This window comes from Bacteroides intestinalis, assembly GCF_003464595.1.
Taxonomy (GTDB): domain Bacteria; phylum Bacteroidota; class Bacteroidia; order Bacteroidales; family Bacteroidaceae; genus Bacteroides; species Bacteroides intestinalis_A.
On the sequence record NZ_QRZF01000012.1, the window covers coordinates 1 to 57,671 of the forward strand.

Annotated in this window: 43 protein-coding genes (1 of these 43 running past the window's edge); 27 read left to right on the forward strand and 16 right to left on the reverse strand. The window is 40.9% G+C overall.

Annotation, left to right across the window (positions count from 1 at the left end):
- The first annotated feature begins 268 nt into the window (after positions 1–268).
- Both DWW10_RS16285 and DWW10_RS16290 read left to right on the forward strand, forming a co-directional pair.
- Positions 269–2,527, forward strand: a complete 2,259-nt coding sequence (locus DWW10_RS16285; protein WP_118420745.1) for a sensor histidine kinase — start codon at positions 269–271, stop codon at positions 2,525–2,527.
- A 103-nt stretch (positions 2,528–2,630) separates the two neighbouring features.
- Positions 2,631–3,491, forward strand: a complete 861-nt coding sequence (locus DWW10_RS16290) for a hypothetical protein (protein ID WP_118420744.1) — start codon at positions 2,631–2,633, stop codon at positions 3,489–3,491.
- Positions 3,492–3,504: 13 nt separating this feature from the next.
- On the opposite strand, the gene DWW10_RS26690 is transcribed toward DWW10_RS16290, so the two are convergent.
- The 3 genes from DWW10_RS26690 to DWW10_RS26700 are packed head-to-tail and all read right to left on the reverse strand — an operon-like array spanning position 3,505 to position 4,126.
- Positions 3,505–3,810, reverse strand: a complete 306-nt coding sequence (locus DWW10_RS26690; RefSeq protein WP_409012368.1) for a DUF5694 domain-containing protein — start codon at positions 3,808–3,810, stop codon at positions 3,505–3,507.
- On the reverse strand, positions 3,782–3,904 hold the full coding sequence (locus tag DWW10_RS26695) for a DUF5694 domain-containing protein (protein ID WP_409012370.1): 123 nt from the start codon (positions 3,902–3,904) through the stop codon (positions 3,782–3,784). The genes DWW10_RS26690 and DWW10_RS26695 overlap by 29 nt, the downstream gene beginning before the upstream one ends.
- A gap of 21 nt (positions 3,905–3,925) precedes the next feature.
- On the reverse strand, positions 3,926–4,126 hold the full coding sequence (locus tag DWW10_RS26700) for a hypothetical protein (RefSeq protein ID WP_409012369.1): 201 nt from the start codon (positions 4,124–4,126) through the stop codon (positions 3,926–3,928).
- Between the two features lie 99 nt (positions 4,127–4,225).
- Here DWW10_RS26700 and DWW10_RS16300 point away from each other — a divergent pair, with 99 nt between their 5' ends.
- The 6 genes from DWW10_RS16300 (at position 4,226) to DWW10_RS16325 (ending at position 10,429) form a co-directional block, all read left to right on the forward strand.
- Entirely contained in the window at positions 4,226–5,248 is a 1,023-nt protein-coding gene (locus DWW10_RS16300; RefSeq protein WP_007211373.1) for a PDDEXK nuclease domain-containing protein, read from the forward strand.
- Between the two features lie 32 nt (positions 5,249–5,280).
- Complete coding sequence (locus tag DWW10_RS16305; protein ID WP_118223341.1) at positions 5,281–5,988, forward strand: response regulator transcription factor; 708 nt, start codon at positions 5,281–5,283, stop codon at positions 5,986–5,988.
- Positions 5,989–6,232: 244 nt separating this feature from the next.
- Positions 6,233–6,658 carry a DUF3836 domain-containing protein gene (locus DWW10_RS16310; RefSeq protein WP_118420743.1) on the forward strand — a complete coding sequence of 142 codons (426 nt, stop codon included), beginning with the start codon at positions 6,233–6,235 and terminating at the stop codon, positions 6,656–6,658.
- A gap of 492 nt (positions 6,659–7,150) precedes the next feature.
- Positions 7,151–7,717 carry a hypothetical protein gene (locus tag DWW10_RS16315; protein WP_118420742.1) on the forward strand — a complete coding sequence of 189 codons (567 nt, stop codon included), beginning with the start codon at positions 7,151–7,153 and terminating at the stop codon, positions 7,715–7,717.
- Between the two features lie 83 nt (positions 7,718–7,800).
- The gene (locus tag DWW10_RS16320) at positions 7,801–8,775 is read left to right on the forward strand and encodes a hypothetical protein (protein WP_118420741.1); all 975 of its coding nucleotides are present in this window, start codon (positions 7,801–7,803) and stop codon (positions 8,773–8,775) included.
- 13 nt (positions 8,776–8,788) lie between these two features.
- A complete protein-coding gene (locus DWW10_RS16325) occupies positions 8,789–10,429 on the forward strand; it encodes a tetratricopeptide repeat protein (protein WP_118420740.1) in 1,641 nt (546 codons plus the stop codon).
- An 18-nt stretch (positions 10,430–10,447) separates the two neighbouring features.
- Here DWW10_RS16325 and DWW10_RS16330 read toward each other — a convergent pair whose 3' ends face one another.
- Positions 10,448–10,966 carry a DinB family protein gene (locus DWW10_RS16330; RefSeq protein ID WP_118420739.1) on the reverse strand — a complete coding sequence of 173 codons (519 nt, stop codon included), beginning with the start codon at positions 10,964–10,966 and terminating at the stop codon, positions 10,448–10,450.
- Positions 10,967–11,028: 62 nt separating this feature from the next.
- A complete protein-coding gene (locus DWW10_RS16335) occupies positions 11,029–11,709 on the reverse strand; it encodes an RNA polymerase sigma factor (RefSeq protein ID WP_118420738.1) in 681 nt (226 codons plus the stop codon).
- A gap of 482 nt (positions 11,710–12,191) precedes the next feature.
- Here DWW10_RS16335 and DWW10_RS16340 point away from each other — a divergent pair, with 482 nt between their 5' ends.
- The gene (locus DWW10_RS16340; RefSeq protein ID WP_118420737.1) at positions 12,192–13,643 is read left to right on the forward strand and encodes a TlpA family protein disulfide reductase; all 1,452 of its coding nucleotides are present in this window, start codon (positions 12,192–12,194) and stop codon (positions 13,641–13,643) included.
- Positions 13,644–13,712: 69 nt separating this feature from the next.
- On the opposite strand, the gene DWW10_RS16345 is transcribed toward DWW10_RS16340, so the two are convergent.
- Genes DWW10_RS16345 through DWW10_RS16355 form a run of 3 tightly spaced genes read right to left on the reverse strand, consistent with a single transcriptional unit; the run spans position 13,713 to position 15,197 of the window.
- Complete coding sequence (locus DWW10_RS16345; protein WP_118420736.1) at positions 13,713–14,654, reverse strand: HipA domain-containing protein; 942 nt, start codon at positions 14,652–14,654, stop codon at positions 13,713–13,715.
- Positions 14,655–14,667: 13 nt separating this feature from the next.
- A complete protein-coding gene (locus tag DWW10_RS16350) occupies positions 14,668–14,982 on the reverse strand; it encodes a HipA N-terminal domain-containing protein (RefSeq protein ID WP_118420735.1) in 315 nt (104 codons plus the stop codon).
- Positions 14,979–15,197, reverse strand: coding sequence for a helix-turn-helix transcriptional regulator (locus DWW10_RS16355; RefSeq protein ID WP_118420734.1), 219 nt, complete (start codon positions 15,195–15,197; stop codon positions 14,979–14,981). The genes DWW10_RS16350 and DWW10_RS16355 overlap by 4 nt, the downstream gene beginning before the upstream one ends.
- A 331-nt stretch (positions 15,198–15,528) precedes the next feature.
- Between DWW10_RS16355 and DWW10_RS16360 the strand changes: the two genes are divergently transcribed.
- Entirely contained in the window at positions 15,529–15,954 is a 426-nt protein-coding gene (locus DWW10_RS16360; protein ID WP_118420733.1) for a DUF3836 domain-containing protein, read from the forward strand.
- 126 nt (positions 15,955–16,080) lie between these two features.
- Here DWW10_RS16360 and DWW10_RS16365 read toward each other — a convergent pair whose 3' ends face one another.
- From DWW10_RS16365 to DWW10_RS16380, 4 genes are all read right to left on the reverse strand, one after another.
- Positions 16,081–18,078 carry a glycoside hydrolase family 127 protein gene (locus DWW10_RS16365; protein WP_118420732.1) on the reverse strand — a complete coding sequence of 666 codons (1,998 nt, stop codon included), beginning with the start codon at positions 18,076–18,078 and terminating at the stop codon, positions 16,081–16,083.
- A gap of 126 nt (positions 18,079–18,204) precedes the next feature.
- Complete coding sequence (locus DWW10_RS16370) at positions 18,205–19,845, reverse strand: RagB/SusD family nutrient uptake outer membrane protein (RefSeq protein WP_118420807.1); 1,641 nt, start codon at positions 19,843–19,845, stop codon at positions 18,205–18,207.
- A gap of 18 nt (positions 19,846–19,863) precedes the next feature.
- Positions 19,864–22,869: a SusC/RagA family TonB-linked outer membrane protein gene (locus DWW10_RS16375; protein ID WP_118420731.1), complete on the reverse strand. Its 3,006-nt coding sequence runs from the start codon at positions 22,867–22,869 to the stop codon at positions 19,864–19,866.
- A 228-nt stretch (positions 22,870–23,097) separates the two neighbouring features.
- On the reverse strand, positions 23,098–25,923 hold the full coding sequence (locus tag DWW10_RS16380; protein WP_118420730.1) for a two-component regulator propeller domain-containing protein: 2,826 nt from the start codon (positions 25,921–25,923) through the stop codon (positions 23,098–23,100).
- Between the two features lie 24 nt (positions 25,924–25,947).
- On the opposite strand from DWW10_RS16380, the gene DWW10_RS16385 reads away from it, so the two are divergent.
- Positions 25,948–26,139, forward strand: coding sequence for a hypothetical protein (locus tag DWW10_RS16385; protein ID WP_118420729.1), 192 nt, complete (start codon positions 25,948–25,950; stop codon positions 26,137–26,139).
- Positions 26,140–26,221: 82 nt separating this feature from the next.
- Here the strand turns inward: DWW10_RS16385 and DWW10_RS16390 are convergent, their stop codons facing one another.
- Positions 26,222–27,013 (reverse strand): DUF6266 family protein, encoded by a 792-nt coding sequence (locus DWW10_RS16390; protein ID WP_118420728.1) that lies wholly within the window; start codon positions 27,011–27,013, stop codon positions 26,222–26,224.
- A gap of 301 nt (positions 27,014–27,314) precedes the next feature.
- Complete coding sequence (locus DWW10_RS16395) at positions 27,315–29,234, reverse strand: transglutaminase domain-containing protein (RefSeq protein ID WP_118420727.1); 1,920 nt, start codon at positions 29,232–29,234, stop codon at positions 27,315–27,317.
- 279 nt (positions 29,235–29,513) lie between these two features.
- On the opposite strand from DWW10_RS16395, the gene DWW10_RS16400 reads away from it, so the two are divergent.
- The 12 genes from DWW10_RS16400 to DWW10_RS16455 all read left to right on the forward strand — a co-directional run bounded on the left by DWW10_RS16400 (position 29,514) and on the right by DWW10_RS16455 (position 44,002).
- Positions 29,514–29,819: an NVEALA domain-containing protein gene (locus DWW10_RS16400; RefSeq protein WP_118420726.1), complete on the forward strand. Its 306-nt coding sequence runs from the start codon at positions 29,514–29,516 to the stop codon at positions 29,817–29,819.
- A gap of 104 nt (positions 29,820–29,923) precedes the next feature.
- On the forward strand, positions 29,924–31,042 hold the full coding sequence (locus DWW10_RS16405) for a BF3164 family lipoprotein (protein ID WP_118420725.1): 1,119 nt from the start codon (positions 29,924–29,926) through the stop codon (positions 31,040–31,042).
- A gap of 30 nt (positions 31,043–31,072) precedes the next feature.
- Positions 31,073–31,933: a DUF1573 domain-containing protein gene (locus DWW10_RS16410; protein ID WP_118420724.1), complete on the forward strand. Its 861-nt coding sequence runs from the start codon at positions 31,073–31,075 to the stop codon at positions 31,931–31,933.
- Between the two features lie 69 nt (positions 31,934–32,002).
- A complete protein-coding gene (locus DWW10_RS16415; RefSeq protein WP_118420723.1) occupies positions 32,003–33,541 on the forward strand; it encodes a BF3164 family lipoprotein in 1,539 nt (512 codons plus the stop codon).
- Between the two features lie 62 nt (positions 33,542–33,603).
- Positions 33,604–34,710 (forward strand): BF3164 family lipoprotein, encoded by a 1,107-nt coding sequence (locus DWW10_RS16420; RefSeq protein ID WP_118420722.1) that lies wholly within the window; start codon positions 33,604–33,606, stop codon positions 34,708–34,710.
- A 42-nt stretch (positions 34,711–34,752) separates the two neighbouring features.
- The gene (locus tag DWW10_RS16425; protein WP_118420721.1) at positions 34,753–35,613 is read left to right on the forward strand and encodes a DUF1573 domain-containing protein; all 861 of its coding nucleotides are present in this window, start codon (positions 34,753–34,755) and stop codon (positions 35,611–35,613) included.
- Positions 35,610–36,764: a TolB-like 6-bladed beta-propeller domain-containing protein gene (locus tag DWW10_RS16430; RefSeq protein ID WP_259320497.1), complete on the forward strand. Its 1,155-nt coding sequence runs from the start codon at positions 35,610–35,612 to the stop codon at positions 36,762–36,764. Before DWW10_RS16425 ends, DWW10_RS16430 begins: the two co-directional genes overlap by 4 nt.
- A gap of 21 nt (positions 36,765–36,785) precedes the next feature.
- Complete coding sequence (lepB, locus tag DWW10_RS16435; RefSeq protein ID WP_118420720.1) at positions 36,786–37,661, forward strand: signal peptidase I; 876 nt, start codon at positions 36,786–36,788, stop codon at positions 37,659–37,661.
- 41 nt (positions 37,662–37,702) lie between these two features.
- On the forward strand, positions 37,703–39,340 hold the full coding sequence (locus DWW10_RS16440; protein ID WP_118420719.1) for an O-antigen ligase family protein: 1,638 nt from the start codon (positions 37,703–37,705) through the stop codon (positions 39,338–39,340).
- Positions 39,341–39,362: 22 nt separating this feature from the next.
- On the forward strand, positions 39,363–39,803 hold the full coding sequence (locus tag DWW10_RS16445; protein ID WP_022392484.1) for a hypothetical protein: 441 nt from the start codon (positions 39,363–39,365) through the stop codon (positions 39,801–39,803).
- An 804-nt stretch (positions 39,804–40,607) separates the two neighbouring features.
- A complete protein-coding gene (locus DWW10_RS16450; protein WP_022392483.1) occupies positions 40,608–41,759 on the forward strand; it encodes a hypothetical protein in 1,152 nt (383 codons plus the stop codon).
- A gap of 35 nt (positions 41,760–41,794) precedes the next feature.
- The gene (locus DWW10_RS16455) at positions 41,795–44,002 is read left to right on the forward strand and encodes a suppressor of fused domain protein (protein WP_022392482.1); all 2,208 of its coding nucleotides are present in this window, start codon (positions 41,795–41,797) and stop codon (positions 44,000–44,002) included.
- A gap of 76 nt (positions 44,003–44,078) precedes the next feature.
- Here DWW10_RS16455 and DWW10_RS16460 read toward each other — a convergent pair whose 3' ends face one another.
- Entirely contained in the window at positions 44,079–45,647 is a 1,569-nt protein-coding gene (locus tag DWW10_RS16460) for a glycoside hydrolase (protein ID WP_022392481.1), read from the reverse strand.
- A gap of 190 nt (positions 45,648–45,837) precedes the next feature.
- Between DWW10_RS16460 and DWW10_RS16465 the strand changes: the two genes are divergently transcribed.
- The 4 genes from DWW10_RS16465 (at position 45,838) to DWW10_RS16480 (ending at position 55,894) form a co-directional block, all read left to right on the forward strand.
- Positions 45,838–49,878, forward strand: coding sequence for a hybrid sensor histidine kinase/response regulator transcription factor (locus DWW10_RS16465; protein ID WP_022392480.1), 4,041 nt, complete (start codon positions 45,838–45,840; stop codon positions 49,876–49,878).
- A gap of 281 nt (positions 49,879–50,159) precedes the next feature.
- Positions 50,160–53,351 carry a SusC/RagA family TonB-linked outer membrane protein gene (locus DWW10_RS16470; RefSeq protein ID WP_118420718.1) on the forward strand — a complete coding sequence of 1,064 codons (3,192 nt, stop codon included), beginning with the start codon at positions 50,160–50,162 and terminating at the stop codon, positions 53,349–53,351.
- An 11-nt stretch (positions 53,352–53,362) separates the two neighbouring features.
- On the forward strand, positions 53,363–55,204 hold the full coding sequence (locus tag DWW10_RS16475) for a RagB/SusD family nutrient uptake outer membrane protein (protein WP_118420717.1): 1,842 nt from the start codon (positions 53,363–53,365) through the stop codon (positions 55,202–55,204).
- A 15-nt stretch (positions 55,205–55,219) separates the two neighbouring features.
- Positions 55,220–55,894 carry a DUF3823 domain-containing protein gene (locus DWW10_RS16480; protein WP_022392476.1) on the forward strand — a complete coding sequence of 225 codons (675 nt, stop codon included), beginning with the start codon at positions 55,220–55,222 and terminating at the stop codon, positions 55,892–55,894.
- A 109-nt stretch (positions 55,895–56,003) separates the two neighbouring features.
- Here the strand turns inward: DWW10_RS16480 and DWW10_RS16485 are convergent, their stop codons facing one another.
- Positions 56,004–57,671, reverse strand: partial view of a glycoside hydrolase family 2 TIM barrel-domain containing protein gene (locus DWW10_RS16485; RefSeq protein ID WP_022392475.1) — the 3' portion only. It continues 768 nt past the right edge of the window; 1,668 of the gene's 2,436 nt are visible here — the last part of the coding sequence; its start codon lies off the right edge, out of view; its stop codon occupies positions 56,004–56,006.

A 57,671-nucleotide genomic window follows, 5' to 3' on the forward strand; every position in this document is an offset into this window, starting at 1 on the left:
GGGGCATGAGGATGAATGTTATCGTAATGTTATCATTAGGTTAACGATATCTTTGTAACTCTGGAAAGCTTTCCTTGTATTTTTTTAGAGTTGTATGTATTTTTATATTCCTCTTTTAATCAGTGAGATGCTGATTTCCGTTCGTTTCTTTTCATCGTACCTTGCCATTGGCTGGAAAGAACGCATTCTCATCACATATAAAAAGTAGTACATTACTCCGCGATCCATAGTTATTTGCTATTTTTGCAGGCGAATATAAACGGATAAGATGAAATTACGTACTGTCATCTCTCTTTCACTTGTGAGTCTGATTGCTGTTGTGTTGATACAGTTGGGTGGAATGCTTTATGCTTTCCATGTACAGATGCAGGAAGCGGAGAAGTTACTAAACAAGTGTTTTTGGATGTCTTTCACGGAGACAGTGGATAATTTGGTGAACAACCTTCCTTATCCTGATAATTCAATAGCTATCATAGCGTATGCACCCAATCCTAAATACAAGCGGATTGATGGGAATGAAAGGAATAAGCGTACTTCCCAGCAAGTGGCACAGGCTTTGCAACGGGTGTATGGAATAAAAGAAATTCCGTTAGCCACCATAGATAGCGTGTTGCACAATAAGTTGCGGAAGTTAGACATGGATGGAACGCTGACCGTGGAGCGCATTAATGTAAATACAAATGAGGTGCTGGCAAGTACCAATCCTCAGGTAAGTATCCGTAACTTTGCCGCTGTTACTTCCGAAACTGCTTTTACCTTTAAATCCCGTGGGGAGGCTGTCCGTGCCATTCTTTCTTTCCCTGCCAAGGAGATGGAGAAGAGACTCCTGTTACTGTCATTCATTACATGGCTATTGCTGGGTACGGCTGTCTATGCCTTGATTGTACAAATGAAGTCGGTGTTCCGTCAACGGCACGACTTGCAGAAACAACAACAGGACTTCTATACGTTGGCCGAAGAAATGAAACATCCCGTCAGCCGGATGAAGAACTTGATAACCACAGAAAACTGGCAAGAGATAGAGGCACAAAGCAACGTACTCTTTGAGAGAACCAATGCTACTCTGGCACATGCCAAAGCAGAAATCCGGCAAGGAAGTACAGGCAGGCCTATTTCTCTTAAAGCAATTTCTATAGTCAGCCTGGCGGGAGTATTCCTGTTGCTGGCTGTCTGGTCGGGATATTTGTATTATATTACATCTCAAAAGATACGGTATCAGGCGGAGGAGCAATTGGAAGAGGCTTTCTACCGGGAGGCAGACTTACATAGGTATCCGCTTTTCACTAAGGCTAATCCTGATTTTAATTGGGATAGTTCACCGGGAGGATTTCTCCCTTATCCGCGGCGTATGATGAATGAACTTTATAAGGTATATCTGGAGAAAGGTTATCGTTACCGGGTACAGTTGAGTGTCATACGACATCTTTACAATAAGTTTGATGAAGATTTCCGCGTAAAGATGGCTTATGATATACAGGATACGATTAGTCTGCGTAGCCGTGTGCCCATTCCGTTCTCCTTGCAGTTTGCCGACAGTGTTTTCAGGAAACAGCTTTTGGAAACAGGCTTTCCGGATAGGGCGGATATCCGTTGGATCAGGTATCCGTCCCGGGAGTTGATACTTTATACTGGTAGTCCGACTGTTGACTTTGGGGATATTACTACCCGGTTGTTTCCGTTGGATAAGGATAGTACGAGTTGCATCTTTGCTGTGGTTCGTTCACCACAACGTACTATTATGAGTACCACATGGTATATGCAGGTGCCACTGCTTATTGCTTTCCTTTTCGTATCTCTCTGTGTTTTCTTTCAGATACGTATGTTGCGGGCACAGCGTCGGTTGGAGCAGTTTCAGAAGGACTTTACTTACTCCATGATACATGATATGAAGTCACCGTTGCAGTCTGTCATGATGGGAGCGCATATCCTGGCAAGTGGTAAGTTGGCGGATAAGCCTGAGAAGCTGGCCCGTTACAGGCAAGTGATGGGAGATGAGTGCGAACATCTGCTGACACTTTCCAATCGCGTAGTAATGCTGACAGAGATAGATCGTGGGGAATTGGTACTACATAAAGAAGAAGTTGCCTTAAGGTCGTTGTTACGGGATATAGCAGAAAAGTATCAGTTGAAAGCAGCGAAGACGGTTCATTTCGATATAGATTGTGAAGAAGGATGTAGTGTTTATGCGGATGCTTTCTGTCTGCGTGAGATACTTTCCAACCTGGTGGACAATGCCGTCAAGTATTCTAATGAAGAGGTTCTGATCATTCTTTCAGGTAAAAAGACAGAGGATGGAACCATTGTTAGAGTGCATGATAGCGGTATTGGTATTCCTTTGAGCGAACAGCATAAGATATTCAATAAGTTCGAGAGGGTTGCTTCCGGCAGTCGTAAGACGGGTGCATCAGGTTTTGGGTTAGGATTGAATTATGTGTTGCAGGTAGTGAGTGCCCACGGTGGTATGGTGAAGGTAGAAAGTGTGGAAGGGAGTTACAGTGAATTTACGCTACAATTCCCCTTGCGTTAAAAAAGCCTGTTGGCAAAGATGAAATGTGCTCAACTATTTGTTATTCAGATAGGCTTTTACTATTTTTGTATACAGAGTCCGTAAAAAACAAAGGAGGTAGATTATGACACGCAGGGTTGGCATATCTTGGCTCCCAATTCGTTGGGGATTATTTTTTCTGTTCATTTCTGGTTTGCAGTTGCTTTCTGCACAGGAAGATAGTACACGCTTCACTCTTGATAGCATGTTGATAAAGCCGAAAGCTGCATTTCAGCTTCCATCCGTCAACCTGCTTCCCGAAAAGACCGTATACCCTTTGATAAATCCTATACAGTTAGGTGATTTACCTTCTTTCTCCTTGAAAGAGGAACTCCGTATACCTTATCATATAAATCCTTCTCCGCTATTCCGGGGCGATTATAGCACAGGAGGTGTATTAAGGCAATTTCCCCATGGAGCGGTATTCGGTTCCGGAAGCCAGACCAGTCTTCCAGGCATCGGGCGTTTCAATAATGCTTCGTTAGGATATCAGCATATCTTTAATGATCGGCTATCGTTGCAACTTCGTGCCAATGCCATGAAGATAAATATGTCTCACATCACCGGGCAAGCCTTCAGTACTGCGGGCAGGCTGACTTATCGTGCTTCCGACCGGGTTGCTTTCAATGTCTTCGGTTCGTATGATATCGGTAATTCTTATGGGATGAGCACTAATAGTTATGGTGCTACGATGTCTCTTGATATGTCCGAACGTTTTGGTGTGGAGGTAGGTGCCCAGCGCTATTACGATGCCATGCGTGGAGGTTGGCAGACGGTTCCCGTTGTGATACCTTATTATCGCTTCGAGAAGTTTAAGCTGGGGCTGGATGTAGGCGGAATAATATACGAGATTCTGCGTAGTGCGGTGTTTGATAATCGTGGCGGCGGTGACTTTGGTGGCGGCCCTACGATTAGACCGCCAAAGTTCTCATTTCCGATAAGATAGAAGAAGCAGATATTTACTTCAGGTAATCGTTTATATTCAGTAGCTTGTATTCGGGCGAACATTCAAACAGATAGTTCAGGATGTTCAGATGTCCTGCGCCGAAGATAACCAATATCCTTTTGCCGGCGGTACCGGGAATCCGCTGGATATTCCTGAGTATCCTTAGATTCCGGTTGAACCATCTTCCGGATTCAAAATCTGTTCCGGTATAATCGCCTTTGACGGATTCATACTTGAAATGCTTGATAAGATAGTTTCCTAAATCTTTCTTGATAGGTAGTGTGTGCTCCCTAGGCATCTGCACAGTATATCTTGGCATTGTACATTCGGGCTATTCTGAAACCTAACTGCTGAATTTCGTTTCTGCTCAGCTCATGCTTGCCGGTAAGGTATGAGTTATAGAGAGAGTCTATCTCTGACTGTTTGTATAAAGGTCATTCAATGACAATGGCATCCGGTTTGAATTGTGCCAGTTTCTTGGATATTAACTCTATCTCCCTTTGATATTGAGGAGATAGTACATCTATCTGGTCTTCTTCGGATACTTGTTGCACATCCAGATTGGGAAATTCGAAGTGGAAGACTCCCAACGTAAGGACTTCTGCCTGCTGGGCATATCCTTTTGTGAAGAACATGCTTGCGGTAATCAGAATAAGAATGAATGATATCGCAATGTTATCTTCGGGTTAACGAATAATTTATTACTTTTGTGGCTGATATCATAACTGATAAAGATGGAGTTAGATAAGTCATTAAAGGTAGATTTTCTTTCAGAAATCAAAGGAATCATCCAGCAGGCACGCACTAATGCTGTACGAAGTGTAGACTTCTGTCGTGTACAGATGTATTGGACACTTGGGAAGCGTATTTTTGAAGAGGAACAAGATGGAAAGGAGCGTGCCGATTATGGAGCTTACTTGCTGAAAAATCTCTCTAAGGAGCTTGTCCCGGAATTTGGCAGTGGGTTTTCTTATCGTCAATTGGCTTTCTGCCGCCAATTTTATAAAACTTATCCAATTGTGAACGCACTGCGTTCACAATTCAATTGGACTCAATATAGGCTTCTTATTCAAATAGATAATCCGGATAAGCGGGAATATTACGAACTGGAAGCGATGAACAATTGTTGGACAGCGCGTGAGTTAGAACGCCAAATCAATTCAGGCCTTTATGAACGTTTGTTATTAAGTAATGATAAGGAGGCTGTTTTGGCTGTAGCACGTAGAGAGCGTATCCCAGAGACTCCTTTGGAAATCATTAAAGATCCTATGGTGTTAGAGTTTCTTGGTTTGAAAAAGGAAGCGGCATATTATGAAAAAGACCTTGAACAGGCATTGATTACCCATTTGCAGGATTTCTTGTTAGAATTAGGAAATGGTTTTTCTTTTGTGGCCCGGCAAAAGCGTCTGCTACTTGAAGATGACGAATTCTTTGCAGATTTGATTTTTTATAATCGTCTGCTGCGCTGTTTTGTTGTTATAGAGCTGAAAACCCGGAAGATAACCCATGAGGATATAGGACAGTTACAGATGTATGTGAACTATTATGATCGGGAGGAAAAACTTCCGGAAGAGAATCCTACTATCGGGATATTGCTATGTGCAGATAAAAATAATATGGTAGTTCGTTATTCGTTACCAGAAAATAACACTACCATATTGTCAAGTAAATACCAGATTTATTTACCTTCGGAGGAGCAACTTGTGAAAACGCTTAAGCAAGAATTGGAAGAGCGAAGGTTAATTGATAATTTATAGTATAGAAAGTTAATACAATTCATATCAAAGACATGGATACAATAAAGTTATTGTTAGTTGAGGACGATCCCAGCCTGCGTTACATCGTTCAGAGCGGATTGGAAGATATCATAGAGGGCTATGAAGTGTTGGCAGCCGCCAATGGTGAAGAAGGATTGGCAATGTGGAGGGAACACCGTCCCGATGTCATTCTCTCGGATATAGAAATGCCCGTCATGGATGGTTATGAGATGGTGAAGCGTATCCGTGAGGTGGATAAAGAGACGCCTATAATTTTTTCTTCCGGTTTGGTTTCTCCCAAAAATGTATTGAAAGGCTATGAGTTGGGAGCCAACAATTATATCAAGAAACCTTTCATTCCCGAAGAACTGGATGCCCATATTCATGCTTTGTTGAAACTCTCCAAAGGTGAAAAGAGTAAGGACGAAAGCGAATGTTACAAGATTGGAAAGGAATATGTACTTGATGCTACGCACGCCATATTGAAACATTCTTCCGGTGAAAACAAGACATTGACCGCCCGTGAAGCAGGACTGTTGCAAATGCTTTGTGAGAACAGAGGTGATGTAGTACGCCGCGAAGCCATTCTTGATAAGTTCTGGAATACGGAAGATGATTATTTTGCTTCCCGCAGCCTGGATGTATTCGTCACGAAACTCCGTAAGTTGATAGCTGAAGATTCATCAGTCAGCATTAAAACGGTGAAAGGTGTGGGGCTGATGCTGGAAGAAAACGTATAGTTCCTACTATTCGACTACTATATTTATTCGGGGCACTAAACTGTGCCTCGAATATTTTTTTGTCCTTACTGTCCGTTTTCATGCGGACACTTGTCCGGAAATGAACATAGCTTGAAATCGTATATTCGTTGATAATCAATGCCTTATTGTTTTGGCACGCCAATTGACTATATATAGTCGAAGGCGGTTGACAAAGACTTCCTCTCAAACATCAAGAAGTAATAACAATAAAAAAATAACGATTATGAAAACGAACTTAATTTCTAAAGCAGTTGTAATGTTAGCAGTAGTAATGGCCAGTGTAATGAACTTCTCTGCAAGTGCAAGTAATCCTACTCAGTATGTGAAGAATGAAGAGATGACCGGCGAGTTGATGACCGCAAAGACTATCTTTAAGAACGAAGATGGACATCTGTATCGCCACCTCCGTTATACCTACACTTACGATACAGAAAATCGCGTGACCAGCAAGGAAGCTTCTAAATGGGACAGCTCAAAAGAGGCTTGGGTTCCTTATTTCAAGATGAATGTTTCTTATGCCAACAGTGAAGTTGAACTTAGCTATGCCCGCTGGAACTCCAAGAGCAACGCTTACGACAGCAATATTAAAAAGACTGTTTATGAAATGAATGATGATAATGTTACTTTAATGTTGGCAAGTACAAAATAAAACATCAGTAATTAGGGTATAAATTCCGGGATGATTGAGATAGAAATCTCATCATCCCGGTTTATTTTTAAATATAAGCTGTGAAAAAGCTATTTTCCTTTTTGAAGTTAATATTATCTTGGCACCAAAGAAAATATCCGATTACTGGAATAGGCTATTATTCCGCTTAAGGAGGATATTAGGAAAGTAGAGATGTGTGAAAATATGGAGACAAGATAACGAATATATACCTGAGAGGAGGTAATGCTGTTTTTCTATTGATTCTTTGTGCAAAGCCATTGATGAAATTAGCTCTTTAATATAAATGTCCCCTGATTTGTCCATCCTATATATATTATTATCCTTTGATAAACAGTGTTTTATAATATTACTTGTCCCCTTCATTTATCCCCCACGATTGTTTCATTGTTTACAGGTTACTTTTTATTTTTGTTTCAATGCAATTAATAGAAAAGATAGAACTATTATTAATCATTATAAAAAGTAATATTTATGGAAAAACAAACAAAACTCTACCCAAGCTATATGGGTGAATTCTATGCAGCAAACCCGGTGAAATTTGAAAAAAGAAAGAACAATGTTAAGCCGATGCTTTATTATGGATTGGCTGTAGTTGCTGTTATTATTGTTATTTTTCCTGATTTTATCCCTGTAGCGGGTTGGTTGGTTCGGACGGTCGGAGTAATTGCTGTATTAATATGTCTGCTTGCAGCGTATTTGAGCAATTTTGATTATTATAATAGCGAGAGTGGGGGTAAGATAAAAGAGGTAGGTTTGAAGAAGTTCAAGCGCGATGAAACCGATATAAACAGAATCCTGGAAGCATTTCTCAGAAAAGACTTTGAGTATCTGGCAGAGTTGCCCGGAGCATACAGCGCACCGGTTCAGATTCATGTGGAAGAGGATAAATTGGGGCAGGAGATGTATTGCTTACTGACTTCTTACGATTCTGACAGCAACATTATCGGTCTGACCAATGTCCTGACCTTATCAGGAAATGATTATCTCGATCATGCGGATGTAATTAGACAGATGCTTAAAGATGCGGAAAACGATTGATTCTTTATTATTGTACGCCATACTGAAAAGCAGGCTTCAGTTATGTGAAAATACTCCTATGCTAACTTCGTCTTTCCGTATTTATGAGCAGAAAGAAACTTAGACCCAAACAGCAACCGGTTCATGGCGAAGATGCCTCCCGACAGCAGCCGAAGAGAAGAATGGCACTATGGAAAATCCTGGTGCCTGTCTTTGTCTTTCTTTTCCTGTTGCATTGCAGGATGTGGTATATAGAAGAGGAAATGCTGATGCATACTGCATTTTCTTCCGGCAGCTATTTAGGATTGAACCGGAAAATCGTTATTCTTCTTATGGCAATAACGATGTGTAGCTGCATGGTTTATATCTATAAGAAAAGCACTGGGAAGTGGTATCATTGGAGAAACTTTGTCTCTGCCTTTGTGTGTGGAGGTATTGTAGTGGGATTATGTACCAATGTGCTGGTTGTCTTTCTGTTCTGGCTGAACAGTTGCTTTACTTCCGGAGTGCAGACCCGTGAGTATATAATTGTCAATATCGCTCCACACGACAGGACGCGTAAGAGTTACATTCCCCGTTCTGGTGCATGGTTGCTGAATACATTTTCTTACGGGGAGATATTTATACAAGGTGACCGTTACACTCGCATCTACTTGCCCATTGACTCTGCATACTGGCTCAGCGGTGAACGAGGTATCTATCTTAAAATAGAGTTGGAAGACGGCTGGCTGGGATGGGGAGTAATACGGAAGATCAATTCGGTGACCGCAACAAAAGTATCGGAAAAAGTAGAAGTTCGTTTCCCTGAAGATGAGCAGACACAGACGCCTGACTCTTGTTTGCACGAAAAAAGTGAAAAAGCTTTTAAGTATACATGGAGAGATATTTATATCTTTGCCAAACTGAGGAATATTAATTTATCGGATACCACCCACGTCAGCGTAAATCAGTATATAGACGGGCAAAAAGGTATTCCGGTGTGGGAGATTGATATACGCGATTCCATTCAGCCGGATATGGCCAGAGTGATATTGATTCATGGAGAGACTGGAGAAGTGATGATGGATTCGTACGAATAACACGATATTGAAGATGAGATTGAAGAGTTTGATAGGGATAATTCTATGGGGTAGTATGTTGGTTTCGTGTGGTCCTGATAATCGTGTGGCCTTGGCGGAGAAGCTGATGGCGGAACGTGAGACGGATAGCGCCATAACCGTAATGAATGAGATTAAAGAACCGTTGCATAACTTATCGAAACGCGACTATGCACTTTATGCCTTACTGATGTCCGAGGCAGTCCACAGGAAACAACAGTTGAATGCAGCTACAGATACCCTGCTGCTACCGGCAATTAAATATTTCAGCCAATCGGGCGATTCTCTTTATGCCGAACGGGCCCTTTACTGCAAAGCACATCTGGACAGACGGCTTAACCGGATGAGCGATGCCATGCAATCTTTTCTGAAAGCTTTGCTTTTCCTGCAAAATAGTGGTAATCATGAGCAGCTCTACCGGGTGAATACCTGGTTGGGAGTTGTTTGTCTGAATCAGGAAGAATATTCCGGTAAGGTGCGTTATTCCAAAGAAGCCTTGAAGGCGGCTTTGGATTTGGGAAATATGTTCTATAAGAATATGGCCTTGTGCGATATTTCTACCGGATATTTGTTTCTGAACCAATTGGATAGCGCCCTTTACTATGCTCAGGCGGCCTATGAGGCGGCTTTAGCCGATTCGGTTCCTCGGCAACTTCCTTTCATCTATACAAATCTGGGTAGTATCTATTCTCAGCAAGGAGAGCCTGCCAAGGCACTGGATTATATAAATAAATCAATAGCTCTTCGTCCGGCTAAAGATACTGCAAGAATTCTTTCGCTCTATGGAGTAAAGTTGGAGTTGTTTGGAAAACTGGGACAATATGATTCGGCATATCACTATTTTCAGAAAGTTATCTCCAGTCCGGAGCCTTCTTCGGTGGCCGATGCCTATAATAATATGTCGAAAATATATCATAAAATGGGCCGTGCTTCAGATGCCTATCCTATGCTACAACGCTTTATTGAATTATCCGATACCATACGAAAGTATCGTCATACTGAGGAAGCCATTGCATTGCAAGAGCTTTACAAACACGAACAGCTCTCGGTAGAAAACCTGTATTGGCGCACCCGGGCTGCGGAAAGGCAGCGTAATGTGTATTGGATGACCACAATCTCTTTGCTGTTGGTTTGGGTGGCAAGTGCGGTATATTTCATCTATCGCCGTAACCGTAATCGCCTGATGGCGCAGCAACATCAGCTCGTGCAACAGGAAAAGGAACTGAAGCAACAACGTAAGGCCACTTCCGAGAGTCTTCGCCGCATGGTGGAAATGGAACAAAAAGAAGCAAAGCTGAAGGAAACCTTTTTCAGGAGATTAAGCCAGAAGGTGGTACAAGAATTAGAGAAGGGCGGCAATGTCATCCTTTCAGATGAAGACTGGGATGACATTGTGCAGAATGCTGATATTATCTTCGACAACTTTACGAAACGCTTGCAGCAGACTTACCCAAGTCTCAATAAAGACGACTTGCGTTACTGCTGCATGGTGAAAATGCAATTGTCTCAGTCGAGTATGGCACAAGTGATGCATCTGGAGCGGGATTCCGTGAAGAAACGCCTGAAACGTATCCGTATGGAAAAGATGGGGGCGGATAGTGGTGTTACGTTGGAAGAACTGCTGTACAATTTTTAATTGTGCCGATGTACCCAATTACATCCACTTGACAAGGTGACCTAATGCCCGTTTTATCGCTTCCATTTCGGCACTGTGCCACATCTCATGTTTGAAGCACCAGGACAGCGCCTCATACTTATTATTGGCAACCGGATGTTTGAAAGGAATAGGTTCTAAGTTCTCCGATAAGATACGGTCGTCCAGCAGGGATAAGTTGCGGATACAAATCTCGTGAACGGCATCTAATTGCTTTTTTAACTCTGTTGTGGGGATTAAGTCCTTCTCGACGGAGCGATGTAATGTCCCCATCCCATTGAAGATCTTTATGTAATCAATAAGCGGAATGAGTTTGTAAACTTCTTCATTTCTTCCTGTAATGCAGGTTATGGCATGGAAGTTCTGGCTGATAATCAGGTGTCCGATCTGCCATGCAAAGTTAGAATCGGTGTTCTCAGGGATGGTGTACCATAGATTTTCCGGGAGTTCGGATACCAGGCGGTTTACAAAATTCCGTGATTCGATGATCTGTTCTTTTAGAAAATTAATCTTACTCATAATTCATTTGTTTTTAAGTTATACATAGTAGTTAGTGAGCAAGTCTTTCGTTCTGTGACAACTCAGGGCATTATTTTTTCCCAGTAACTCTTTCTTGGAAGTTCTTTCTCAAATCTCTGATAAATATCGACGAGACGGATAATCTTCTTTACGGCTGTATATTCTTTTTCTAAATTGAGTGAGGTGACATGCTTACATATCCGGCATTTGCAAGTCCCCTGTGGGTTATATAGCGGACAGGTGCCATCCATGAAGTGGGTAATCTTGTTGATGGAGCGGGAAGAAATCTGTCTGATATTGTCTTCCGTCATACCCATGATTTCGCTGATCTGTTTGTGGGAAAGGTTAAGGTTTATCTTGAATATGAATATCAGTCGGGCATCATTGGTTAAACAATGGAGTTGGGCTGTCAGGCACCAGTCACAGCATTTTTTTATCCATTCGTGTTCGTCTCTGTCCTGTTCGGCTGGATCAATGGCGGGAAGATCACGGAACTCTTTCAATTCGTTCATGGTGGCGATTCTTTCATTCCGGGCATAGCGCAGTATGGTACGTTTGCATATTGTGTATATCCATGTAGATAACTCAGACTGGCCATTGAAAGAGCCGATACTCCTGATAATTTCGTACCAGACTTCCTGGGCGGCTTCTTTTGCTACTTCCTTGTTTTGTATCATGCGGTGCGATATGGAGGATATCATTGTGCCATATTGCTCTACTATCTTCTCTAAGTCCGGTTCCATATTGTATATATTGGTTACGTTGAGGCTGTAAATGTAACTAAATATTAAGAGCTGAACTAAAAAGCAGCGTATGGTTATCACCTTATCACTCCTTTATTCCTTCTTTTCCTATAAGTACATAGTTGTTTCCTTTTATGGAAACTCTGTTTATCCCGCACGGTAACTCCATTTACATGCCGAAGTAAAGCTCGTTACATACCGAGGTAAAGAGCGTTACAATAAGGGGTAAAGGACGTTACATACGGCAGTAAATGCTTTTACATCTTGTAGTAACCCATTGGTAAATACTATTGGTTGATTATCAGTAAACTAGCAAAAGGTCATCAGTAATCTTGAATTCATTTTCATACCATTATGAATTAATTTCGATAACGGATGGTTATTGTAATGTTATAGAGTCTGAATAGATTTATTACCCTAAGGATAAAAAATATATCTTTGTGGATGAACGGTTAATTGTTGGACGCTAATAAAAAATACGTATGAAACATCTATGCTTACTGTTTGCTTTTCTATCTATCCTCAGTTGTAGAGCACAGGAAGATAATGAGGATTTGGCAAAAGAGGTGATAATCTCGGGTCGTGTATTGAATAGGGAGGTATATCCGAAAGAAAAGGAGGTAAAACTTGTGCTTCCCTGTATGCCTTATCTGGAAACAATATATACTTCCCCTATAGCAGATGACGGTACTTTCAGTTTTCGTTTTAGTCCTTATGCTTCAACGCGCGAGGTTGTTCTTCGCAATTATGCGGAACACTTGTATGTACACCCGGGTGATAGCCTGCATGTTGAAATTGATTTCAGTGATTTACTGAATCCCCGTATTACCGGAACTTCCGGTACACTGAATCAGTATATGGCTCTTTTTACCACAGGTGGATATTATAGGGGACCTTATTTAGGTGGTAATAATGCTACTTTTGAAGAATTTGAAAAAGAATTGAAAGAAGAGTATGCCAGTCGTCAGGAGCGTCGTACTGACTTTCTGAAGGAGCATTCTCCCGGTGCGGAAGTTGAGAAATATACGGCAGACTTACTGTCGATAGATTATTATTATTCCCTTTTTAACTATGCCATGTCACAAGCGGCAAATGGTAAGGATGTCAGTCAGTATAAAGCACTATTATCAGAGCTTGATCCTCTCTTTTCCGAGCAGACTGTTTATGCCAGTCAGTTTTCTCTGGCTGACATAGTTCAAAGGTTCCTCTATTTTGACCATATCAGGAGAGAAAAGCGTGATTTTGAGTTCAAGGATATTGTCGAGGTTGGTAAGAATCGTGCCATCTTGCCGTATTTATCTCTCTACCCCATAGCTAAGACTTTATATGATAACGATACGACTTATTTAGCTGATAACAGAGTTCTGTTAGATTCTATTGTAAAAGCACCTTATCTGAGAAAACCTCTGCTTGAATTCTATCAGGATAAAGCCAGTTTTCTAAAATCTCCCGAGAAAGTATCCTATTATATGCTCTATGGCAATAATGCCGATGAGGCAACTGCACAGAAAGAAATGCCGTTTATGATACCTGTATACAACCTTTTGGAGAAGTATGCCGGTAAGGTGATTTATGTTGATTTCTGGGGAGTTATTTGTCCACCTTGCCTGGCAGAAATGGAGCCTTTAAAGGAATTGCGGAAGCGTTATTCGCCCGATGATGTTGTAATGGTAAGTATCTGTGGAAGTGGAGAGCGGGAGGCATATCAAAAGATTCTGGAACGTTTCTCTTTGGAGGGGAAGAACATTGAATGCATCTATTCGGAAGATTGGGCGACTGCTGACGATTATCATCGTATCATGCGTCATTGGGATATGAACAGCATACCTCAATTCCTTTTGATTAATCGTGATGGGATCATTGTGGATTACGGCAGTGGATTGAGACCCAGTTATCCGAAGACGGTGGCAAAGATTGATGCTCTCTTAAAATAAAGGGAGAATCGGGTAGGGATAATATATCTGGCTGATATTGTAGTGTGAGGGAAGTTATTGGGGCTTCCCTCACACTATAATGGATAATTTATCGTTTATAAGACTTATATATTGTTTTTGCATATCATCCGGTAGGAAAGAGCCTTTTATAAAGTCCGACCAATTTTGTTGGGCTTTTGTAAATTTTTTAAAGATATTCTCTATGATTTTCTCTTCGACACCTGAAGAAGTGATGGCCGTGATGAAGTCTTTTTTCCTTATTTTGCTTTTCTTTCCGTTCAGCGTCAGTGCCAGTTCTTCGGTATCTTCAGGCATAACTAATGCTGTTGAAAGCATGTCATAAGCAGGAGTTAATGTATGATACCCTTTGTTTGGACTATACAAGGAAAAGTTCTTCAGATGCATGTCTGCATTTCCTGTAATCCACGAAAATACTGTTTGCTCCCAAAAGTTTATGAGATCTAATTTGGGAGTAGAAGAATATTGTTGTATAAGTTTCGCTATCTGCTCATAAGAGCCTTTATACTTGTATTCTGTTAATCGTTCGGCTAATTGACACATGTCTTCCATAGGGAGTTTTGTCCCGTCTTCACGTCTGTCAATGCGCCGTGTTATATAGCAAAGTTCACCATCCAGAAACCGTATCAGGGAGTGTGGCACTACTTTTATCCGGGCTATTTCAGCTAAGTGCATCGTAAGATCTTCCAGTTCCGGAAGAAGGGGATATAGATCTGTTTGTGGTTTCAGAATATACCGTCCCCAAAGGCCGACTATTGTGAAGCGTTCGGGTTCATTTTTTTCTCCTTTATGAATATCCAGGGATAGTTTAGCCTGTACTCCTGTCAATGTAGTCTGACTCCGTATCACCTGTTCAGCTAAATCGGCTAATTGATTCCTTACATATGGTAAAATAGGAGGTGTTTTCGTGTCGAACATCTTTTGGGAGCATGCCGGATGAAAATCTGTTTCTCCTTTCTTTAATTCTTTATAGCAATACAAACATTTTCTCATATTATTCCTCTGTTTAATCAGGTATTATGCTGACTGCTCCAATGCAATCTTTACAACATGCCAATAATAGAGACATTCTGTCTCGTTGATTGATTTTCCAGCTTTTTTCTGCTATATTCAGTAACCAACCTTCGGGGATTAATCCGTCAAAAAAAGGAAATAAAACTTTATCCTGATAAGGTTTATCGGTTAGTGGCATAGTCAGACTGATGGCTTCTGCATGAGCAGATTCTAAAAAATCTTTATCATACAAAAATGTATATCCGTTTTCATCTTCTGTCAATGTTCCGGCCTTATAATCGTGCAAATGGACTGATGCTCGTTTCATAATTCTGTATTTTTAGGCATTGGAACGGCACCTACTTCCATTCCAAAAAGATTCAATACTTGATTTACCTTATCCAATCTTAAAGTCTGCTTACCTTGCTCTAATTCGCGGATAAAGCGGAGGCCTACGCCGGACTTTTCTGATAAATCAACTTGGGTAAGTTCATACTGCTTACGCATCTCTTTTACGTATTTTGCTAAATTCATATATTCCATATTATACCCGTTTGGGTACAAATGTAATAATTATCTTCTTATTTATACCATATCGGGTATAAATAGTTTGTCTCTATATCCTGCTTATACCCCCTAAGGTATAAAATAGGTATTCATCATTCATTTGTATTTGCTTTTTTATAACTTCCATTCCATTGTCCGCTTTCATGCGGACACTTGTCCGGAAATGAACATCGCTTAAAATTGAATATTCGTTGATAATCAGTGTTTTATTGTTTTGGCACGCCAATTGACTATATATAGTCGAAGGCGGTTGACAAAGACTTCCTCTCAAACATCAAGAAGTAATAACAATAAAAAAATAACGATTATGAAAACGAACTTAATTTCTAAAGCAGTTGTAATGTTAGCAGTAGTAATGGCCAGTGTAATGAACTTCTCTGCAAGTGCAAGTAATCCTACTCAGTACGTAAAGAACGAAGAGATGACCGGCGAGTTGATGACCGCTAAGACTATTTTTAAGAATGAAGACGGTCACTTGTTCCGCCACCTCCGTTACACCTACACTTATGACAATGAAAACCGTGTAACCAGCAAGGAAGCTTCTAAATGGGATAGTTCAAAAGAGGCTTGGATTCCTTACTTCAAGATGGATGTTTCTTATGCCAACAATGAAGTTGAACTTAGTTATGCCCGTTGGAACTCCAAGAGCAACGCTTACGATAGCAATATCGAAAAGACTGTTTACGAACTGAACGATGCTAATGCTGCTTTGATGCTGGCGAGTACAAAGTAAATATATAAGCAACATCAAAAGCCGGATACAGAGAATTTATTTCTCGAGTATCCGGCTTTTTGTTAAAGTACAAGAATATCTATTACCTTAAGAATGTAATCTAAACTGTGTCAGTAAACAAAAATATTATTTCTTTGCTGGTGTCACTGCACTAACATCTTGTGGTAACCATACAGCCATTTTTCCATCTCCGCGGTGTGACCATGCATAATAAGGAATCAGCGTAAGAGTTACATTAGGGGTTTCTAGTAATCCTTTCTCATTAATGACAAGAGATTGTGCCTGCATTTTTAATTCTTTAATGCCACTCAATATATCCGTTTTGTCCGTTACCTCTATTTCCGGTTTAGCAGGCAATAAAACACTCGATATATCGAAATTATTATCTGGCCACTCGGCACAGTATACGATGGGACCTCTCTCAAACGAAACCCTTCCCTTGTCGTCCTCTATTCTAGGATTAGCTTTTACAACACGGGGTTGCATACCGAAATGAATATCTATTTTATCTCCTTTTTTCCAATTACGTTCAATGCTGAAATACCCGTTTGTCAATTGGCTTTTAACAGATTGACCATTTACTTTTACGCTATACTCTTGCTGTTTATTATCTGCATAGGCGTATAAGTCACTGGGGAGTACCTCGTTCTTTGCCCATCCTGGAATACGGATCATTATATTGAATGGCTTACCGGAAGTTTTTGCTACCTCTACCTGCACTTCGCCATCCCACGGATAATTCGTAGTTTGTTTCAGAGAGATAGTTTTTCCTTCTACTTTCAGGTTTGTCGTATTCGACATGAAGAGATTGACATAAACCTTGTTGTCCTTTATGGCATATATATAGCCGGGAAGCGAAGGAATAAAGCGACTTATGTTGGACGGGCAGCAGGCACAACCAAACCATGGCTGACGGTGACAGGCTCCCTGGCTGAATTTGTATTCTCCATCCGATTCCAAGGGGTTAGGATAAAAGAATGTTCCCCCTTCCATCGAAACGCCAGATATCAATCCGTTATATAATGAGCGTTCCAGTACATCGTAATATTTGGCATCGCCATGCATGAGGAACAACCGATAGTTCCAGTATACGTTGGCAATGGCAGCACATGTTTCGTTATACGCAGTCAGGTTCGGCAACTCGTAATTAGCGCCAAAGGCTTCGCCGTGATGTTTGGCACCGATTCCACCAGTGATATATAGCTTCTTGGAGACTACGTTTTCCCAGATATTATCAATAGCGTGGACATAGTTCGAGTCACCGGTAAGGGCAGCCACATCAGCCATGCCTGAGTACATATAAGCGGCACGTACAGCATGGCCTACTGCTTCATCCTGTTCCACCACCGGTTTGTGTGCCTGGCTGTATTCGTCTTTGCGGGAGGTGTATCCACGTTTATCCAAAAAGAATTTAGCCAGGTCAAGATACTTTCTCTGTCCTGTTACCAGATACAGTTTAGCCAATGCCATTTCAGCAATCTGGTGCCCGGGCACATAAACCTGTTTACCGGGAGCATCGCCTATTTCACGCTCCACGCAATCAGCATATTTAATGGCAATATTCAAAAAGTTCCGTTTCCCTGTGGCTTGATAATGAGCGATGGCGCCCTCAATCATATGCCCCAGGTTGTAAAACTCGTGGCTGAGATCTTCTACTTTCTCCCACCGTTTGCTGCCTGCCCATTCGTGCGGATGCTTGGGGTTCATAGTGCGGGAAGTATAGAGATAACCATCCGGCTCCTGCGCTGCCGCTACAATTACTAATACGCTGTCGATGTACTTTTCCAGTTTCTTATCCGGATAAGTCTGCATAGAGTAACTGGCACCCTCAATGGTTTTGTAAACATCAGTATCGTCAAATGACAATCCTTCTACTTTATAACTATCGCTTGGATTGGCGGCTTTGATAAAATTCTCGTATCGCCCCGTTTCTTCGCATTTACTGAAAGCCAGCGGAATCGTTACTTCGCGATTAGCTTTGAGCCTCTGCCCCCAGAATTTATCGGTTACCTTTACCGAAGTAAAGGGTACGGGAGAAATGGGGTATCCACCCTTGTTGCTTTGTGCACTTCCTTTTCCTATAAAGGAGATGCAACATAAGAAAATAATAATTCTAATTTTCATTTTTCTATATTGTTATTTCTCTATGAAGCAAAACTTTCATTCCTAATTTGTATTTACAGATTAGGGAGAAAGCTTTGCTATAAAACTAATACCTATCTTCTATATACCTTTTTTATCCAATTATTATCAATATTCCGGGTTCTGTTTCAGGTTAGCATTCTTTTCCAGTTGCGTTCTTGGAATAGGCAGAATCGTTCTAAAACTTTCTTTTGATGCATCATGAGAGAACCATGATTTAGTGGTATACGCGTCAAAACGGATCATATCCTGACGGCGGCGAGCTTCCTGGCAAAATTCCCATCCCAGTTCGTCCAGCATGCGGCCATATTGAATGTCATCGCCACCTTCGTGGGTGTGTGCCACTCTGTTATCCCGACGCCCATAATCATAGCAACTACCTTTTTGCAGATCTGCGCCTGTAACAGTGGCTTTATCTTTTGTACCACCTATGGCAAAATCACCTTTAAAGTTTCGGGCACGTACTTCTGTCACGATTTTGGCTGCTTCATCGGCTTGCCCTAAACGTAGCAGACACTCTGCTTTCATCAGCAGCACATCGGCATACCTGAACAGAGGCCAATCATTGCTTTGCTGTTTGCGGGACCCCATTTCTATTTCGAATTTTCCTAAGCGGAATCCGTGTACTTCTTCAGATTCGGCAATGCTGGGTACTTCATTTATATAAGATAGCGGCTTGCCGGAATATGCTCCCATTGTACACTTTAAGAGTTCGCCGGAAGCAGAGTATTGGTCGCCTTTGAACCAATTGTCCTGGTAGCGGGCGTCATCCGTATCGAACGTATTGATGAACTGCGGGGTAGCACAAATACCGCCATAAGGCGCTTCGTTCAAGTTAAATGTGGCCTGATTAGCCGGTTGCAAGCTTTGGATAAAAATTGATGTGATGCCGAAATCATTGATATATTTATTATCAAAAGGAATGGCGAAAATAATCTCTTTGGCATTCTCATTCTTTACGGCAAATACCTCTTTTTGACTGGCATCTAAATCAAAATGACCACTTTCAATAAGCTTGTTACATGCTTCTATACATTCGTTCCACATAGGGGTTCCTGTATATACTCCTGCATTGATATACATCTTGGCCAATAATGCCCAAGCTCCCCATTGGTTGAAACGTCCGTACATAATACCTCCGTTCTGATTGCTTAGAAGAGGCATATTGTCTTTTATCTCTTTGATAATGAAATCAAAAACTTCTTTACGTGTGGATTGTTCCGGAAGAAAACCATCGGGAACATCATACTGTGTGATAATGGGTATATTTCCAAAAAAGTCGCATAACATGTAATAGTATGATGCCCGTAAAATCTTCAATTCGGCAATAATAGATTCTTTACCTTCGGTTACAGGAACGCTACCCGATTCTATCTGATAGATCACTCGGTTACAGTTGTTTATTCCGGCATAAAATGTATTCCAGTTATTATCCGCATGAGGATCTTCCTCCGTCCACTTATGTTCGTGCAGAATCCGGTATTTACCACCATCAACCCAACCATTGGGGCGGGCGGGAATAATAGATTCATCTGTTGTCAGTTCCATAATCCGGATGTAATTGTCCCAACTGAACAGGCAATCGCGCCAGTTTCCGTATGCAGTTCCCACAAGTGAGGAAAGGTCTTCGGCAGTAGGTTCGAAATCTTCGGAAATAATCAAGGAATAACTTTTGTCTTCCAGCTTGGTACATCCTACGGTCAGTATGGACAGTACGGCGATTATATAATAGGTTATTTTCTTTTTCATCTTACTATTCATTAAAGGTTAAAATACAATATTGGTTCCAATGGTAAAGGTACGTGTGGTAGGATACTTGTCTCTATCATCGTTTCCAGGAGACAGTCCCACTCTATTCACTTCCGGGTCTATGCCTTTATAGCCGGTCAGGGTTAAGGCATTTGAACAGGAGCCGTATACTCTGATGGATTTAATGAAACGCGTACCTGTCTTTTTGAAATTATAGCCCACTGTAATGTTATCAATTTTCCAGAAGTCTCCATTTTCTATATAATAACTGTTGAGCTCCAATGGCATTTCCTTGCTCAGCACCGCTTTTCCAAAAACTTTATCTTTGGAAGATTTCAAACGGTTATAGTTCATGATGCCTGTATTTTCATAATACATTCGTTGGAAATTGAGAATCTGATAATCGAAAGCACCTCGCATGGTGATTCCCAAATCCCAGTTCTTATACCTTAAGTTGTTGTTCCATCCGGCATAATATTTCGGCAATCCGTTTCCGAGTACGTGCTTATTATCATTGTTTCGCATACCTACGAAGTCGTCATAACCCACGCGATTACCTTCGCCATCCAGGTATATCCATTTTCCGTTTTCATCCACATCCACGACTTTATATCCGAAGAAGTTTCCAATTTTACCCCCAATCTCTATGCGGTGTGTACTGGTTTGTATGGGGTCGCCTGTCCATCCGTCATAAATGTAATTGGATGACACTTCATAGAGGTCATTCGATAAACTGACTAATTTGTCGTTGTTGGTGGAGAAGTTAATGCTTGTACTCCATGTAAAGTTTTTAGTCTGTACCGGAACTAAATTGACTAATATTTCAAGACCCCGATTGCGTAGTTTGCCCACATTTGCCATGGTGGTATTGACTAAATTCGGGGGAACCGGAACAGAGAAATTATAGAGCAGGTCTTTTATTTCTCTATTATAATAATCCACAGAACCACTGATGCGATGATTCAATACGCTGAAATCAAGACCTACGTTCCATTCGTGCTTTTCTTCCCACTTCAAGTTCGGATTCGGGTTTCTGGAAGGAACAAGGGTACGTACCCATTTCCCATCGGAAAGAAAATATCCGCTATATGATAAGGTCGATTTTCCTAAAAACGAATCCTTGGGCTGGCTTCCGGTGACTCCGTAACCAATACGCAATTTTAAGTCGTCAAAAATATTCAGCGATTTAATGAAACTTTCCTCGCTCAGCCTCCAACCAAACGACACGGAAGGGAATAATCCCCATTCGTTGTCTGTACCTACCAGTTGGCTCGCTCCCTCGTAGCGCAGACTACCCATAAACAGATAACGGTCTTTGAAAGAGTAGGTAGCGCGACCAAAGAATCCGATCAGGTTTGTTTTTCCTTTATTGCTCGATAAGGAACTTAGTTTGTTGGCCAATCCTTCACCCAGTTGAATTTGTGAATAACCAAAGATGTCTGTCGGGAAGTCCTGGTTTTGTACCCAGAAGTTGAACCATTGGTTACTGGAATAACTGTATCCGCCCAATAAAGAGAAGTTGTGCGCCCCGATCTTTTTTTGGTATTGGGCAGTCAGTTCCATCAGTAAATCTTTTGTTGAATCTTGCCCGTTTGATGCGAAGCCGTTTTTAGAGTCACGGATATTCGATATATGATTTTTGGTTTCGGCATAACCGCGTGTCTGATTATACTTGCTGAATGAGAACAAACCTGTCAGCGTGAGGTCCGAAATAGGAGTGTACGTAATATTTGCATTTAATCGGGAAAACTGTTGTTCGTTTTCTCCATCGCTCTCCTGTATCCGGGCCACGGGATTTTCGTATTGAAATAATCCTGTTTCTTCGTACCATGCTCCATTGTCGGATTTAACAGGTGCAGTAGGATTCATGATTTGAGCTTGACGGTAAACGAACCCATTAAAACTGGTTCCGTCACCTGTGGTTGAATACTTGTTTTGAGTATTAAGAATCTCGAAACTGGCAGTTAGTTTATCATCAAACATTTTATGGTTCACTTTAGCCCGTACATTCAATCTTTGATTATCTGATTTTTTAAAGATTCCTTGTGCCTGGCGGAAGTTGACGTTCAATAGGTAATTCGTCGTGCGGTTTCCACCGGTAAAACTCAAATTATGCACATGGCTGATTGGGGTTCGTGTGATCTGATCCAGCCAGTCGGTATCCTGCCCTTTATCCCAGCTGGTATCTCTGAAGCCATCTGCAATTTGCTGCCGGTAATCGCTCGCTGTAAGCATATCCATTTTACTGGCAATTGTCTGGGTATATACATAAGCATTATATTCTACCTTGTTGAAGTTGGATTCATTTGCGCGTTTCGTGGTGATGATGATAACTCCATTTGTTCCACGTGTTCCGTAAATGGCAGCGGCAGAGCCGTCTTTCAGCACATCAATACTTTCAATATCCTCGGGAGATACCATTCCGAAGTCACCGGGAACCCCATCGATAATAACGAGTGGATTGGTATTCGAGCCGTTGATGGTAGAACGTCCGCGTAACAGCATTTGGGTGCTTGCCGTGGGGTCACCGGAAGTTAATGAAATGCTCAATCCGGCAACTTTTCCCTGTATCAACTGGCCTATATCCTGTGACATACCTTTATTGAATGACTCGGCTTTGACGGATGCAACCGAACTTGTAACATCGCCTTTACGTTGTACTCCATAGCCGATAACGACTATTTCATCCAGCATTTTGGAATCTTCAACCATTACTACTTTTAGTGGGGAGGTACCATTAGCGGAAACTTCCTGTGGTACGTAGCCTACATAGCTGATGAGTAGTGTTGCAGTGGGCGAGGTGACATTTAAAGAGAAATTGCCGTTGAAGTCTGTTATGACTCCGTTAGAGGTGCCTTTTTCGATAACACTTGCTCCGATAACAGGTTCTCCCTGTGGGTCGTTAATGTTTCCTTTTACAACCGTTTGTGCGTGGGCGGCCATTGAAATGCCGGCAAACAGCACCAGGATAAAGAGTTGGGTAAATACAGTTTTTCCCCCAAGTCCGATTCTTAAATGTTTCATGAATAATTAGGATTAAGATTAATACATACAGGCAACCCATTTGTGTGCATTTCAATTTATGACTATGAATGAATGACTTAATTAGTGCCTGTTTTTTACATTCACAAAGAAAAGTCAGAAGCGAGAAAGTCAATGGTGGTATTTTCTGCATAAAGTGGGTACAAATGCAACAGGGGGCATTTTGTTCAAATACCCCCTGCTGTATGTTTAAAATGCCCCTATGGTATATTACGATGGTTTGTTCTTTTTCTGAAATTCGCTGGGAGTCATTCCGAAAGCATCTTTGAAGGTCGTTGTAAAATGTTTATGGTCGCTATATCCCAACGCAATAATTACTTCGGAAACCGTTATATTCGGGTTTTGGAGCATGATGCATGCATGCTTCATTTTAATGCTGCGGATAAATTCCAATGCGGTTTGCCCGGTAATGGCTTTCAGCTTGCGTGAAAATGTAGCACGGGTAATATTTAGTTGCCCGGCCAGTTTGGATACATCGAAACCGGGGTCTCCTAAGTTAGCCTCCACTACTTCTAATGCTCTTAGTATGAGTTGTTCGTCCTGAGATAGCGTCTTCAGGTGATTTATTTCAATGTCGGGCGTTTTTTGGGAAGGCTCTGCATATAGCATTTTCACCTCAGTTACCTGTTCGAACATTTTTCTATTGTTACCCCGTTTTACTTTTTGCAGGTAAAGATAGAGCATATTCCAAGCAAAGCCGGCGAAGATGAGGAAATAGATAGTATAGGCCCACCAGGTTTCATACCAGGCCGGCAGTTTGTAGATGGTGATTGTTGCCACCTGATTACTCCACAGACCGTTTTCGTCGGTTGCTTTTACTTGCAAGATGTGTTTTCCTTTATCCAGACGGTTATAAAATGCTGTATTCTTTCCGTTTGTCGGATAATTCCAGTCATCATCTACTCCTGATAGTTTGTAGGCATATCTGATCTGAGAAGCATTCCAATAGTCAAGGGTCGAGAAACAGATTTGGATATTATAACCATCCGCTCCGATTTCGACGTCTCTACCATCCGACAGGGGATAGTGTTCATCGAAAAGCAAAGACTCATCACCTACTTTTATATTGGTAATAATCGGTTTTACCGGTTTAGGTATGCTTTCGAGTCTGTTACTCGCCTGGATCGAAATAAAGCCCGGAATACCGCCAAAGTACATCGTATTATCGGCTGCTTTATAAGCTGCACGAGGTAGAAAACGGTCTAATAAGAATGATTTCCGGGGAGCAGTATAATTGAAGAATACGTTGTTTCGCGGATTAAATTCTTTCACCTGCTGATTCGTTAAAATCCATACATGATTAAAGGAATCTACCAGAATCATTTCCAGTACATCGCCCTTCATATCACATAGCTGGCTGTAGTCTGTATAGCCGTTTTCTGCCAAGGGGTCCAGGCATAATATTTCACTGGAAAAGGTTCCAATCCATAATTTACCATCAGAGGTGGCATCTATGCAAGACAGATCTTTATCGTTCGGAAAGAATTGAGTGGTTTTGTTTTTTTCTATTTTGTACACGCCTTTTCTACTTACACAGGCCCACACGGCCCCATCGGTTGTTTCGGTAATTCCCCCGACATTCCCTTTGATGGCATCCAGCATTTCAAGCCGTTTGTTTTCTGGGTCGTAAACAAACAGACCGGTCGTGGTCCCCATCCAAAGATTTCCTGTTGCATCTTCGTAAATTGTTTCGAGCGTACCGGGGTTGTCTGTAATGGTTCTCAAGTGAATCGCTTCCTCCATGTTCATCGATAAATTGACTTGTGTAACTCCATATACCCTATTGTCTTCAGTCATGGCCCATATTTTCCCTTTCTTCTTTGACTTTATGAGGTAAGGTATGACTTGTAAGGGGTGATTTTGGGTACCTTTACAATCATTGTAATGTACTATTATATCCCGGTCGGGAGAATATAGGCATATTCCATATCGATCTTGTGATAGCCAGAAAATATTATCATCATCTTTGCAAAGGGATACTATGGCCGGATTTCCGTTAATTCTTCGCTGTAAAGCGGGTATTTTATACTCGCTGATATAGCTATCCTGAAGATTGATGATAAAGCTCTTCTGGTCATAAGCGGCTACCCACAGGTTTTTATCTTGATCCTTTATGACCTCACTCAGCATCTTATTTTCCTGTGGCAGGAAAGAGGAAGTATCTACCTGTTCCAACAAGCCTTGCGAATTCATTCTAAATGCCAAAAGATTATTTAGTGTAGTTACCCAAATATAGCTATAGACATCATCTTGCACCATGTTGAGCACATAGTCATCCATATCATTCTGCTGCCTATGCGTAGCTGGCTGAAAGGTGTACATGGAATCTTTACCTGCCTTGGGATCAAAACGTTTTATACCGTCCCCCCATGTGCCTACCCAATAATATTTCAGGCTTTTGTCCTGAATGATAAAGTTTTCGTATGCAGTTTCCTGTTGAGAGAAGCTTTCTATTTCGTGGCTTTCTTTGTGCAATTTATGTAGGCCCGCACCTCCGATACAGATCCATATCTGATGCTCTTTATCTTCATAAAAGAAATCAACTCTGCCATATCCTTTATCTATGGGATATGACGTTTTCAGGGTTCCATCCGGTGAAAACTGATATAGCTTGTTGGAAACTCCTACCCACATATTTCCATCGGACGTAGAGTTTATAGTGATTATCTTTTCATCCTTTATATCGGGAAAGTTTAGTGGATGAATACGAAAGGTGGCCTTGTCGAGTATATAAACTCCTTTACCGGTCCCCAGCCAAAGCCGGTTTTGCATATCTTCAGCTATGGTCCATATCAGATTACTTTGCATCACTTGGCGGGTGTGCAAGTCGGAACGGAATATCTGAACACTGTATCCGTCATCCCGGCATAAGCCGTCGGAAGTGCCGTACCAGATATATCCTTCTTTATCTTGAAAGATACGATGTACAGAATGTATCGGCAATTGAGGTAGTTGAGGCAAATCCATTATCTGCTGAGCGAAAACGAATAATGGAAATAGAATGGCACAAAGGGCTGTGATATATCTGTTTTTCATAGTCTGTATTCTTTAGAATATGCTTTGGATTTAGAAGAAACAAAGTGGAAAGTTATCAAGAAAATCTTGAACTCGCAAGAAAGAAAACGAAAATATGATTTACGTACCTACCGGAACTTCAAGAGTAATGCTTCCGGTAGTAATATCCAAAAGAGCGTTTGCGAACTGAATGATAGCAATGCTGCCTTGATGTTGGCGAGTACAAAGTTGACATAAAAACAATGCCAAAAGCCGGATGTGGAGAGTCTGTGTCTCTGGTATCCGAGGTTTTTTGTTGTTAAAGCGTGAGAATATCCTGTTAGGTTTCGCACCTGTATGTCTGCAGGTTATCGTAAGGAGCAGGAGATGAATGTATCGTTATATGCGATTGAAACTTTATTTTTTGTGTAAGTAGCTTTTTTTCGTGTACTGCATCGGTAATTTCCATTGGTGTTTCTTCTTTATTTTCAAGTGTTTCATAGATTGAGATTGGTAAGCAGACACTATTGGATACACAGTTTCCGTCGGCACTACAAAAGCTAAGGTAGGCAATCAGTTCATCGTTCTGCCAGTCAGCTGGAAGTTGCAGCACGGCGTGACAACCGGAACGTAGGGCGGCTTCCGTATCGTAAACGGCTGTTTCTTTATTTTTGTTATACACCAGTAGCATGGCTATATCCGTATCTTCTGCATTTCCCATTCCGCTATTGTCCTGCCAATTAAAGTATATTTTATCCTCATTCTGTGTGGTCGTTCCCTCGAATATGGGCATTAGGGTTCCCATAGAAACCAATGCCCGGTTGAAGTCAATCGAGATTTCTTTTCCGTTACCCGTCACGGCTCTTTTCAGTGTATAGGACATGGCAGCATTGAATGCGGACTTTTCCTGTGTAAATTCCTTATAGCCGATACGAATAAAAGGCTTCATGGTTTTCAGGAAACTGAATGCCGTGGCAAACTTACCTCTCTGTTCCTGCTGTTTCAGTGTGCGCGGATTGCTGACTTTGGCCGCCCGTGCACGTATGTAGTATTTTGATTTCCAGTGAAACCCTACTACCGGTCCCACTTTGCCGGAGAAGCCTCCGAGTATGCCTTGATTTATAATTCCCATGATGTCGCATTTTGAATTGGTTATTCTGTTTCTGACGTAAAGGTATACATTTATATTTCCTTCAACCAAACGATTTTAGCGGTTTGTCCTCATGAATGTAATTTTTGCGTCCGTTTGCAGCGATTTGCTTAGTTGGCTATTCTTGCTTGGGGTTGATGGCTTAAAATATCTGCTTCTTACTTGGCATACACTTGCTCCGTATCAAATCCATACTTTCTCCACATAGAGGTACCTCTGAGTGGAGATTGTACGGAGCAAGTATAGCCCGGGTATGGTTTGGATAAATAGAAGATTTGTCGTTTTATGGAAAAGTCTGTTTCCCATTTTGGATATAGAAAACTTTCTCTTCTTTCCCTCTGGTTAAGTCCCGGAGATGAAGTAATGTATTTTTCGGAATACTATCAAAAACAAGGGTATCTGTTTGAGCTTTTTGTCTGGAGATATATTTCCAACCCTCATATCCATCATTGTACCCAATTTCATAAACATCTCCTATTCGTATGAAATTGTCATCATTGCGTGGTGTATAGGTCAAGCAATCTATATACACGTCTTTTCCAAAATCGATGGTGATCCAACTTCCTTTTTGCTTGGAAACAATCCAAGTTAAAGGATTATGATCCAGACATTCTTGTAATTTCTCTGGAGGAAGCTGTCCTTCATAATTATTTTCGCTGATATCCACAGGGTCCACCAGTTGCTTTTTGTAATAAAAATCCAGATCGGCGATTTCAAGGAATCGCTCGTCCGGGGCAGTATAGCGGATATATCTGCATTTTACAGGAGTATGAAGGTATACTTTATTCACGCTGACTTTTGGAGTATCTACAATATGATATAATAATTGTTTTTGTTTGAAGCTCTCTGATTCTGAACTATATATCTTTGCCCCCACCACTTTTACCATATGCTTGACTACTCGTAAGTAAAGTGGGCATTTACGGGTCACAGTGATACTTTCGTAGTTATCTCTATCGGGTATAAAGGTTATGGAAGAATCTCCTTTCAGTACAAAAGGATATCCTGCTGGCCGATATTCTAGCCCGTTATAATAAAGAGGCTGATAGGCAATATCAGGTTCTATATTTCGGAAAGTAGCTTTTTTGTCAACCACTTTTGTCATATCAATAGGTAGCCATCCTTCAGGACTAAAAACCCCGATATACATGTATTTTTCGGATGAATCTTCGGAAGGAACTTCATGGCTGCTCTCAAAATATTCTGCACTGACATCTTTTTTAAAGAAATTCTTAAAAAATGATGGAACTTTTGGGTCTTGAAGTATGCCTTCAAATGTTTCCGGTTGCATACCGAAGCACTTTCGTAATACTTTGCCTTTCTTTCTTCCATCTTCATATTTATCATGTCTCACTGCATCTTCTTCTGTAAACCAGAACGGAATGTAGCGTTGCGTGGTATCTAACACTACATTCCAAGTGTGTCCTGTCAAATTGTCTGGTGAAAGGGGGAGTTCATCTACTGCAGCAGGGATGCCTAATGAACGTAATATGTATATCAGGTAGTCACAAGAATCTACACATTTTCCTACTCGATACTTTAATAAGAATTGGGCTCCCAGGTGCGGCAAGTTCAGATTACGGTTGAAAATGAATTTTTCATTTCTTAGATATTGTCCTATGACATTGGAGGCTTTAATGATATCTGATCCTGTATATATAGAGTCCAAAAGGAATGCGAATTTTTTATGATAATCAGATCTCCATCTCTCCAGTGGTTCATTGTCTATCCGGTAAGGAAGGATAAGTTCGCAAAAATCATCGAACGTAAAATATTTATTCCATGGTCTTTTCTCCCATTCTTCAAAAGCCAGATCTATATTCTCTATCAGGTAATCAGCTGTTATTACATGGGCATCATATGTTTTGGGGAGATTGTCGTATCTGAAACCTTTTAAAGGATTCACCTTATCATCTGGTAATTTCCCATTCTCATCAACACTTGCTTTGATGGCTTTTATGCTGTCTAATATATGACCAGTATAACTAAAATAGTACGGCATATTTTCTATGAGAAAATGAGCAGCCTTTGATTTTAGTGAATCTTTGCTGTAGTGTTCCAAAACTTTTATTAGTTCAGTACGATTGTCTCCGGCAAAATCCAAGGCATATTCCAGACGGTGGTTTTCCTCTTTGCATGAGATCACTGTAAAAAGCAGGATAATACTGAGGGTACAGATCTGTTTGAATGATTTGTTCTCCATAATATATTTTTTGTAGACGACAAAAATAGAGTAGAATACATCATTTGTATATGCCTACTCTTGCCAAATATGTATACTTTACCGTGTATTACTGGTTTGTATATAGTTTTGGCGAGTATGGGCATGGGCGGTTTCAGTATTCTTCTCTACTTTTGTATAAAAATGATGCTGGGAAATAATATTCTGGCATTGGGTGAAATTTTATAGTGTGGAGGAGTTTAAAAGAATAGGGGGCAGAATAGTTGTTGATTTATATTGTAAATTTAATTTTTATTTATTATGAAGAAAAGTGTTTTTGGAGGGATATTTGCCCTTGCATTTTTAGTGATTGCTGGCTATGGAGTAAAAAGTGTGAAGAATCATGCTAGATTATCGTATTTGGCATTGGAGAATGTAGAGGCATTGGCTAGTAGTAGTGAAGGAACCGACGCTGGTTTTTGTTTTTTGGAACAAGCATTTTATGGTGAATATAGCTATCAATCTTTTTGCGATAAAGAAACTAGTGATAGTAAAATTTATCCGTGTCCATCATCGCAATCATGGGGTAATTATTTAAAATCTGCACAAGATCGGTGTACTAAATAATTATATTCTCAAAGATTGATATTGGCTTCTTCTATGTGATGAAATACACAAAGAAGCCAATATTACTTTTATAGGATGTCTAATTACTAAACTGAATTGAAAATATGAAAAGAATTAAGGAGGTATTTTGTTTTGTGCTGATCTTAAGTATTTGCATTAGTTGTAACAAGAAGAATGACAACATGTATTTTAATGGGGAAATCCGAAATTTTGAAGTTCTTGGAAGCACGAAAAAAGTCACATTAGAAACCATCTCATTAGATGGAGCTAACTTTGGGTGGTTGGCAGTATTTGATTCACTTATGATTTTTAGAAATCCTAAATTAGTAAATCGATTTTTTAGCATATTTAATGTCGATAATGGTGAAGAATTAGGTACTTTTTGCAATAAGGGGGGAGGTCCTGATGAACTTTCTGATTGTCACAAAATTTTTAATTTTTTTAAAGAAGGTGATGATCTAAAGACTTTATTATTGGAAAATTATGAAGAAAAAATGTTCATTTGGAATATAACTCAATCGGTTAAGCAAGGCACTACTGTTATTGATACTATTATTTCGTATGCCTCTGAAAAAGACAATAAAAGTGCTCCCTATGGTTCTTTCTTTTTTCAAAAAGATAATACTTTGCTTGCTAAGGTTCAATCTGTGCCATTAGGTAATGGAGATGCTACTTTACCGTTCTATCAACAACGGACAATTGATACAAATAAGTTATTGAAAAATTATTCGATTTATAAGCAATCAGTAAAAGATAGAGACTCTCCTACTACGGCTCAAACCTTTTCCAGTTCTAATGATGCTTGCAAACTAGATGGTACTAAAGTGGTACAAGCTATGCTCTACCTCCCACAATTGAATATTTTAGATGTTGAGACAGGTCAAGTTGTTGGATTTCGTATGAAGGGGGCCCCTGATTTTTCTATCTTTGAAGACGAGAAAGATGTATATAATATCTATTATATTGGGGTACAAGCAGACGATAACTATATTTATGCATTATATTGGGGAAAAGAGTCATGGGGACGATTTGATGTTCCATATGTTAATACAATCCATGTATTTGACTGGAATGGGAATTTTGTGCAGGCAATTGAGGTGGATCGTGGTCTTGATGCAATATGGATAGATCCAACAAGAAACAGGCTGTATGTAACGAGTCCTAAGGTGGATGACGTTTTTTATTTGGATTTGGATGGTATCTTGGGTGAGGTTGTTCAATAATGTATAATGCTGTTTTGTAAATAATTATCTATGAGGTGTTTATATTTGTTGCTGATAACCTCTTGTTTTTATTCTTGCAAGGATAGAAGAGATAATATCACTCGACTAGTAAATGAATGGGAAGGAAAAGAAATAGTCTTTCCTGCTCACTCCATATTTACTGTTCAAGGAGAAGATACAGTACTCTTTTCTTTTTCAGGTGCCGATTATAAGATTGTCTCTTATATAGATTCAGTTGGCTGTACGGGGTGTAAATTGCATTTGCCGCGTTGGAGGAGATTTATGTATAAGGTGGATACTTTGATGAATAATAGTGTTCCATTTGTGTTCTATTTCCATCCAAAAAATATTGAAGACCTGTGTTATATAACACGTCGTGATGCCTTTACTCATCCCGTTTGTTTTGATGTATCTGATGAGTTCAATGCTTTGAACCATTTTCCTTCAGAAAGAGCTTTTCAGACGTTTCTATTAGATAGAGAAAATAAGATAATAGCTATTGGCAATCCAATCCTCAATCCTAAAGTGAAAGAACTATATCTTAAAATATTGACGGGTAATATTTCAAAAACAACTACTACTTCAATGACGGAAGTCACTCTTGATAAATTGAAGTTAGATTTTGGTTCTTTTATGTATTCAGAAATTCAAGAACGTAGCTTTGTTTTAACTAATAGAGGCGAGACACCTTTGATTATTCAAGATATTATAACTTCTTGTGGTTGTATGAAGGTGAGATATGATAAAAGCCCTGTCCCACCTGGAGGCAAATTAGAGATAACTGTTATTTATAAAGCTGAAAAAGCGGAGTATTTTAATAAAACGATAACAGTGTATTGTAATATAGTATCTTCTCCGATCATGCTGAAGATAGAGGGAAGTGCAGAATAAGTAAATAAAAAGATGAAGCATGAGTAATGAATTCCTTTATGTTCATTACTTGTTTAATTATGATCCGTTATGCGTTTTAGAAATAAAATATTATATATTTCTTTTTTACTTCTACTATCATGTAAGAATGCAGATGAGCTAAGTAAGATTCTGTTAAAAGGGGATGCTGATTATCTGGAAGGCTCATTTTCTGAGTTTCCAATGGATATGTATAGGCCTGCTAAATTATATGTGATTGGTAATAAATTAATCGTTTTTGATGATGTAAAGGAAGAACTTTTCAAAGTTTTTAAAATACCTACACTAGATTATTGTTATTCGTTTGGCAAAAAAGGAGGCGGTCCAGATGAGTTTCATTTGCTTGATAAAGAAACAATCAATGTTGGAGATGATTTGGAAATTTTATATCGGAATAAGCTTCATCATTATTATGTCACAGATTCTTCGTTTCTAAAAATTAAGTCAGATGATAAATCTCATGATTTGGTATTGACTTCAGTCAATCCAATTAATAACTTCAAGTGTTTGAAGCAGTCTTTGTATATCTGTAATAATGACTTTAATAAAAATGATGAGGAATTTTGTCTGCTAGATCTTAAGACTAAAAAAGAGACAAAGTTTGGGAGAATAGATAAGAAGAAAAATGAAGTTAGTATTCAAGATTTGGATGCTTATTTATCAAAATCTATTTGTACAAATGAGTCTTTACAACGATTTGCAGCATTTTATTATCATCGGCCTGTCTTTAAAATTTATAATAGTAATATGCAGATGCTTAAAACTGTTGAAATAGAACAAGATAAGACTCAATTTGACCCTAAAGTAATTTACTTTACTGAGCCATATGCAACGGAAAAGTATATTTATGTAATGTGGATATGTAAAAGTAAACAAGCTGTTGAAAGAGATATAGATGCTTTTCGCCCTGAGATTCTTGTCTTTAACTGGGATGGTGAGTTGTTGCGTAGGATTATTGTAAATAAACCGATTATAAGTTTTGCGGTATCTGAAGCGTATAAGGAATTTTATGCCGTTTCTTTTTCTGAGGCAGATATTAATAGAATTTATAAGTTTAAATTGCCTGATATGAATTCGGATAATAGCATGGCATCATCTAGTATTTCAAATGATTTCTATTCAATAATACCAATGGGTAATTATCATTTTGCTCGAGAAGAGACAGTTAATGCCACATTTGAGAAAGATGGCTATATTATGAATATTGTTAATCTTGCAAGTGGTGAATTGAAGAAGCGGGGTAAATATAAGTCGTTGGGTGGAATATCTTTGACTTATTATGCTCCCTCTGATGAGAAGGCTGACTTAAATAAAAAGATGCGGGAGATTATTTCGATAGAAACAGCTAAAAGAATAGATACACTGGATATTGATAAAAGGTCTGTTATACGTGTAGCTCGTTCTCAATCTTTGAAAGACTATTATGGAAATGTTACTCAAGCGAGATACTGTGATTACATTCAGAAACAAACAAATAAAATAATAAAGTTTTCTATATTTATGGAAAATGGAGGTGATGAATCCATACAGTTTATCCCTCCTTTATCGCAGGACATAGAAAGAATGTTATCTTCATTAAGACTCAAATAAGGTAAATATTGCTGCGATTATTGATTTTAGCTGAAAAAATAGAGAACTTCTAAATAGAAAATATGGAAAGAATTAGAGAGATACTTTGTCTTGTGATAATTTTGACTACTTGTGTAAGTTGTCATAAAAATGATGACAGTACGTATTTCAATGGTGAAATACGAACTATTGAAGATGGCATTAAAAACGTGAAAAAGGTTACATTGAAAGTTGTCCCTTTGGATGGAGCAAATTTCGGATGGCTATCGACATATGACTCACTCATGTTTTTCTTAAATCCCAAGTTGACAGATCGTTTTTATAATATATTTAATATAGATACCGGAAAAGAAATAGGAACTTTTGGTAATAAAGGAGGAGGTCCTGAAGAAGTTTCTACTTTTGCTCCGATCTTTCAATTTTTTAAAGAAGGAGGCGAATTAAAAACTCTACTTTTTGCTCCTAATGAAGAGAAATTATTTGTCTGGAATATAACTCAGTCGATTAGGCAGAGTACAACTATCATGGATCGAATTATTCCATATACTTGGAGGGCAGAGAATGATGGTGCTCCTTATCTCCTAATGTTTCTTCTGAATGAAAATACGTTAATTGCTGAGTTACAATCTTTCCCACTTAGTGATGAAGAAGCCACTTTACCGATTTATCAGAAGCGGACATTTGACACAAATAAGCTGTTGGAGAGCTATTCAAGTTACAAGAAATCAGTTAAAAATAGTGAGGCATCTATTTTACCAGAGTCTTTTTTCTATTCTAATGATGCTTTTAAGCCGGATAGAACTAAAGTTGTGCAAGCTATGGTTAATCTTCCGCAATTGAATATCTTAGATGTGGAAACAGGGCAAACTGTAGGTTACCGTATGAAAGGAGGGCCGGATTTTACTATATTTGAAGGCACTGGAGAAATAAAGAAGTATTATACAAGAGTGCAGGCAGATGATAATTACATTTATACATTATATTGGGGAAAGGAACGCTGGAAACATTTTGAAGTTCCATATATGAATATCATTCATGTTTATGATTGGTATGGAAACTTAGTACAGAAGATAGAAACTGATCGAGGTATTGATCAGATGTGGATAGATCCAACAAGGAATAGGCTGTATGTAACTAGTCCTAAGGTTGATGATATCTTTTATTTGGATCTGGATAGTATTTGGGATTAGGTTGTTCAATAGCGTATGATGGAATTTTAGGTGTAATTATCTATGAGATATTTATATTTATTACTGACAATCTCTTGCTTTTATTCTTGTAAGGATAGAAGAGATGATATTACTCAACTGGTAAATAAGTGGGAAGATAAGGAAATCGTTTTTCCTGCTCACTCCATTTTTACAGTTCAAGGAAGAGATACGGTATCTTTTTCTTTTTCAGATGCTAATTATAAGATTGTTTCTTATATAGATTCTGTTGGATGTACAGGGTGTAAATTACACTTGCCACGTTGGAGGAGATTTATGTATGAAGTAGATACTTTGATGAATGCTAGTGTTCCATTTGTATTTTATTTCCATCCAAAGAATATTGAAGATCTGCGTTACATAATACGTCGTGATACCTTTACTCATCCCGTCTGTCTTGATGTCTCTGATAAGTTCAATATTTTGAACCATTTTCCTTCGGAGAGAGCTTTTCAGACATTTCTATTAAATAAAAAAAATAAGATAATAGCCATTGGTAATCCAATTCTGAATCCTAAAGTGAAAGAATTATATCTTAAAATACTGGCGGGCAATATCTCAAAAACAACTACTACTTCAATGACGGAAGTTGCTATTGATAACTTGAAGTTGGATTTTGGCTCTTTTATGCATTCGGAAATTCAAGAACGTAGCTTTGTCTTAACTAATATAGGTGAGGCGCCTTTGATTGTTCAAGATATTACCACTTCTTGTGGGTGTATGAAGACCAGATATGTCAAGAAGCCTATTCCTCCAGGGGAGAAATTAGAAATAACTGTTATTTATGAAGCTGAACAGGCAGAGTATTTTAATAAAACGATAGCAATACATTGTAATATAAAATCTTCTCCGATAATACTGAGAATAGTGGGAAATTCAGAATGATAGGTAGAAAATGCAGTTGCAGTGAAGAAACAAAAAATGAAAATATGAGGAGAATTGGGGAAGTCTTTTGTTTTGTGGCAATATTGGCAATTTGTATTAGTTGTCATAAGAATAATGATAACCTGTATTTTAATGGAGAAATCCGGAACTTTGAAGTTCTTGAAAGTATGAAGAAAATCACATTAAAAGCCATTCAATTGAATGGGACAAATTTTGGCTGGTTATCAGTAGATGATTCACTTATGATTTTTAGAAATCCGAAATTGACAAATCACTTTTTTAATGTATTCAATACAGATACTGGAGAAGAGTTAGGTGCTTTTTGTAATAAAGGAGGAGGGCCTGATGAACTTGCAGACTGTCATAAAATATTTAATTTTTTTAAAGAAAATGATGAGTTGAAGACATTGTTATTGGGGATTTATGAAGAAAAACTGTTTGTTTGGAATATAACTCAATCGGTTAAGCAAGGCACAACTATTATTGATGCTATTATTTCGTATGTTCCTGAAAAAGAGAATAAAGGTGCCCTTTATAGTTCTTTCTTTTTTCAAAAAGATAATACTTTGCTCGCTAAGGTTCAGTCTGTTCCATTAGGTGGAGGAGATGCTACTTTACCGTTCTATCAGCAACGGACAATTAATACAAATAAGTTGTTGAAGAATTACTCAATCTATAAGAAGTCAATAATAAATAGAGATTCCCCTACTACGGCTCAAACTTTTTCTAGTTCTAATGATGCTTGTAAGCCAGATGGTACTAAAGTAGTGCAAGCTATGCTTTATCTTCCACAATTGAATATTTTAGATGTTGAGACAGGTCAAGTTGTTGGATTTCGTATGAAGGGGGCCCCTGATTTTTCTATCTTTGAAGACGAGAAAGATGTATATAATATCTATTATATTGGGGTACAAGCAGACGATAACTATATTTATGCTTTATATTGGGGAAAGGAGTCTTGGGGGCGTTTTGATACTCCTTATGTTAATACGATTCATGTATTCGACTGGGATGGAAATTTTGTACAGGAAATAGAGACTGATTATGGTCTTGATCAGATGTGGGTAGATTCGGCCAGAGATAGATTATATCTGACGAGTCCAAAAGTGGATGAGGTCTTTTATTTAGATTTAAATGAAGTTTTTGATTAAAACGAAGGGATAGATTGATGTATGATTAAAAAATGGAGTAAAATAGTGGTGAATATTGTTTATGGTTGTTGTATTATCGCTATAATATTACTTCTGATACAGATATTTATGTTTACTTCATTTAAGATACCTTCTGACTCAATGGAACCTTCTTTATTAGCTGGAGATTATATCTGGGTGAATAAATGCTCGAAAGGAGCTAGGCTGTTCAACGTTCTTGATGCTATAGATAAAAAGCCGGTAACAATTCATCGTATGCCCGGTTGGAGAAGTTTTAAGAGAAATGATATATTGGTGTTCAACCTTCCTTATCCGGATCGCTGGGATAGCATTACATTTGATGTGATGAAATACTATGTGAAGCGTTGTGTTGCTCTTCCGGGAGATACCTTTGAAATACGGAACGGTCGTTATCATGTACGGAATTGTAAAGATATTCTCGGGAATCTTTCATCGCAAGAGTATTTACTGAGCTTATTGGAGTCAGGTAGGGCTAAGGAACAAGGCCTTGTGACAAGATGTTATCCTTATAGCGGGTTATTGGGATGGAATGTTAGAGATTTTGGTCCTTTATATATTCCTGCTAAAGGAGATACAATATTTATGACTCCAAAGACTAAATTGGTTTATCGGAATCTGATAGAATGGGAGCAAAAAACGAAGTTACAACTGAGGGGCGATACTGTTTTACTGGGTGATAGTGCGATATGGAGTTATTGTTTTCGGGAAAACTATTACTTTGTTGCTGGTGATAAGGTTCTGAATTCACGGGATTCCCGTTATTGGGGATTGCTACCGGAACCGTTTATCGTAGGTAAAGCTATCCGGATATGGAAGTCGGTGGATTGGGATACAAATGAGATACGCTGGGATAGAATATTAAAAAAAGTGGAGTGATAAAGCTGTGCGTACATAGTATTGGAAATATAGCAATAGTGATGGTATTGTTTACTGCAGTATGCTCTCTGTTGAGTTTGGTATGTGTGGCTACTCCTGAACTTCCTGTTGGAGAAACCATTGGCCAATGGATATGGTTTGGCAAGGTTACATTGTTTTCAGCAGGTTGTGTTATAGTTGTTTTCTTATTACAGCTTTTAAGAAGGGATACTTGGAAAGAGATACTATTCTTTCCAAATATTCCTGTTTATGTATCATGGAGTCTGATGATTATGGGGGGCATTGAGGCAATCTGGGGATTACGTCAATTGTTTGGTTTTTCAGCTTCCGGTCATCTTCAATATGTACTTACAGGTTCTTTTTTTAATCCTGGTCCGTATGCTGGATATTTGGCAATGGTATTGCCAATCTGTCTGCATCAGTATATAAGCATTGTTGGCTGGAAGCAGGTGAACTTTTCTCGGAAAATGGGAAAGTTAGCTGCGGTAGTTATAGGTTTTCTTATTCTCTGTGTGCTGCCGGCTACTATGAGCCGTTCGGCCTGGGGAGCTGCTGTGATTGGTTGTGTTTGGGTAACATATATGCATCGGGATAATCGTAAATGGAACATTTTGTGGTGCAGATATAAGAAATTCTATATTTCATTGGGGGCAGGGGTGTTTTTTATCTTTGTGCTGGGAGGTGTCGGAATATTTTTTCTGAAGCCGGATTCTGCTTTAGGGCGTCTATTTATGTGGAAAATAACTTGTCAGGCTATAGCCGAATATCCACAGGGCTGCAATAAGGGTTTTGCTTTTGCTTATGGTGAAGCACAAGAAAATTATTTTGCTCGAGGGCATTATACCGAATGGGAAGAACGCGTGGCGGGAAGTCCGGAATATGCATTTAATGAATATCTGGAATTAGCTTTGACGAAAGGAATTGCTGTTTGTGCAATGATGATGATAATTACTTTAGGCTGCTTACGAATTGGAATGCAATCAGGACGTTATGGTATATGTGGTGCAATGATAGTTTTACTTATCTTCTCTTTTTCTTCTTATCCTATGCACCTTCCGGCATTCATAGTAGCTTATGTTTGTTTATTATTGGCTTGCGGGATAGGAGGAGTGATAGGGAAACCGCTTATTTTATGTGTCTGTTTTATAGTATGGGTTGGAGGCTACAATGAGAAGTGGCGACAGGAAAAGAATGCATATTGGAAGTGGGAGAATGCAAGAATGCTTTATCGTTCAGGAGCTTATATGTCCGCCAATGAAGCCTATAGAGATATTTATCCGCATTTGAAGGAAAAGAGGAGGTACTTGTTTGAATATGCTCATAGTCTACATAAGGCGGGACTTTATAACGAGTCTAATGAATATTTGGATGAGGCTTGTAAATATAGTACTGATCCGATGATATTGAATATTATGGGTAAAAATTATCAGGGAATGCATTGTTATAAGCAGGCTGAGCTTTGCTTGTTGTCATCTGTCCATCGTTTGCCAAGTAGAATTTATCCCTATTATCTTTTAGCGAAGCTTTATGCTGAACCTGATTTTCGAAATGAAGAAAAGTTTGAAGAGATGAAACGGATTGTCTTGACGAAAGAACCTAAAGTTTACTCTGTGGCTATTGAGGAAATGCGTAAAGAAGTGGAAGAAATATCGAAAGTTTTAGAATCATTTGAAAAATAGTATGTATAAAAAATAAGTTCCTATGGATGCATATAGTGATAATTGGAATGCCTGTTTACTATTCCGTAACAAACAGCTGACTAAACAACTGAAAGACTACCAAAAAGTATCGGCTTTGGTGGAATATTCTTCCTCTCAAATAGTGGCAATGGGGCAATTGTTGCGGCTTCATAAAAATCCATCTTATGGCATTATCAATGATGAGAGTGAATGGGAAAATCTGTTTGTAGTTATTGATTTACTATATGGTGGCTGTTTGTCGGAAGGATTATCTTCATATCGTTTAGGTGTTCAGGAGTTGAAACTCTGCTATCTGGTACGTGCCCGGTTGAGTAACAAAGCTATTGCTACTCTTTTCAACATAACTACCCGCTCGGTTTTGAAAGCCAAACAACGTATTAAGATTAAATTGATTCTATCGGGTGTGGATAGTCTAGATAAATACATACAACAATACCTATGATTTGAACTAACTGTCGAATTCCTCTGCAAGTGCAAGCAATTAGCAATGCTGCCTTGATGCTGGCAAGTACAAAATAAAGTTGGCGGGGCAGGAATTTCGGTGAAATTTTATCTGTTTTCTTTAATATAGAACATCCGGATTTTTAATCAATGTCAGAAAGATTGCAAAATATTGAAATAAGTGTCGCTAAAATGCTTTTTTTACTGACAAGCGCATCCTCGTAAAAGCAGGAAATAGAGAATTTACTTCTGAATTAATGCATACAAATACGTTATTTCTGTATTCTATGTACAACTTATACGCTTTTTATACATTGAATCACTATTCCCAACACGTAGGATCTATACATCCGGCATACAGTATCTATAGATGCAACACATCCGATATATAGATTGGATACAAGCGATCTATATATCGGACACAAGCCATCTGTATATCCAACAGAAAGAGGCTGTTTTAGGCACTTTTAGGTGATACTTTCGCTTTTTTAGAGTTGTTGGTATTTTTATATCGGCTTATCAATCTGCTGACTATGGATTTTCACTTGTGAATTTACGTTTTCCCTTCCTTCCGTACACAAAGAAAGCATTCTGAATATGCAAAAAAAACAAAATGTCAAAAGAGGGAAACAACTTATCCGAAAGAAACGCATTTTCGCCTCTGTAAGTGCTCTGAGAGCCTTTGTAGAGGTGAATTTATTTTTTTATTTCTGATTGTTATGTGAATGTTTTTGCTATTTAACTCTTATCATTATCTTTGGGGATGAGTGAGATTATGAATTGGTAACTTAAATGGCAATAAATAATGGATAAGACATTAAAAGAGAAAAATGATGCTTGGACAGATACTGACGAGCATACTGAGATTCCTTTCCGTAAACGTGTACAGAACTTCTGGAAATGGTTTACTGATAACGAAAAGAAACTGTCGCAGATCGTTGAGAACCGAGGGAAGTCGGATAGTGAAAATGCAGTGGAGTTTATCACGGCCGGAACAGACCTGATAAACAAAGAGGTACACTTCAATCTGGGCGGGGACTATGAATTTACTTTCTCTGTCGAAGGGCATTCCTCCCTGTTCTATCTCTATCCCTATGTTGTGTCACAGTTGCCCGAGCAATTCAAGGACAAATGGCACTTCTTCCCTTTCAACCAAGGTACTGATTCGAGTTTCTCATTGGGTATGTATGGTGTAAATGTGGCTATGGATCAGGTGCAGGTAGCCGTTACTTATCAGGAAGATATCAATGCTTTCGGCATCCGCTTTTATGAAAAAGACCTGTGCTCGCTGGAAGAAGCTCAAAGTTACAATGCCTATTATATCATGATGGAAATTATGCTGGGTGAGGGATTATCGTACCAGTATATTGCCGATGTGGAACGTGCCGACGCTCCACTTGAAGATGCGATAACTCTTCCGGCATTGAGGACATATATCGTAGATACTCTGAAAGCTCACGATAAGGAAGTGTTTGATAATCCACAGCAAGTCTATACAAGCTATCGTTTCGAGCCGCAGGAGAACGAAGAACTACGTTTTGATGTGGTGGCAGGCAGCTCATGTTTCCAGCCCTTGGTAGCTAATTATTATAACGGTTCTACTGAGTTGTTCGATCAACTGAACCGGTTCGGCGCACAGGCTGTGTTCATTGCCTTCCCGTTCGAGAATGAAAAAGAAGGAGATGCAAAGAAAGCCCTGGATTTCCGCTACGAACTGGAAGACCGCCTTTCAGAAGAACTGCTTTCTCCGGAAGGCCTGGGACTTTTATTAGGCGGTGCCGTTGGTACAGGTACGTGTTATATCGACCTTTTGCTATTCGATAAGCCGGCATTTATGGAAAAGATAATCCCTTTCCTGAAGGATTATCCTCAATATCGCTTCTATCTCTCCGATTTTCGTCAGGACTGCGATTTGCACAGGCTGTTTGAAACGGAGGACGACGAATCAGAGGATTAAATAATAAAATCGTTAATTATTAAGATATTACTATTATGAGCATAGGTTTCAGATTAACAACAAAGTGCAAAAATATCTCTTCCTTTCAGGAATCTCTGGATGCGGTTGCAGCCCGGAACAATATCTCTGCCAGTCATACAGAAGACTATTCTGAGTTATCTCTTTGTCGTTTGGGAAATATATTCTTTAATTATGAACCGGAAGGAGATGAGATAGTCATTGCAGGCGATTGTCAGACTAATCTGCTGGGAGCGGGTTTTCACAAATACGCTACAGAAATTGCCTGTGAACTGATACGGCAAAGCGAACTTTCTTTTGAGGTGGAGGATGATACGGAGTATTACGAGCACAGAGACTTTGAGCGGATGCGTTCCGAACACTTCTATCCATGGCTAAAGGCCATTATGAAACTTTGCTGCGAACGTATGGAGCAGGGATCTGATATGTCTGCCATCTGTTGGGACTACAATAAGTACATACCTCAGGGTGTGAAAGGAACAGTCGTTTCACCTTTCGGACGTATTAATCCTCATCATTTCATGGAGCGAATAGAAAACGAAGGTATTGAAACACTGGCAAATGAGTTCTTCATGTGGAATAATGAAGAACGTGATGCCCAGTTCTATCGAAATATTGCCTTGAGTGCCCTGTGGGAAGATTGCTATTTCATGCCTTCCGCCCGCAGTGATGCAGATGAGGAAATCAATGCCTTTATTATCGGGAATCTTGAGAAAGCTGTCGAAATGGATGATTCCCTTCCTTTTCCGAAAGAAGATTACCTGCTGCTTTGCCGTTTAGCGGAGCAAGAGCCGGTAGATGTTTCTTTCTTGCCGGACTATGTGCATGAATTTCCGATAGGCTACCGTAAAGGAAAAGTAACGTATAAACTGGGGAATCTCAGTTTTGACCTTCCGGGCCATTACCTCTATTTTGAAGAAGATGATTCCCGTGGTTATTATGATGGAGTAGATGAAAACTGGCATGTGGTGCGTACGCTGGCTTATTCCATCCCTGATGATGAGGTGAACTATCTGGAAGATAATGAGAATGTACTGGTTGAGGAGAAATTCTTCAATAACGGTAAATGCAGGCTTTACGACCTGGGTGGCGAAGAGGATGGAAGCGACAGTGAATATGTGTGCCAATGCCAGATTATCACCGAACATCAATTTACCCTTTTCACAATCTCGTGTGAAGGAAAAGAAGAAACCATGGCTTTCTCTACAGACTTTGTCGAACATCTGACTGCAAGCAAGGAAGATAAGTATGACAAACTGCTCGAGCAGATAGAGCAATGGCATACGGAGGATGAGGAGCAGAAGATAGTGGACGCCATTCTGGCAATCCCCGAAGAAGAGTGGAATGCAGAGTTAATAGGGCTTCTGGCACGCGCTTATAATAATCAGGAAGAGTATCTCAAGGCTATTGATTGCCTTCTTACTGTGGAGGAAGAAGATAAAGACGCACTTTGGTTCTATCGTTTGGGGTATGCTTATTATTATATGAATCAGTTGGAAAAGGCACAGAAGGCTTTTGAACGTTCTCTGGAGTTGGACCCGGATGATGACGATGTGAAGGAATTCATTGATTTGTGTAAAAGCGGAGAATCGCCCTACAATCCTGAAATGTATGAGCCCGAAGAGATGGATGCCCTCGAAGCTCATATCGACAAGTATTTCGGTAAATCGAAGAATGTCTTCCATGAAATAGCCTCACCCGATATTCACGTGGATATCTATATTATCGAACCGACGCGCAAGAGGAATTACTATACATTGATTACCAGTGGTATGGGTGCCCATCGGATGAATGTGCCCCAAGAACTGGCAGAGTATAAGTTGGAGCGTGCGGAGCTGGTGATATACCTTCCTGCCGATTGGGATATCTATGACCATTCGGAAAAGAATTACTGGCCGTTGCGTTGGTTGAAGATACTCGCCCGCTTGCCCATAGGAGAAGATTCTTGGCTGGGATGGGGGCATACAGTGCCGAATGGTGAACCGTTTGCTGAAAACACCCGCTTCTCCGGTGTGATACTGATTAATCCTGAGACTATGAAGAAGGGGGCAGATGTCTGCCGATTACCTAATGGTGAAGAAGTGAATTTCTATCAGATAATTCCGCTGTATGAAGAGGAAATGAATTTCAAGGTTGCCCATAATGCGGAAGCACTGTTAGAGAAAATGGATGAAGTAAGCCCGATAGTGGATATTCGTCGAGCGAGTGTTTGCGAGGAACAGTAAAGCTACGAGTTACAAGCTACAAGTGCCTTTCGGTGTGATAGCGCAGCCACTTGTAGCTCGTAGCTTGTAACTCTTCTCAATCTCCGGAAACGAAAGTAGTGACAGAACGTGCAGGGATAACTGCCAGTTGTTTTTTGTTCAGCTTTTTAATGGGCAGCAAGTCTTCACCTGGTGTATCGGATGTACGGTAACCTTGCCATGACTTGACTTTCGGGTCATTCACGCGAAACGTGCACTCTTGCTCCTGATCGGCATAGTTGATAACTACCATCACCCATTGTCCGTTCGTGTTTCTATAGGCGGAACACATAAGGCCTTTCTGGTCGGTATCTCCTTCAGGAATAATCTGTCCGGACTTATCAGTTGTTGCAATAGTCATGCGTACGGCACCCGGACGTATGAAGCGGCTGTAGTTCCCTAATATCCACATCAATTTAGAGTCTTCTACTCTTCCATCCTGCAAATCCGGATTCGTGTATTCACGTATCAATCCATCTTTGTAGTCACCGCCTATGGCTCGCCACCATTGCCAACTACGCGCCCCTGCATAAACAATATCATGATGAATGATACGTGCTACGTAAAGTGCTGTCTTCATGGTACGGTCGAACCCGCCACCACCGCCAATTTCTTCATCATTTCCCATGATGCAGGTTTCTGTTTGCCAGAAGTCGACCTTGTATTTATCTAATGTATCACGCAACTGGCGACGGTAATCTCTCAGACTCTTGAGCGGTGTATTTGTCCAGTAACTATGTCCTGCGATGAGGCGCGATACGTTCGGGGTATTTCCCAGATAAGTATCCACACTGTCCGGTGAGAAGAAAGACTGTATTTCGTATCCGCGCTCGTGATTAGTCATGTGGGTAGAGAACATGCAACGGTAATCTGATGATTCGCAAATGGTGATTTCCGTATTGATGTCTTCTTTCACAAACTCTTTACTGATGAGGCGTACGGCACGTGCTATCTCTTTTTTGGTGGCTGGGGTGCCTTCCTGTTTCGGACCTATCCAGTTCCAGTGACCGTCCGGTTCATTGAAAGGCGAAAGGTAATCGAACTTGATGCCATCCTTCTCCTCCACTCCTTTTATCACATTTGCCAGGAAGCGGGCAAAGTCTTCATAATGTTCATCTTTCAGGTTAAGTGTACCGTCGCGTCCGGTATTGGTAGCAAGTCCGTTTTGGGTGAAGTAGACTGGGGGAGAGTTCAAAAATGCCAGGAATTTATTGACTCCCCGTTCTTTTGCCAATCGCAGGAAATTGCGCTGCCCTTGCTGTTTGTTCCAGTTATAACTTCCGTCCGGCTGTAAGAAACATTCGGTGCGCATCCAGAGAGAACCTATCTGGCTCGCCTCGCCCTGTTCGGTACTTCCTGCACCTACGTTGAAGCGCCACAGGGAAAGCCCGATTCCCATAGGCTTTCCATTAGCATCATTTTCTGTACTGAATAACCAGTCTGCCACCTGGTTTTGCTTCTCCTGGGGCCATTTGCCTATGATGTGCATGCTCCAGGCATCCGAAGCACTGAAATGCTCCATGACTTGCAGTGGCTGTTCCGGGCATATTTCAAAATGACTCGCAGATTGCGCGAAGGTGACGTAACAGATAATTGATAGGATCGTTGTTATAACTAATTTCTTCATTGATTAGAGTTTTGATAGTAAAGTGCTATTATTAACTTCGCAAATATAGAGAATGTAAGGAATAAGAATATGATATAAATCGTGCAAACAGGGGTGTGAAATCTTTCAATGCGTGGTTTATATACTTCGGAATATAGATTTTATTCTTACTTTTGAGTCGCACAATTGAACATGCATAGTTTTTAATATTATGAAAAATAAGAATCTCTTTATAGTTTTATTGTTACTATTTCCACTTTGGGTATGGGCTCCACCTTATTCAGTGAAGCGTTTGGGCGCTATTGAAGGGTTGACCAGCAATTATGTTTTGAGCATAGCCCAGGACAAACAGGGATTTCTATGGTTTGCAACGGAAGAGGGATTAAATAAGTTTGATGGTATCCGTTTTGTACCTTACTATAAAGGTGCTCCCGGTAAGCTGAGCATCACCGGCAATGAATTGAACTATCTGCTCGATGACCCTGTAGATTCTGTTTTGTGGATTGCTACACAACGTGCCGGACTGAATGCTTATAATTATGGCAATAATACCTTTACGGCTTATAAATATGATTCGAAAGACCCGAACAGCCTAGCTACAAATGACGTCACCAGCGTGAGGCCGGCTTCTGATGGTAATTTATGGATTACTACTTACTGGAATGGGGTTGATTATCTGGATAAGAGAACCGGGCATTTCATACATTATAATATGAAGACGGTTCCGGATATGGTTAGTAACAACATCTGGTCGGTGGCTGATAATGGGGACGGGAAGTTATATATAGGCCATGTTTTTGATGGATTCAGCGTCCTCTCCATAAAAGATAGGAAAATAAAAAACTTCAGACATAATCCTGCCGATCCTAAAAGTTTGCCCGGTGATGGAGTGATGTGTGTATATGCCGATAAGGACGGTAATATATGGGTAGGAACAGGTGGCGGTTTAGCCCTATTCGATCCGGAAGAGGAAACTTTTATTCTCTTTAAAGATCCGGATAAGGAGGTTCAATACAGGATTTTCGACATCAAACAAATGAAAGATAATAAACTTTGGGTAGCAACGGAGTTCGGAGGAATTGCTATCCTTGATTTATCCCAACGCCTATATTTGTCATCAGAGCAGATACACTTCCAGTACATAGAGGAGGGGGCTGATGAATACGGTCTGTCGAGTTCCAGCGTGCGCTTTCTTTTCCAAGATTCTTTCAGCAATGTGTGGGCCGGTACGTGGGGAGGAGGTATCAGCTTCCTGAATCATGAGTCTTCTTTATTTAATCGTTATAATTTTTCTCCTATTCCAACTGATGCAAAGAGTCTTACCGGTAAGATGATCAGTAGCATCTGTGCCGATCATAGAGGCAAACTATGGATAGGGACAGAAAAGGGAGACCTTAATGTATTTGAAAAAGGCAGAAGAACGGTCGTGTATGGGAAAGAGGACGGTGTACTCAATGGCAATCCTGTGCAGTCATCTCTGTGCGACTCAAAAGGTAATTTGTGGTTCGGATTATTTTTCGGAGGGGTATGCCATTATGATGCGACTCGAAAGACTTTCAGGCAACTTTTCTCCCATGATATGGCAATGACCGATGTCCGTGCTTTTTATGAGGATAAGGATCACATAATGTGGATCGGCACTTCCACAGGAATGTATAAGGCCGACCTGAGCGGAACCATTTTGCCGGAGCATTATTTGGATGAACAGGTGCGCTGTATCTTTAGAGATGAGCAAGGTAATTTTTGGGTGGGTACTTTTGGCGGGGGACTGTTTTTATACTCACCTGCTTTTGAAACCATAAAACGCTTTTACGTAGCTGAACAGTTCCCCTCTAATACAATCAATGATATCTATCAGGATAGCCGGAAGCGAATTTGGATAGCTACCGGTGAGGGGCTGGTATGTTTTCCGTCTTCTAAGGAGTGGAATTATCATGTTTACGGGCGCGAGGATGGATTGTTGAATACACATATACGGTCTGTTCTGGAAGATACTTCGGGCAATATCTGGCTCAGTACTAACAAGGGAGTCAGTTGCTATGTAGACCAACAGGGCAGTTTTTATAATTACGGTTATGGTGATAATGTTCCTATTGCAGGCTTCCTGAGTAACAGTGTGACATCTGATGATGAAGGCAGAATTTATTTTGGCTCGCTTAACGGGGTTTGCTACTTTAATCCCGGAGAGGTACTTGCCAAACACGAAGCTCCTCCGGCAGTCATGACTGAAATGAGGATATTCGAACCTTTGGGAGACTGGGAAAGCCGTGAAGAAATACTTACGCTTGATAAATCCTCTTCTGTGGAACTGAATTATATGCAGAATACTTTTAGCGTTTCCTTCAATATCCAGAATTATGCACTGACTAATCAGGTGGAGTATGCTTATATGCTCAAAGGGCTTGAGGACTCTTGGTACACGGTGAAAGATCCCAATAATATGACTTTCCGTAACGTACCGCCCGGTGATTATTCTTTTTTAGTGAAGACGCGAATGAGAAATCAGGAGTGGTCGGATAAGGTGACAGCTTTGCATATCCGCATCAATCCTCCTTTGTGGCTGACGTGGTGGGCAAAAACATTCTATGTCCTTGTAAGCCTGCTTATTATATTCTTCATATTCTATATCTATAAGCGGCGACTTGATATGGAGGTGCTGTATGATATGGAGAAGAAAAACCATGAGCGAGAGTTGGACTTGAATCAGGAACGCTTACGCTTCTATACCAATATCACACATGAACTCCGTACACCGCTTACGCTGATATTGGGGCCATTAGAAGATATGCTGAAAAGTAATTCGCTTTCTAATAAGGATGCCCAGAAAATATCTGTGATTCACCAAAGCGCCATTCGCTTGCTGAACTTGATAAACCAGATACTCGAATTCAGAAAGACTGAAACACAGAATAAGAAGTTATGTGTGAGCCGTGATAACATAGCTAATCTGGTGTACGAAACAGGTTTTAAATACAAGGAGCTCAACCGTAATCCAGAGATTGAATTTTGTATTGAAGTGGAAAGCGAGGACATGCCTTTATTCTTCGATAGGGAAGTGGTTACGATTATATTGGATAACCTGATTTCCAATGCAATCAAATATACTGAAAAGGGGACTATTACATTAACAGTACACAGGGTGGTGTCTGATAACATTAATTATACTGAGATAAAAGTACATGATACAGGTTATGGCATTGCTCCCGAGTCCTTGCCTTATATCTTCGACCGCTACTATCAGGAAGGAAGCGAACATCAGGCTTCCGGTACAGGTATTGGTCTAGCGCTGGTGTATAATTTGGTAGTGTTGCACGAAGGGGAGATAAACGTGGAAAGTGACTTGAATGTGGGAAGTGCTTTCTGCTTTAGGTTATTGACGGACAATACCTACCCCCACGTTATGCATCAAGATTCTCCGGAGGAAACAGAAGATAAGAAAGAAGAGATAGAAGAAATCCTTGATACGGAATCCGGAGAAAAACGTATCTTATTGGTAGTAGAAGACAATCAGGATATCCTCAATTATATTGTTGAATCTTTCTCGGATGATTTTGATGTGAAGACGGCGGTAAACGGTAAGCAGGGTATGGAGCAAGCTTTGCATTGTATTCCTGACATCATTGTGAGTGATATAATGATGCCTGTCATGAACGGGATAGCCATGTGTCAGAAGTTGAAAGAAGATATATGCACTAGTCATATTCCTATTATTTTGTTGACAGCCAAAGACTCTTTGCAGGATAAGGAAGAAGGATATCAGGCAGGGGCAGATTCTTATCTGACGAAGCCTTTCAGTGCCACTTTGTTGCATAGCCGCATAAATAATATATTGGAATCCCGTAAACGGCTCGCAGAGCGTATTAATACTTCGGCACCTCGCCAGGACTTGGATGAAAAACGTGCCCGCTTAGCAGAATCCATGAACAAACTGGATAATGAGTTCCTGGAGAAGATTAATCAGTTGATAGAAGCGCGTTTGTCATCCGAGAAGGTGGACATTGGCTATTTGGCCGACAATATGTGCATGAGTAAATCTACGCTTTACCGCAAGGTGAAGGCTTTGACCGGGCTTTCTACCAATGAATATGTCCGCAAGATAAAAATGCACTATGCCGAGCACCTGTTGCTGGAAGGCAGATATAGTATTTCCGAAGCTGCTTTCAAGGTAGGAATAAACAGTATGATGTACTTCCGCCAATGCTTCAAAGAGGAGTTCGGAGTGCTTCCTTCTGAATATCTTAAGCAGCTTTAGAACTTACCTGCGATATAAATTATTCAATGAACGTATACAGATTATTCAGTAAAGGGTAAAAAGTACACTTATTTTGCCTGTGAATGATATGTATTCCTTTGTTGCATGTTTTATATACGCATTAATATTATAATAATCTTTAGCTTTGTAACCGTTAACTAACTAAATAAATATAAAAATGCCTATGGAAACATGACTCTATTCTTTCTACTATTGAACTTAAGTTTATGGACTTAACAGTCGATTATTTTTATTTTGAAAACCTATTTAGTAATTGTATTATGAAGAACAAACTTTATTCAAAAGTTAGGGCTGACGTTCTGAAACAGCTCTACAGCCGATTTTTGTTGATTTCTGTCGTTGCGTTTCTGGGAGTATTCTCGGTGAATGCGCAGAATTTGAATGTTAAAGGTAAGGTGTTTGATAAGAACACCCGGGAACCCCTTATCGGAGTAACCGTACTGGAAAAGGGTTCCGGTACCAGCAACGGTACAATCACCGCCCTCGACGGTGACTTTTCAATATCAGTGAAACCAGATGCTGTTTTAGTTATATCTTATATTGGTTATGCAACGCAGGAAATAACTGTAAACGGCAAGACGAATATCGAAGTGCTGCTGAGTGAAGACTCCAAAGTACTGGATGAAGTGGTCGTAGTGGGCTACGGTTCACAGTCCAAGCGGAAAGTGACTACGGCTATCAGTAATGTAACTTCGGAAGACCTTCTACGCTCCTCTTCCACCACTACTGCCGGTGCATTGAGTGGTAAGATGGCGGGTGTGTCAACCCGTGCACTGGATGCACGTCCGGGTAGAGGTATCAACGTCGAAATACGTAATATGGGAAAGCCTTTGTACGTAATCGACGGTATTCCTTACGGTGGAGATGCCAGCAGAAGTTGGGTGGGTACTTCACATGTATCCGGTGAAGACGCTTTCAATGCCTTGAGTTTGGAAGATATTGAAAGCATATCTGTGTTGAAAGATGCCTCAGCTTCCATCTATGGATTGCGGGCGGCAAACGGCGTTGTGCTGGTGACTACTAAAAAAGGTACCAAAGACGATAAGGTAAAGGTGAACCTGAATGGCTATTACGGCTGGCAGAACCTGACCCGCTTTCCCGAACTTGCAAGTGCGCCTCAGTATGTAAGAGGTCTGTTGGAATCGGAACAGAATGCAGGCAAGGATCCCAGCAGCCTTTACTCTAAAGAGGAATATGCGAAGTGGCAGGCTGGTACGGAACCCGGATACAAGAGCTATGACTATTACGACATCATCATGCGTAAGAATGTGCCGCAATCCAATATCAATGCCAACATTACCGGTGGTTCTGCACGATCCAATTACTATATCTCGCTGACTAACACCAAGCAGGAAGCCATGATGAAAGACTTTGACTATTCCAGAACGAATCTTCAGGTAAATCTGGAAACGAAGGTAACAAAAAGACTTACCGTAGGTGTACAGGCCAGTGGCCGTTTTGAGAAAACAAGAGATGTGGGACTTCCCGGCGGTGACGGATATTTCTCATCCATCCTTTCCATGTTCAGTAGTCTTCCTACTCATGGACCGTATGCCAACGATAATCCGGAGTATATGAATAATATCCCCAACCGTCCTGACTTGAACCCGGCTTTGTTCCGCAGAGACATTGCAGGATATAAGGATAATATGACTAAGAACTTCAACGGAAACCTTTATGCAGAATATAAGTTCGATTTCGGTTTGTCGGCCAAGTTTACGTATTCGTACAACTATACGCATCTTGACTTTGACGGATTCCAATACTCGTATGACCTGTATAACTATGACAGAGTGAACGATGTGTATATAGCACAAGGAGGACAAAGCGCCAGATGGAGACTGGAAGAGCAGACTGATGCCGTGGCACGCTATGGCCAGTTCATGCTGAACTATACAAAGAGCTTCGGCGACCACAACCTGACGGCTGTTTTTGCTTACGAAAGGTCGGACTATGACCGTGCCAACAGATGGTCGAACACGGCACCTACCAATAACTACATCCCCTTGAAGACTTTGTCGGAACTTACCGATTATGGTGATGGCTGGACTTACCAGGCAAGGTCGGGTTATATCGGTCGTTTGAATTATAGCTATAAGGATAAATACATGCTTGAGCTGCTTGCCCGCTACGATGCTTCCTATCTCTATGCTCCCGGCAAGCGTTGGGGTTTCTTCCCCGGAGTATCTGCCGGATGGCGTATTTCGGATGAGGCATTCTTCGCTCCTCTGAAAGATGCGGTTAACGACTTGAAGTTGAGAGTTTCTGTGGGACAGACAGGTAGCGAAGCAGGTGTAGGCATGTTCGGTTATCTGAGCGGATACAACTTTAACAAGGGCGGTGCTGTGCTGGACGGTAAATATGTGATTGGCGTACAGCCGGGTGGTATGCCTGTGACCGACTTGTCATGGGAAAAGAACACTACTTATGATGCCGGTGTGGACATGAAATTCCTAGATAACAGACTTTCTCTTTCTTTCGACGTATTTAAGAAGGTCATCTCCGGAAGACCTGCCGCCCGTTACGATATTCTTCTGCCGAGCGAAGTAGGATATTCTCTTCCCAATGAGAACCTTAACAAGGACGAATACAGAGGTATGGAAGGTATGATTAGCTATGCCGACAACGTGGGCGAGTTGGAATATAATGTAAGCGCCAACTTTACCTACTCACGTTTCAGAAACGTGGAAACCTATAAACCCCGTTTCGGTAACTCATGGAATGAATACCGTAATTCTATTGAAGACCGCTGGGGCGGCGTATGGTGGGGATACCAGGTAATCGGCCAGTTCCAGTCGGAAGAAGAAATCAGAAACTATCCTATCAATAACGATGGAGAGAACAACAGAACGCAACTTCCGGGTGACTTGATTTATAAGGATGTGAATGGTGACGGTATCATCAACTCGATGGACGAAAGACCTATTGGATACCCTACAGGATGGTCGCCCATGCTGAGCTTTGGTGGAAACATCGGCTTGCGCTGGAAAGGCATCGACTTGAATATGGACTTCGCCGGTGGCGGTATGCAGTCATGGTGTCAGGACTATGAGTTGAGAAATCCCTTCCATGCAGGCGGAAACTCTCCGGCATTTATCTTGGAAGACAGATGGCACCGTGCCGACCCGTACAATCCGGACAGCGAATGGATTTCGGGCAAATACCCGGCTATCAGAAAAGGCACCAGCGTAAACAACGGTAAAAACAGTGACTTCTGGTTGCACGATGTACGCTTCCTTCGTCTCAAGAACGTGGAATTGGGATATAGCTTGCCTAAGGAGCTTATCAGCAAAATCAATGTGCAGAGACTGCGTTTGTATGTAAGTGCTTCCAACTTGTTCTCCATCGATAACGTGGGCGAGTACGAGATTGACCCCGAAATCGAGGCAAGAGCTGCTGTGGTATATCCGCAACAAAGGACTATTATGGTAGGATTTAACGTAACCTTTTAACTATTGTCATTATGAAAAGTAAATATATAATATTCGCATTATTATTGGCCGTTGCCACTTCTTTCGTTAGTTGTGACGAAGATGGCTGGCTGCAGAGAGACCCTAAGGACAGGATTACCGATGAACAACTCTGGAATGACCCCAATATGATACTGGGACTGTTGGCAAACTATTACGACAGAATGCCGCAGCTTGCCGGTGTATTCAATACCGGAACCAACACTGAGTTTGATGATGCCATGTGGTCGGGACACGTTGACCAAAACGGCCACAATGACCTCAATTATGCCGATGATTACGGAAGATACTGGGACTATGGCTATATCAGAGACATCAACCTGTCATTGGAGAATATGGAGAAATTCAGTGTGAAGCTGAATGAAACGCAGAAGAAGCAATTCAATGCGGAGTTCCGTTTCATTCGGGCTTATGTGTACTTTGAGCTGGTGAAGAGAATGGGTGGTGTGCCTCTCATCACTACGCAGTTGATTTATGATGGCAGCGGCGACCCGTCGTCTTTGCAGAACCCCAGAGCGAAAGAATCGGAAGTCTATGATTTCATTTATAGTGAGATTCAGGACATAAAGGATAATTTCACCCAGACTGAAGGCAGCCGGACCCGTGCCAACAAGATTACGGCATTGGCTCTCCAAAGCCGCGCCATGCTGTATGCGGGTTCCATTGCCAAGTACAACAGTCAGATGAGTGCCCCCATCAGCACGGCGGGCGGTGAAGTGGGAATCCCGGCATCTATGGCTGTGGGTTACTATGAAAAGTCGCTGGAAGCATCCAAGGCTATCATTGCTAATGAGAATTACGAGCTTTATGACATAGCTGGCTCTCCGAAGGGAGAAAACTTCTATAAACTGTTCATGGATAAAAGTTGTAAAGAGGTTATCTTTGCTAAGGATTTCATGACAGGCAAAGTACATGGATTCACTTATGATAACGTGGTTCGCAGTTTCAGAGTCGATATTGAAGGTTCGTCCATACTGTCTCCTTCGCTGAGTCTGGTAGAGAGTTACGACTATCTGGACGGCTCCAAAGGTACGTTGCGCGACAAGGATGCTGAGGGCAATTATATTGCTTATGATAAGATTGACGGTATTTTTGCCAACAAGGACGCCCGTCTGTACGGTACGGTGATTTATCCGGGAAGTGCTTTCCGTTCGTCACCGGTGCAAATCCAGGCAGGTGTGGCCACTTGGGAAGATGGCGGATACAAATTGAAAGTCGGTGACCTGGCTTCGGTTTATTCTGACGGTGAGACGCTGACCGGTGCCGATGGTCCGAGAGACAACGACCAGTATGTAAGCAACACCGGATTCTATATCCGCAAGTATGTCAGCGAGAATCCGCAGGATGGTGTACGTCCGTCGTTGGCATCCAACTGGTATCCTTGGTTCCGCCTGGGCGAAATCTATCTGAATGCTGCCGAAGCAGCCTTCGAACTGGAAAAGCCGGAAGCAAAGGACTATATCAATAAAGTGAGAGAAGTGCACGGTGGTTTCCCTGCCAACAGTATTCAGACGCTTACCAATGACATAATCCGCAATGAGCGTCGTGTGGAACTGGCCTTTGAAGACCATCGTTACTTCGACCTGAAACGTTGGAGAATAGCCGATAAAGTATGGGATGGTTTGGATTCTAATCCGGTAGCGGTTGTTCACGGTCTGTATCCGTATCGTATTTCTCGTCCGGGGCATCCGGACAATGGCAAGTTCATCTACGAGCGAGTACGTCCGACGCGTTTCAAGAAAGCCCGTTTCTTTAGGATGGCTAATTACTATTCTTCAATAGACCAGGCTGTCATAAACAATAATCCTAAGATAGTAAAGAATCCGTTCCATTAAAAAGTAAGTATAAAGATGAAGACAAAAATTTTATTTATAGCAGCATGTGTATGCTTCTTGCTTGCAAGTTGCGAGTATGACAATTACGATGCACCCAGTGCAAAGCTGTCCGGTAGAGTTGTCTATAATGATGCTCCTGTGGGGGTTCGTACCAATGGAACTCAGTTGGAGCTGTGGCAGGATGGGTATGAATTGTATACCAAGATTCCGGTGTACATTGCCCAGGACGGCACGTTCTCTGCGTCCTTGTTCAACGGACAATATAAACTGGTTCGCCTGTCGGGTGCACCCTGGGAAGACCAGCCTATGGATACGATAAGGATTGAGGTAAAGGGTAATACGGTGGTTGATGTGCCTGTGAAGCCTTATTTCATCATTAAGAATGAGAGTTATCAGAAAGGAACGGGCAATGCCATTACCGTAAAGTTTACCATTGAGAAGGTGGTGGAATCTGCCGAAGTGAAGTCTGTTAATTTCTATTTGGGAGAGGGTATCCTGACAGACCATAACAAGAATGAGTATAAGGGTGAACTGGATTTGTCGGGGTTAGTCTTGGGACAGGAAACGACAATGACTGCCACTATACCTGAAAAGATGCTGAAAAATGGATATGCATTTGTCCGTATAGGCGTGCAGTCCAATAAGTCGAATGAATACTTCTACACTCAAGTACAGAAAATTAGTTTTTAGTAGGGAGTAGACGAGAGATTGTTTTAGTTGAGGCAGAAAATCTTGTAGAAAGGTTTTCTGCCTTTTTCTTTTGAAGGGATGGGAGAGCGGGAATTATTTTTGTATCTGCTTATTCTCCGATATTCAGCAAGACTTCCGTCCCTTGCAAGAGCGGTGAAGTGAACTTTACACGAACCTGACCTTTTTCACCGGTCGTCTGTACATAAGTAAGCAAACGGCCGTGGAAAGCACGGTGATGGTTGTCGGTATAGTCGCTCATATCCCTGTTATCGGAACCTTCGAGCCCTAACAGGTGTGCCGGACCTTCGATAGTGCAAGTGATATCATTGTCTCCAAGCTTCACGATTGTGCCATTCTCGTCAACGATTTCTACAATGAGATGCGCCGTGGCACGGTCGCAGGAAAGAGTAGTGCGGTCTGCACTGACCCGAAGGGCATAAGGACGACCGGAAGATTGAATCGAATAGTTTGAAATAGTATTTCCGTTGGCATCGCAACCTTCAGCTTTTAGTTCGCCTGCTTGATAGGGAATATCCCAGTAGATAATACCACTCTTTTCGTCATAGGGCTTCATGTTGCCTACTACTTTCCCGTTGAGCAACAGACGGGCTTGCGGTGCATTGGTATAGCAAACCACGCGTATCTCCTGACCGGAATCATAGTTCCAGATGTCCCATGCATCGGGTGACAGGAAAGTGCGTTTGGAGTTCTTGAATCTGGCTTGCATAGGATAAGTGCCGATATAAGTAACCGGTTTCTCACTCCACAGTGAAGCACGGAAATGTCCGCGAGGCTTGGGGAAACTACCGAAATCGAGCAATCCGGTGTAGAGTCCTCGGGAAGGCCATGCTCCCGATTCACCAAGATAATCCGTACCTGTCCAGATGAATTGTCCAAAGATAAATTCTTTGTTCTTCACTGCATACCAGGCATCAAGGCCGGAACCGTTTTCACTGCCGTAGATGATACGTTTGGGATAAGTGGCATGATCTTCATCGTAGCGGTTTTCTGTATAGTTATATCCCACTACATCAACAGCATCAGGATATTCTGTTTCATTGGACATCACGACACCCGCCAGGGCTCCTGTTACAGGGCGAGAAGTATCGACAGCGCGTACGCGGGCTGCCAGACGTTTGGCTATCACTCCGATACGCATGGCGTCGGGTGCATCGGGCTTATAGCCGCCAAACATAGGTTGGTTGATTTGCGCTCCATCGAGAATAGGATGGGAATAGGGATCATTCGGATAATCTACTTCATTGCCAATACTCCACAGGAAGATGGAGGGATGATTACGGTCACGGCGTACCATATCGGTGACATCCTGCTCTATCCATTCTTCAAAGAAGTCAAAAGAACCATCAAAGCCCGGTTCACCTTTATTCCATCCTTTGATCCATTTACGTTTTGGGAATTCCCATTCATCAGAAGCTTCATCCATAACAAGCAGACCTAATTGGTCGCATAGGTCGTATACGACGGGAGCTTGCGGATTATGGCTCATACGGATGGCGTTCACACCTATTTCTTTGAGATTATTCAGGCGGCGTTCCCATACTTCAGGCGGCACTACGGCGCCAAGTACACCGGCATCGTGGTGCAGACATACACCTTTGACTTTCATCCAATTGCCGTTAAGTGCGAATCCTTTATTAGGGTCAAAGTCCAGTGTGCGGAGTCCTACTTTGGTTTCACAGCCGTCAATGCGCTTTCCATTACTGAGCAATTCAGCTTTCAGTGTATAGAGGTAGGGGTCATTCAGGTTCCAGCGGTG

What these genes read in the sequence shown, in the direction of transcription:
- DWW10_RS16465 (WP_022392480.1), top strand. Translation starts at nt 45,838, where the DNA reads ATGAAAAATAAGAATCTCTTTATAGTTTTATTGTTACTATTTCCACTT.
- DWW10_RS16420 (WP_118420722.1), top strand. Translation starts at nt 33,604, where the DNA reads ATGGAAAGAATTAGAGAGATACTTTGTCTTGTGATAATTTTGACTACT.
- DWW10_RS16305 (WP_118223341.1), top strand. Translation starts at nt 5,281, where the DNA reads ATGGATACAATAAAGTTATTGTTAGTTGAGGACGATCCCAGCCTGCGT.
- DWW10_RS16425 (WP_118420721.1), top strand. Translation starts at nt 34,753, where the DNA reads ATGAGATATTTATATTTATTACTGACAATCTCTTGCTTTTATTCTTGT.
- lepB (WP_118420720.1), top strand. Translation starts at nt 36,786, where the DNA reads ATGATTAAAAAATGGAGTAAAATAGTGGTGAATATTGTTTATGGTTGT.
- DWW10_RS16400 (WP_118420726.1), top strand. Translation starts at nt 29,514, where the DNA reads ATGAAGAAAAGTGTTTTTGGAGGGATATTTGCCCTTGCATTTTTAGTG.
- DWW10_RS16370 (WP_118420807.1), bottom strand. Translation starts at nt 19,845, where the DNA reads ATGAAAAAGAAAATAACCTATTATATAATCGCCGTACTGTCCATACTG.
- DWW10_RS16460 (WP_022392481.1), bottom strand. Translation starts at nt 45,647, where the DNA reads ATGAAGAAATTAGTTATAACAACGATCCTATCAATTATCTGTTACGTC.
- DWW10_RS16325 (WP_118420740.1), top strand. Translation starts at nt 8,789, where the DNA reads ATGAGATTGAAGAGTTTGATAGGGATAATTCTATGGGGTAGTATGTTG.
- DWW10_RS16455 (WP_022392482.1), top strand. Translation starts at nt 41,795, where the DNA reads ATGAGCATAGGTTTCAGATTAACAACAAAGTGCAAAAATATCTCTTCC.
- DWW10_RS16360 (WP_118420733.1), top strand. Translation starts at nt 15,529, where the DNA reads ATGAAAACGAACTTAATTTCTAAAGCAGTTGTAATGTTAGCAGTAGTA.
- DWW10_RS16430 (WP_259320497.1), top strand. Translation starts at nt 35,610, where the DNA reads ATGATAGGTAGAAAATGCAGTTGCAGTGAAGAAACAAAAAATGAAAAT.
- DWW10_RS16390 (WP_118420728.1), bottom strand. Translation starts at nt 27,013, where the DNA reads ATGGGAATTATAAATCAAGGCATACTCGGAGGCTTCTCCGGCAAAGTG.
- DWW10_RS16310 (WP_118420743.1), top strand. Translation starts at nt 6,233, where the DNA reads ATGAAAACGAACTTAATTTCTAAAGCAGTTGTAATGTTAGCAGTAGTA.
- DWW10_RS16475 (WP_118420717.1), top strand. Translation starts at nt 53,363, where the DNA reads ATGAAAAGTAAATATATAATATTCGCATTATTATTGGCCGTTGCCACT.
- DWW10_RS26690 (WP_409012368.1), bottom strand. Translation starts at nt 3,810, where the DNA reads ATGCCAAGATATACTGTGCAGATGCCTAGGGAGCACACACTACCTATC.
- DWW10_RS16410 (WP_118420724.1), top strand. Translation starts at nt 31,073, where the DNA reads ATGAGGTGTTTATATTTGTTGCTGATAACCTCTTGTTTTTATTCTTGC.
- DWW10_RS16470 (WP_118420718.1), top strand. Translation starts at nt 50,160, where the DNA reads ATGAAGAACAAACTTTATTCAAAAGTTAGGGCTGACGTTCTGAAACAG.
- DWW10_RS16365 (WP_118420732.1), bottom strand. Translation starts at nt 18,078, where the DNA reads ATGAAAATTAGAATTATTATTTTCTTATGTTGCATCTCCTTTATAGGA.
- DWW10_RS16330 (WP_118420739.1), bottom strand. Translation starts at nt 10,966, where the DNA reads ATGAGTAAGATTAATTTTCTAAAAGAACAGATCATCGAATCACGGAAT.
- DWW10_RS16340 (WP_118420737.1), top strand. Translation starts at nt 12,192, where the DNA reads ATGAAACATCTATGCTTACTGTTTGCTTTTCTATCTATCCTCAGTTGT.
- DWW10_RS16335 (WP_118420738.1), bottom strand. Translation starts at nt 11,709, where the DNA reads ATGGAACCGGACTTAGAGAAGATAGTAGAGCAATATGGCACAATGATA.
- DWW10_RS16345 (WP_118420736.1), bottom strand. Translation starts at nt 14,654, where the DNA reads ATGAGAAAATGTTTGTATTGCTATAAAGAATTAAAGAAAGGAGAAACA.
- DWW10_RS16300 (WP_007211373.1), top strand. Translation starts at nt 4,226, where the DNA reads ATGGAGTTAGATAAGTCATTAAAGGTAGATTTTCTTTCAGAAATCAAA.
- DWW10_RS16395 (WP_118420727.1), bottom strand. Translation starts at nt 29,234, where the DNA reads ATGGAGAACAAATCATTCAAACAGATCTGTACCCTCAGTATTATCCTG.
- DWW10_RS16375 (WP_118420731.1), bottom strand. Translation starts at nt 22,869, where the DNA reads ATGAAACATTTAAGAATCGGACTTGGGGGAAAAACTGTATTTACCCAA.
- DWW10_RS16440 (WP_118420719.1), top strand. Translation starts at nt 37,703, where the DNA reads ATGGTATTGTTTACTGCAGTATGCTCTCTGTTGAGTTTGGTATGTGTG.
- DWW10_RS16290 (WP_118420744.1), top strand. Translation starts at nt 2,631, where the DNA reads ATGACACGCAGGGTTGGCATATCTTGGCTCCCAATTCGTTGGGGATTA.
- DWW10_RS16355 (WP_118420734.1), bottom strand. Translation starts at nt 15,197, where the DNA reads ATGGAATATATGAATTTAGCAAAATACGTAAAAGAGATGCGTAAGCAG.
- DWW10_RS16320 (WP_118420741.1), top strand. Translation starts at nt 7,801, where the DNA reads ATGAGCAGAAAGAAACTTAGACCCAAACAGCAACCGGTTCATGGCGAA.
- DWW10_RS16315 (WP_118420742.1), top strand. Translation starts at nt 7,151, where the DNA reads ATGGAAAAACAAACAAAACTCTACCCAAGCTATATGGGTGAATTCTAT.
- DWW10_RS16380 (WP_118420730.1), bottom strand. Translation starts at nt 25,923, where the DNA reads ATGAAAAACAGATATATCACAGCCCTTTGTGCCATTCTATTTCCATTA.
- DWW10_RS16450 (WP_022392483.1), top strand. Translation starts at nt 40,608, where the DNA reads ATGGATAAGACATTAAAAGAGAAAAATGATGCTTGGACAGATACTGAC.
- DWW10_RS16285 (WP_118420745.1), top strand. Translation starts at nt 269, where the DNA reads ATGAAATTACGTACTGTCATCTCTCTTTCACTTGTGAGTCTGATTGCT.
- DWW10_RS16480 (WP_022392476.1), top strand. Translation starts at nt 55,220, where the DNA reads ATGAAGACAAAAATTTTATTTATAGCAGCATGTGTATGCTTCTTGCTT.
- DWW10_RS16405 (WP_118420725.1), top strand. Translation starts at nt 29,924, where the DNA reads ATGAAAAGAATTAAGGAGGTATTTTGTTTTGTGCTGATCTTAAGTATT.
- DWW10_RS26700 (WP_409012369.1), bottom strand. Translation starts at nt 4,126, where the DNA reads ATGTTCTTCACAAAAGGATATGCCCAGCAGGCAGAAGTCCTTACGTTG.
- DWW10_RS16445 (WP_022392484.1), top strand. Translation starts at nt 39,363, where the DNA reads ATGGATGCATATAGTGATAATTGGAATGCCTGTTTACTATTCCGTAAC.
- DWW10_RS16350 (WP_118420735.1), bottom strand. Translation starts at nt 14,982, where the DNA reads ATGAAACGAGCATCAGTCCATTTGCACGATTATAAGGCCGGAACATTG.
- DWW10_RS16415 (WP_118420723.1), top strand. Translation starts at nt 32,003, where the DNA reads ATGCGTTTTAGAAATAAAATATTATATATTTCTTTTTTACTTCTACTA.